Genomic DNA, 57,671 nt, shown 5'->3' with positions numbered 1-57,671 from the left:
GAACGCAGGCCCTGATTCAGACCATTCCGTATTGGCTACCCGATCATGCCGAACTGTCCGGTATCCATATCATGGGCCCGACCTATGGCGAACATGCCCGTTGCTGGCAGCGGGCGGGACATGATTGTGAACTTCATGAAACCGCCGCGGATAACCGCAAAGCACGCGCCCGTGACATCCTTGCAACGGCTACCCCCGGCACGGTTGTGGTGATCGTGAACCCGAACAATCCCGACGGCGGGATATTGCCACCAGACGACATTGCCGAACTGGCAGCCCTTGCCGAACAAGCCGACAGCTGGCTCATCGTTGACGAGGCATTTATGGATTGTCAGCCGGGCTTTTCGGTATGTCCGATGATTTATCGCCTGCCCCGGACCTTGATCCTGCGGTCCTTTGGCAAGTTTTTCGGATTGGCAGGTGTGCGTTTGGGCTGCCTTGTCACGGCACCAAACCTTGCAACCGACCTGTCTGACCGCATCGGCCCCTGGGCCATTCCCGGCCCAACCATCGAAATTGCGACCCGTGCTTTTTCCGATACATCCTGGCAGACCGAAACCCGCCAGCGCCTCGCTGCGGACGGCAACCGTCTTGATGATCTGATCGCCGCAAAGACGTCCCTGACCCGATCAGGAACAACCGACCTGTTTCGCTATTACGACGGCACGGATTGCGCACAATTGGCCGACCACCTTGCACGGCACGGCATTCTGGTCCGATTGTTTGATCATGATATCACCAAGGTCCGCTTTGGCTTTCCGGGGACCACGACCGATTGGCAACGCATTGAAACCGCACTCGATCAATGGTGATCCCTGGCGTAGGCCCCGCTTTACAGCCCGTTATCTTCCCAGGACTGCTTCTTGCGGTAAATCGTTGACGGACTGACGCCAAGGGCATCTGCCGCACGCGGGATTGATCCGCCGCATCGTTCGATGGCCTCTTCAATTGCCTGCTTTTCGACCTGCCACAATGGCCGGATATCGGAATATCCCAACCCGCCACCACTCAGCCCACCGGCACTCAAACCAGCGCCACTCAATCCATTGGCATTCATTCCCGCTCGATCATTCGAAGCCAGACCGACACCGACCAACTGGTTGCTCTTTTCCGTCTGGTGGTTTTCGACGACCTTGCGCATCTGGCGGGCACCGGCCAAAAATGCCAGCGCTTCGGGGTCCCCTTCCCACAGGCGACCGGCACCACCGGCCTCGCGCGAAACCACAGGATGGGGCGGCGGCGCTTCGATGGTCGCCGAACCGAACTGATCGTCCTCTGTCCCGCTATTGACCGGACGCGGCACCATCGAAAGCGTGACCTCGGTGCCGTTATTCAGAACAACAATATTGCGGATGATGTTTTGTAGCTGGCGGATATTTCCCGGCCAGGTATAGCGCGCAAACAATGCCGAAACTTCCGGACTGAACCGTTCGAAATCGCGGCCTTCTTCCCGGTTATAGCGTTGCAGATAGAAATTCGCGATTTGCAGGATGTCATTATCGCGTTCGCGCAAGGGCGGCATATGCAGCGGAATAACATGCAGGCGGTAATAAAGATCTTCGCGGAACCGTCCGGCGCGCACTTCTTCAAGCGGGTCACGGTTGGTCGCGCAGACAAACCGGACATCAACCGTTTCAAGTGAACTGCCACCGACTTTCTGAAACGTACCGGTCTGAATGAACCGCAGAAGCTTGGTCTGAAGATCAAGATCCATCTCGCAGATTTCATCAAGAAACAGCGTGCCGCCCTCGGCCCGGTGTGCGGCACCTTCACGGTCGGATACCGCCCCGGTAAAGGCCCCTTTGACGTGACCGAAAATCTCGCTTTCCATCAGGTCTTTTGGAATCGCCCCGCAGTTCAGCGGAATAAACGGTTCCTTCGCCCGTTCCGAACGTTGATGGATGGCTTCGGCGGCCAATTCCTTGCCGGTACCGGACTCCCCGGTGATAAAAACAGTGGCCCGACTTGGCGCGGCATTCTCGATGATGCGATAAATATCGCGCATATTTTCCGAACCGCCGATAATGTCGAAATACATTTCGTCACTATCGGCCCCGCCGGGCATCAGGCCTGCGCGATTGGAACTGGATGGCGCACCCGCCAATGCCTTGCTGACGGTTTCGCGCAATTTATCGGCGGTGAACGGCTTTAACAGGAAATCCCAGGCACCTTCGCGCATGGCCTCGACAGCGACATTGACCGATCCGTGGGCCGTGATCACCACAATCTTGCAGTCCGGACAAACATGGGCCGCACGGCGAAGAACGTCACGGCCATCCATATCGGGCAAAACAAGATCAAGGATCATCGCGTCTGGCGGGTTCTGGCGCAGCCGATCAATCGCATCGGCACCGGTAACCACATGATCAACAAGGTAGCCGTCAGCGCGCAGATAATCCTGATACACCCGCGCAAGCGATAATGTATCCTCTACAATTACAATGCGTGCCTGCTCTGGCATTTTTTGCTTCATGTCCCGATATAGCCACTAAAGCCCAGCATACTGATCGCGCTGTGATCGTCACAGCGGTTAACATTCTTGCAGTGGCCTTCTAAAGCATACACAATCAAAGTAAGGTTTAAAAAGGCATAGTTTTTACGACGTTACCCGCCGTCAGGAGTACCAACTTTGAACTACAATACAGAATCCGCCAATGGGACCACCACAGTTCAACTCAACGGTCGTTTTACATTTGGGGATCATTCCAGTTTTCGCAAATTGATCGAAGAGATCCGAAGCCATGAATCAAGCTCCTGCGTTCTGGATCTGTCCGGCGTGGAATTCATTGATTCAGCGGGGCTCGGCATGCTCCTGCTTGCCCGTGACGAGGGTGAAAAAACCAATATGGCTGTGATTATTCGCGGCGCACAGGGTCAGGTCAAACGCATGCTTGAAGTTGCCCGCTTTGACACTCTGTTCACACTGGAAAACTGAAAATGGCCCCTGGCAAGGAAAGCCGCATTAACCATACGATTGCCGTTGCACAATCGATTGTGCAGACCGACATCGATGCCTTGCTTGCCAGTGGTGCGATCTGGGAATCCCCCCAAAGCGTTTCGCTACAAAATGCCGTTGCCCAAACGCCGGAAGACCTGCCACATGGCAGCTATTTTTCTGCCTGCCTGCTTCCAACCGATTCCGGTCGGGAATGGCTCGGGGGATTGACCCGTCTTAATTGCGAAACCTTTATTGAATGTTCCTCCGAGATTGATTTTGCCGATCTGGCCCCGCTGATCTCCGATACGACTGACCGCAAGAACGCACTGACGGTGTGCCTGTCGACCCGCAGTGCCTATTATCTGCCCGTTGCCCGCAAATTCGTTACCGCCCTTCGACATCGCGGACTGATCGGTGAAAAGATCGCTGCAACGGTCGAAATGGCGGTGCAGGAAGCCTTTGCCAACTCGCTTATTCACGGCAATCTGGAACTTGATACCAGCGGCCATTTAACCATGGACGGTTTTACCGAACTGGGCGAGGAAACCAGACGCCGACTTGCCTCCACCAAACATGGTGCACGCGTCATTCTTCTAACGGCCAGACGGCGCAAGAATGGCCGGATCATCATCACCATCAATGACCAGGGCAAGGGCTTTACCCCGCCCAAGGACACCTGTCCCACCACGGTTTCCGGTCGCAAAACAACATTTGGCCGTGGCTTGCCCCTGATCAGAAGTCTCTGCCATTCCGTGAATTTCGCCCGCGAGGGCCGCACGATTGAACTTGAATTTGTTCAGGACGCAAATGATCTGATCCCGGTAACCGACAGTTTCAGCCCCAATCTGGGGGATCAGCATCATCAGGTTGCCGATGCCGACATTCGCAACGCATATAATGCGACGATCCTGATTGCCGATGACACCATGCTATCGCGTGAAATCATCGCGTCCTATCTGCGGGCGGATGGCTTTACCAATCTTGTCTTTGCCAAGGACGGCGAAGACGCCATCGAACAGGCCGTCAAACATGATCCCGATCTGATCATTCTTGATATCATCATGCCCAAGCTTGACGGCTATGGCGTGTGCAAGGCGCTTCGTGCCAATCCGGATTTTGCCAAAACTCCGATCATTGCCCAGACCGCCCTTGAAGAAAACGAAGGCCGCACCCGGATTTTTGATGATGGCGCAACCGACCTGATCCTGAAACCGCTTAACAAGGCGGAACTGATCGCGCGCACCAAAATCCATCTGGAAAACCGGCTTCTGGTCAAACAGTTACAGGCCTATCAGGAACGCACCCGTTCCGAATTGACCCTTGCCCGCGATATGCAGGAAAACCTGAACCCGACGCCGGAAAACTATCGCGGGACGGGGCTTGATTACGGATTACGGATCAGTGCCACCTTCCAGATGTCATCCGAACTGGGCGGGGATATGTGGGGCTTGGTGCCAATTGATGAGCACCGCCTTGGTGTTTACATCGTTGACTTTGCCGGTCACGGGCTGGGTGCGGCACTCAATACATTCCGCCTGCATTCCCTGATCTGGTCTGATCAATTGCAGGACCGCGACCCCGCTGAATATCTTGAAGGTCTGAACCGTCACCTCAAGGGGCTTCTGCCGGTCGGACAATATGCGACCATGCTGTACGGGATCATTGATCGGGTTCACAACACATTCCGTTATGCCAGTGCCGCCTGCACCTCCCCGGTTTTGGGCAACAGCCTGACCGGTCAGGCGCGTTATCTTGACGGATCAGGCGTGCCGCTGGGGGTTATTCGCAATGCCCGCTATGAAACCCGCGAAGTTCCCTTTACCGGGGCTAACTTCCTTTTGCTTTATAGTGATGCCCTGATTGAAACCACCCTTGATGACGGCCAGTTCCTGAGCGAGGAAAAGCTACTTTCGATGTTGCGTGAAACCATCATGGAAAGCCAACGGGAAATTGACCTTGCCGCACAGATCGCCGATCAGTTCATGGACCGTGCCCCGGCCAAACTGTCGGACGATTTCACGATCATATCCCTGCAATCAACACCGATACCCTGTGCGATCTAGGAACGGCTGTTTACCGGTATTTAGGAAACGTAGCGCGCCCGTCCGACCCGTGATTTAACCAGATCGGCAAACGGTTCCGCATCCCCCCAGACGAACTGGGAATGATCGACAACAGTTTCCGGACGGTCACGGATAACGATCTCGCGCTTGGCTTGCAGACGCCCGACAATCACATTGCGCACCAGATTGGCAAGCCCCTTGCGCGCACCGGAATGATCGGGTTCAGCGGCAAGAACTTTGCCCAACTGATCAAGGGCGCGCATCTTGTCACGACAGCCCAGAAGATCGGCGGCAAGCACCCGCAATTCACGGGCGTCGGGGCGCAGGCTGATGGCAAGTTCAAGATGTTCCAGCCCGATATCGCGTTGCCCGGTCTGGATATAGACCCGCGTCAGGCCAAGATGGGTCGAAGGGTCAAGATCATCAAGCAACAAGGCACGCCCGAACGCATTCAGGGCCAATTCGTTCAGTCCAAGATCAAGAAGCACATGCCCAAGAACACGCAGGCGGGATGGCTGACTTGGCAGATCGTCAATCAGACGGCGCAACCGCCCCCGAATTTCCGGGGCAAGATCAATCTCGCCTTTGAATGCGATGTCAGATAACTGTGAAACCTGTGTCTGAGACGACATTGCCAGATGCCCCGTTCCCGTCAAAATCGGGACCGGCCATCAGTTCTGACTGATTTTGGTATCCCGCGTCCCACAGGGTAACGCCATCTGGTTGCGGGAAGATTAACCGATTCGCGCTTTGTCCATCCAATCGGGATTTCAGGACTTCAACATATCGGATAATGGCGCAAGCTGCGGCTCCCGGTCCGGGCGGGCAAAGAAATATCCCTGCATCAACTGACCACCAAGACCAATGATCACATCACGTTGCTGATCGGTTTCAATGCCTTCCAGAATGCAATCGATGCCAAGATTGGCACACATATCAATCACGGTTTTGACAATCCGCTGACTGCGTTCATTCCCCGGCAGCGGTTTGACAAAACTGCGATCCACTTTCAGGACATCAAATTCAAGTTCATGGACATAGCGCAAACTGGAATAGCCGATCCCGAAATCATCAAGGGCAATGCGTGCCCCGTGTGTTCTCAGATATCGCATGCTGGTCCGGGCGGCCGCGAAATCGCGCAAAAACGCCGTTTCGGTGACCTCGAAGGTCACCCGGCTTGGGTCAATGCCGTGAAGTTTGATCTGATCAATCAACCATTCGACGGTATCGGACAAAATGATGTCACGGGCCGAAAGATTGAAGGAAACCGCAACCGACACAGGCCAGTCGGCCATATCGACCAGAAGCTTTTCAAACAGCACCCGCGTCAGGAAATTGACCTGCCCGGTTTTTTCCGCCACCGGGAAAAATGTCCCCGGCGAAACCCGCCCCATCAAAACGCTATCCCAGCGCGCCAGCGCTTCCATCGAAACAACTTCACCAGAGCCAAGATCATAAACCGGTTGGTAAAAAAGCGTCAGCTCGCTTGAAAGATCGGCCTTGCGCAGGGCTTGCTCGATCTGGGAATCATGGCGGATCAGTGTTTCATGATGGGCTGCAAACAAAACAGGTTCGCCCGGACAATTCTTCTTGGCGTGATAAAGGGCAAAATCGGCACGCTCAAACAACCCGTTCGAACTGCGCGCCACATTCGGAAATGTCGCAAATCCCAAGGATGCCGATACCTGTACTGAAATCGAACTGAGGGCAAAGGGCCGGTTAAGTGCCGCACACAGGCTCTGCCCCAAATCAATCAATTCAATCGCATCACTATGTTCGGTCAGAACAACCCCGAACTCGTCCCCGCCCAACCGGGCCAGCAATGTTTCCGGCCCCAGAATGCGGCGCAATCTTTCCCCGGCAAGAACCAAAAGCTCATCCCCTGCCGGGTGGCCATGCACATCATTGACCGGCTTGAACCCGTCAAGGTCGATCATCGCCACCGCAAACTGCGTGCCGGGAACCGATTTGCTGACGGTATCCTCAAGGAAAGCAAAGAATGCGCGACGGTTCGAAAGCCCGGTCAACGGATCGATCAATGCCAGCGCCTCGTTCTGGCGCGACAGTTCGATGGTGGTTTTGTGCTGTTCTTCAAGGTCAAGCTGACTGTCAATCAGACCGGCAAAATTGGCATAAAAGCTTCGGATTATCTGAATGATCATCACCGACACCAGCGCCATATTCACCGCAATCGCGACATAAACCTCGTTCGCACTGAACCCGAAGAAAAGCACGAATGTGCCAAGTACAATAACCACCACCAGCATCGCCGCCGGCGGGAAGTTCACAAGGCAAAAGATACAGCCAACAACCGTAATCGATATGAAATAGGCGACATGCCCCTGTTGATAGGCATCACCATAATCAAACATCGTGATCGCCCACGCGGTAAACAGGACCGCAACCGTTACGGCAAGAATTCTGATCCGGCGCAAATGCCCGACACAGGCTTCAAAATCATCGATATCAACAGTGGCCCTGCTCCAGGCAATGGCGCGCACGATACAAACAGTTGCCAGAACAAGCACGGCATAAATCGTCAACCAGTCCGGTGCCACCCCGTAATGGGTATAGGCAAGTGCGACCGCATTGGCCAGAAGCAGCATGTAAAGAACGGGAATTTGACGTGACAGCGCCTTAACCTGGGCCCGGATCAGTTCGGGCTTCTCGGTATGTATCTTGAAGATATCGGCAACACGTTGCCCAAACTTGCCGACTGTCACAGATCAGGAACCCAATACATTCATTGTCATAGTGAAACACTATACAGAATTTATATTAGAGAACATCCCTAGATCGGTGATTTTGCTGCAAACGCACAAAACTTTTTGTGATTTCAGAACCAAAGCCAATTCCCGTTTTGCGCACACAGGAAAGCCCGTCCCTGAATTCTACCCCCCGGAAGACTTCCGTTTCCGTACGGGTTTCTTTTTTGACGCCTTGGCCGCCTTGGCCGCCTGTGCCCGATGGGCTGCCCCCAGTGCCATATGGGCATAAGTCATCAACTGGTCGACATCATCAAACCATTCGCCGGGCACCGCGTAATAGGACAATGTTTGCGCCCGCCCCGATGGCACGACAAAGGGCTCCATCCCCATTTCCTCATAGGCTTCAAGGGTCTGCGCATCCCCTTTCAGATAGGCAACTTCATCGTCAATGATGGCGAAAAACACGCCATCACAATAAAGCCCGAAGGCGCCAAACATCCGGTTCACCCGAATGTTGCCAAGCGGCGTCAGAAGTTCGGTAAATGTCAGAACAAACTCGTTATCGACCGATGCCATTAAGTATCTCGCCTTCGACCCCTTCGGAAATCAGATAATCACGCAATGAACGGCCCGGAACCGGGCGGTATTTGCTGGTTGAAATTTCCATACCGCGAATACGGTCGGCCCTGAAAACACGGAACGCTTCGCGCAATTCGCACCAGCATGCCAGCAACCAGGTGCTGCCAAAAAACAGCATACCGAGTGGCCAGACCCGACGTCGGGTTTCATCGCCCTTGGCATCGGTGTAATCCAGATCCACCAGATTGCGTTCGCGGATCGCCCGTCGAAGATCCGACATGGAAATCGCAATCGGTTCCTGGGCGATTTCGGCGACCGCAATCGGCACCCCGCCAATCAGTCCGCGCATCTTTTCGGGCAAGACCGCCTCGATCTTGACCAGTGCATCGCCTGCGGCGCGGGCCATTTGCGGATCGGTCCAGCTTTGCACCATGCGCGCGGCCACAACCAATGCCTCGATCTCTTCGGCATCAAACATCAAAGGCGGCAAGTCGTATCCATCGCGCAGGATATATCCAACGCCCGCCTCGCCCTCAACCGGGACACCGGATGCCGCAAGATCGCGAATATCGCGGTAAATGGTGCGTTCGGAAACTTCAAGTTCCTCGGCCAAATCACATGCCCGGCACAGTTTCCGGCGGCGCAGGATTTGGACAAGACGAAATAGTCTGTCGGCCCTTCTCATGATCGCTCCTTCGTCATCATGCCCGGAAAATTATCATACCGCTCCTGACAGGCTCCTGTCAGGAGGGATGTGCAAACATTGCGAAATCGGGACAGGATCAATCGCAAATGTCAGGAGCACGACAATGAAAGTCACCAATTCCTATCCAATCATCATCACCGAGAAATTCACCCAAAGCCGCGCCTTTTACCAGAAACTCGGCTTCACGCCGGTTTTTGACGGTGAATGGTATTGCCAACTGGTCTGGGCAGATTTCCCGTCTGTTCAGCTTGGCTTGATGAAACCGGGTCATGACACCCAACCTGCCATCTTCCATGCCGCCACCCTTGGCGAAGGAAGTGTGCTGTGTCTGGAGGTCGAGGATGCCGGGATTGCCGCCAAGGAACTGCGCAATGCCGATTTCGAATTTGCCATGGAACTGCGCGATGAACCGTGGGGGCAGCGTCACTTTGCCCTGCTTGATCCAAACGGGGTTCGCATTGATGTCGCATCCCAAACCGGCCAGATCGCCCCGGAATATGCCGCGCAATTCCTCGATGACGCACAGGCAATAATGTCCTGACCTCCTCGCGCCACAATGACACTTGAAAGCAAGCCCTATGATTTTTGATCACGTTTCCTTACCGGTTTCCGATTTCGAGAAATCAAAGGCCTTTTATGTCGCCACCCTCGCCCCGCTGGGTGTCAGCATTCAATATGAAGAAAGTGCTGAAACAACCGGCACCACCGCCTTTGTCGGTTTCGGAACCGATCAGGGCCCGGAATTCTGGATCGGCGGGATCATGAAAGAACCCCGCAATATGAGCCACGTCGCCTTTCGGGCCAGGGACCGCAAAACCGTTGATGCCTTTCATGCCGCGGCCCTGGCCGCGGGTGGGCAGGACAACGGCGCACCGGGTCTGCGCCCACATTACGGCGAACATTACTATGGGGCCTTCATCCTTGATCCCGACGGGGTCAATATCGAAGCCGTTTGCCATGACCCACAGGGCTAATGCGCTTTGATCCGTCACCACATCACAACGAAACAGCCCGCCAGAAGGCGGGCTGTTTTCATTTGATCAGGCCATTGGCAAAATCCGAGATCGCCTTGGCCGCATCACCTATGTTCTGGCTTTGCGTCCGCCCAGAATTTTTGCGCGGCTTGAAATCATGTTCGCCATCCTCGACCCAATGCATTTTGATGGCTTCTGACAAATCATATCCTTCAATCTCATCGGGCTTTCCGAACGGATCACGAGTGCCATGGCAAATCAGGGCCGGGGTTTTAAGCGCTGCCAGATGTTCTGTACGCAGGTTTTCGGGTTTTGCCGGTGGATGGAACGGATATCCAAGACAGACAAGCCCCGCCACACCAAGATCATCGGCAACCATACTGGCCATTCGTCCGCCCATGGATTTGCCACCAAGGATAAGCTTTTCCGGCCCGCCCAACTGCGTCACCACATCGCCCAGAAACGGGATCAATACAGGCGCCCGGTCCGGGCCGCGCTTTTTGCCATCCATCCGGCGTTTGGCCATATAGGGAAATTCAAACCGCGCAACCCGCCAGCCACGTGCGGCAAGACATTCCGCCATTTCATTCATGAACGGGCTGTCCATTGGCGCCCCGGCACCATGCGCAAGCGCAATGGTCAGTTTCGCCTCCTCATTGCCATCAAACATGAAATTGATCGGATCGGTCATTGCCGTTCTTTCCCCTTGGCTCACAAAGTTGATCCCCATTGATACGCAACCTGTCACTGCCTGTCCAAGCTCCTGTCAGAATACAGCACCCATTTTATGCTCGGGCATGGCTGCCGTGCGGCAAAAGCTCGATTCTCAAATGATTATAAGGTTATACTTGGCGACCCCACCTTAACGACACATCCGGATGTCGGATCATGGTTGCCGCGCCACCCGCGATAAACCACCCCTTTTGTTGCAAAGGTCCCTGTCGTGTCTTCTGAAAGCCCCGAACACCCGTCGCCGGAACGCCTCGGCCGCTTACCGAAATCAGTCCAGTGGCTGCTTATGGTATCGGTCTCTCTGGTTTTCTCGGCCTTCCTGCATTACTGGCATGTCCCCGCCGCCCTTCTGGTCGGCCCGATGGTGATTGGCATCATCATGGGAACCAACGGCGCCAACATTACTCCGCCCAAACCGCTTTATCTTGGCGCGCAGTCGGTTTTGGGCGTCATGATCGGTGGATCAATGACCATCGGCATCCTGACTTCCTTTGTTCAGGACTGGCCGCTAATCATTGGTGTAACGACGATGACGCTTCTTGCCAGCAGCTTTCTGGGCTGGATTCTGTGCGTCAAACAGGTTTTGCCGGGCACTGCAGGTATTTGGGGATCATCCCCCGGTGCCGCATCCGCGATGGTCATCATGGCCGAGGCCTTTGGTGCCGATGCACGCCTTGTCGCCTTCATGCAATATGTGCGTGTGGTGATTGTTGTTGCCGTGGCATCCAGTGTCGCCAATTTCTGGGTTGATCCAGAAGTTGCCGCCGCCGCGGCACAGGCCCATCAATGGTTCCCGCCGCTTGATGTGACGGGCTTTGCCATCACGCTTGCACTGGCAGTTATCTGTTGCCTTGTCGGGGAAAAATCGCGCCTGCCGTCGGGAACGCTTCTGGTGCCGATCATTGTCACCATGATCCTGCATGTTGGCGGCTTCCTGGATGTCGTTCTGCCCGAATGGTTCCTTGGCCTGACCTATGCGATGATCGGCTGGGTGATCGGGCTTAAATTCACCCCGCCCGTTTTGCGCCACGCCGCCCGGGCCTTTCCCAAGGTATTGCTGTCGATCATTGTTCTGATCGGCTTTTGCGCGGGCATTTCGGCCTTGTTGGTGATCTTTATGGATGTTGATCCATTGACCGCCTATCTGGCAACCAGCCCCGGCGGCCTTGATTCGGTCGCCATCATCGCCGCCAGTACCAATGTCGACCTGTCCTTTATTCTGGTCTTGCAAGCAACCCGGTTCTTTATGGTGCTGGCGTTTGGACCATCCCTTGCCCGGCTTGTGGCAAAGCGAACGGCCCATCTGACCTAGGCATCAGACCATCCCGGTTAACAGCCCTTACATCGCAAGAACCTTGCCGACAAACCCCTCGACCCTGTCACTTAGTTCAGCACCCTGAACTTCAAGGTTCTTCGATGCATCGGAAAGCTCGCTTGCCACCGTTTCGGTATGGGCAATCGCGTTGGCAATTTCGATAACGCTTGTCCCGACCGATCGCGCTTCAAACACCGCATCATTGGCATCCGTTGCCACCGAGATGCAAATTTCGGCCTGTTCGCCGGTTTGTGACGCCGTCAGTTCCGAACGGCCTTGCAGATCATCCATCGCCTCGGCAATCAGGTCGATATCCGTCCCCGCCTTGGAAATCGCACCAAGCATAAGCGCCATCCAGCGCGAAATTTCCTCGGTCGCACTGGCCGACTGACCGGCAAGTGCCTTGACCTCCTTGGCTACAATCGCAAAGCCCTTGCCGGCCTCGCCGACGCGCGCCGCTTCTATTGATGCATTCAGACCAAGCATTTTGGTTTGCGCGGCAATGGCCGAAATTGATGCCAGCATCTTTTCGGCATCAGCGGCACGGTCCTGAAGGGTCGCAAAAGTATCGCGCATGTCGCGTGCCTGCGATCCGATATCCTGTGTGGTTTTGACAGTCTCGACCGCCCCCTTGCCAACGGCAATCACCTGCCCCTTAAGGATTTCCATCCGGGCCGCAACATTTTCAATCCGCGACAAAGCCGCTTGCGCTGCCTGATCGATGCCACCGCTGCAATGGCGGGTCTGATCGTTGCTTTCACCAAGCACCTCAAGGGCGCTGCGCATCTGGCTGACCGCGGCCCCCAACATTCCGACCGTTCCCTGAACCTGGCTTTCGAAGTCCGCCGCCAATTGTTGGCGTGATTGCAGAACCTGTTCGCGTTCAAGAACCCGTGCGACCTGCCCGCCCACAAAGCCCAGAAGTTCAAGCATGTCGTCATCGAGTTCGGCGATCTCGGGGCTGAAAAATTCAATCACGCCTTCGGTCCGGCCATTCAGTTTGACCGGAAAGGCAAAACACCCGCGAAGTCCGTTTTGTCGGGCCGATGCCGCACGCAAAAAGCCGTCCTTTTTTGTGACATCGGCAATACAGACCGCCACACCATTGGCCGCAACCGTGCCGATCAATCCTTGCCCAAGTGCAAAGGTGGTTTTCTCTGATTGCGCCCGGAATTCGGCAATTGCCGAAGCCGGTATTGATGGACTGACCGACCAAATCTTTGCCGAACAAAGCGTATCAGCAGATCGCAAATAGGCATGGCCAATCGGCCATTTGCAGTAATCACAAACAGCAGTCAGGATTTTCGCAACAGCCTCGTTTCTGGCGGTCGCCTCGTCGGCAACGTCACTGACCTTGCGCAGCAAACGCAAAATATCGGCCAGTCCCGAATTTTGCGGGCCACGGCGGAAATCACGATCATTTTCGGGGGATACGGAACGAATGAAACCGGCAAACATCTGAACACTCCGAGGCCAAAACAGTTCGGAACCAAAAGATACCGAACAGGTTACGCAAGCCTCGTTGCCTGCCGTTTTATGGATCGAAAGGGCTCCGTTACCCTTCCATCCCGTAATAGTAGCGTAATATTGCACACGCGAAAAGCACATTTCGCGTGTGCAATACAATTAATCATTTCCACAATCCCGCCAGCTTGGCAGGCTTTCTGGAACTGGTCCGGTTACAGGATTACAGCTTTACCTTGCGAAACACGCCGGACGCGACCATCACACCGAGGATCACCAGAACCACGGCAAGGGCAAGTCCGACGCCCCCCTGTTCGCCCAGCAACACAACACCGCCAAGGGCTGTCAGTGCCGGGGTCATCGCCCCGAATGCCGATGCGCCGGTTGATCCGATATGGCGCACGGCAAGGCCATAGGTAATCACCGCAACACACCCGGCCAGAACGCCCTGTGCGGTCAACAGCATCATGATGTCACCCACCGGCGCATCGGGAAGTGTCGTTCCGGTAAACAGCGCAATCACCGCCATGATCACAAAGGACCAGAATCCGACAAAGGCCGCGGCATCAAGTGCACCAAGGCCGCTTTGACGCATCGCATGGGTATAGCACGCCCACATGAACGCCCCGGCCGATACAAGCCCATAGCCCATCAACATATCATTACTGACCGCCCCGGCCGGTTTTAACGCGACAAGCGACAAAACACCGACAATCACCGCCCCATACCCGGCCAGACGCATATTGCCCGGGCGTTCGCCAAACATCACAACAGCAATCAGAACCGCCCAGACCGCCATCACACCAGGCAACAAAATGCCCACATGGCTTGCCGGAACGAATTGCAGGGCACTGGCAACCATCAGGGTGTAAAACGCCCCCGATCCCGCCAGCATCAAAAGACCATTGGCAATCGAAAGCCCCTTGGGCCAGATGCCCTTTCTAAGCCAGATCGGGGCAAGCAACACAAACGGCACGACAAAGCGCAAAAGGCCGATATCAACGGCCGTGAAATTCGATGTCATGGCATAGCGGGTCGCAATCAGCCATCCGGCCCAGATAAACACTGTGGCCAGGGCTGATGTCACACCGACAAGTCGGCTTTCCGTCGCGCTGGTGGCACGAAGCGCGGAAGTTTCAGACATATCAGACTTTCCGATAAAGGGTTGATTTTGCGGAAATCAGACCATTTACGCTGCCATCCCACAACCCCCTTTGACCGGAGGTCAGCTATGCGTTGAAAATTGAAAAAAACGGCGCAAGGTTGCCCCTGCGCCGTTTTTATCTTTCCGGATGACCGGTTCGAAATCAGATGCCGAATTCGGCAAAGAAATCATTGCCCTTGTCATCAATGACGATAAAGGCCGGGAAGTCTTCAACTTCGATCTTCCAAACGGCTTCCATGCCAAGTTCCGGATATTCGTGAACTTCGACCTTCTTGATGCAATCCTGTGCCAGACGTGCCGCCGGGCCGCCGATGGAACCAAGATAGAAACCGCCATACTTGTTACAGGCATCCTTGACAGCCTTGGAACGGTTGCCTTTCGCCAGCATCACGAACGAACCGCCAGCCGCCTGGAACTGTTCGACATAGGCATCCATACGGCCAGCCGTGGTCGGGCCGAACGACCCCGAAGGCATGCCTTCCGGGGTTTTTGCCGGACCGGCATAATAGACCGGATGGTTTTTGAGGTATTCGGGCATCTCTTCACCGGCATCAAGGCGTTCCTTGATTTTGGCATGTGCGATGTCACGGGCCACAATCACCGTACCGGTCAGCGACAGGCGCGTTTTGACCGAATATTGCGAAAGCTGCTTGCGGATTTCATCCATCGGACGGTTCAGGTCAACCTTGACCACTTCGTCGTCAAGATGCTCGTCCGTTACCTGCGGCAGGTACTTCGCCGGATCATGTTCGAGATCCTCGATAAAGATACCGTCCTTGGTGATCTTGCCCAGAATCTGACGGTCAGCCGAGCATGAAACACCCAGACCAACCGGGCAGCTTGCACCGTGACGCGGCAGGCGGATCACACGCACATCGTGGCAGAAATACTTGCCGCCAAACTGTGCGCCGATGCCCATTTCGCGGGTCATCTCAAGAACCTTCTGTTCCCATTCAAGGTCACGATAGGCCTGACCATGATCGCCACCTTCGGTCGGAAGGTTATCATAGTAACGCGCCGACGCCATTTTCACGGTCTTAAGGCAGGCTTCTGCCGACGTACCACCAATGACGATGGCAAGGTGATAAGGCGGGCACGCCGAAGTGCCAAGGGTGCGGATTTTCTCATCCAGGAACTTGCGCAGGCTTTCCGGGTTCAAAAGCGCCTTGGTCTGCTGGAACAGGAAGGTCTTGTTGGCAGACCCGCCGCCCTTTGCCATGAACATGAATTTGTATTCATCGCCCTTGGTCGCATAAAGGTCGATCTGCGCCGGAAGGTTCGAACCAGTGTTCTTTTCTTCGAACATGTTCTGCGGCGATACCTGCGAGAAGCGCAGATTGTGCTTCTGATAAGCCTGCCAGATACCTTTGGACAGCGCTTCCTCATCGGAACCATCGGTGATGACCTTGCCACCACGTTTGCCCATGACGATTGCCGTTCCGGTATCCTGACACATCGGCAACACACCGCCCGAGGCGATGGAAGCATTTTTCAGAAGATCCATCGCAACGAACTTGTCGTTCGGCGTGGCTTCTTCGTCATCAAGGATTTTGCGAAGCTGTTCAAGATGGCCCGGACGCAAAAGGTGCGAACAATCAAAAAACGCCTGAAGGGTCAGTTTTTCAATCGCTTCGGGTTCAACCTTCAAATAGGTCTCGCCATTGACGTCAACGGTGGAAACACCCTCATCGCCGATCTTGCGGTACGGGGTCGTGTCCTTCCCCTGATCGAACATGGGTTTATAGACAAAATCACTCATGGAAGGCTCTCGTCTCTCTCAAAAACAAGGTGGGTTTGTTTTTCTCGATATTTGAGGCGGAACATAGCGCCTCAGCACAGAAATTTCTAGGTTCTTTGCCGTTGCACGTAAATTTACGCACCTGATCTATCAGCAACGGTCGTGCCCCCGTCTTCAAACATTTCCACAAGTGCCGCAACAGCCGGATTTATCGAGTTCTGCGCAAAGGTCAAAACCACTTCAAAAGATGGTGGAAATTCAAGCGGCCTGACCACAACCTCGGACATCGTATCATCGCAAATTGATGCCGGAACCAAACCAACCCCAAGACCAGCAGCCACCAGTCGAACAATCGTATGTTGCAGATGGGGGGCAAACTTGATGGCCGGGACAAAACCCGCCGTCTGGCAATATTGCATGATCGCGGCATAAAGCGGGCTTGCGATATGTTCCGGGGCAACAATCAGATCGACGTCTTCAAGATCGGATGCCCGGATTTTATCGCGCAAGGCCAACGGGTGCCCGGATGGCGCAATCAGACACAGTTGATCGGTCAGGATTGAAATACTGTCGAACTCGGGGGCCATTGGCTCGGCAAATGTGATCGCGGCATCAAGTTCCCCTTGCGCCAGTTGCTGCCTGATATTGCCCGGTGTTGTTTCGGCCAGAACGATTTTCACATTGGGCCGTATCTGGGCATAGCGCCTGATAATGTCGGGCACAAGCCGATGGGCGGCATGCATCATGAAACCAAGACGCAATTCACCGATTTGTCCCTGACTGACCAGGCGCGCATCCCGGCATGCCGCGTCCAGCAGGGCCAACACCCGCCGGGCATCATCAAGGAAACGTTGCCCGGCAAGGGTCAGGGCAACATGCCGTGAATTTCGAACAACAAGCTCCACCTTCATTTCCCGCTCGATCGCGGCAATCTGACGGCTGAACGGGGGCTGTGTCATATTCATCCGTGCCGCGGCCTTGCCAAAATGCAATGTCTCGGCCAGCGCCACGAAATAGCGCATCTGACGAATTTCCATATTGATACCCATAAAGTATTGATCACGACATAACATAGCATTGGTATGCATGATTGATCATGGGTAAAAGCAGGGCATCAACTTTCGGATTTTTGAATATGCTTGCCCAGATTTTGATTATTCTGCCGATTTTCGCGCTGATCCTGACGGGATGGATTGCACGCAAAAGCGGTGCCCTTGGCCCGACCGCCACGCGCGAGATCAATCGGCTTGTGGTTTATTTTGCCCTGCCTGCCCTGTTGTTTGATATCATGGCAAAGGCCGAACCGCATGAAATCTGGCAGCCCGACTTCATTCTGGCTTTCGGATTTGGCTGTGGCGTTGTGTTCATCCTGACCATCGTGATGCGTATTGCCAGTGGTCATCATCTGGTCGATGCCGTGATTGATGGCCTGACCACAAGTTATGCCAATGCCGGTTTTCTGGGCTTTCCGCTTGTTCTGGCCCTGATCGGTGAAAGCGGGCTGGCCGCCACCCTGATTGCCACCATCCTGACCGCCTGCGTGCTGTTTGCCATTGCCATCATCCTGATCGAGTTTGGCCTGCAACAGGAAACCAGCCGCCTGCATATCGTGCTTAAAACCCTTAAGGCACTGGTCAAAAACCCGCTTCTGATCGCACCGACCCTTGGCACCCTGGTGATGCTGTCCCCGTGGGAGCTTCCCGATACGGTTGATGTCTATCTGAAACTTGTTGGCGGGGCGGCTGCCCCCTGTGCGCTGATTGCACTTGGTCTGTTTCTGGCGGATCGCACCGCCAATCAAAAGCACGAGAAATGGAGTACCACGGGAATTTTCGTCTTCCTCAAACTGGTTGCCCAACCGGCCCTGACATGGGTGATGGCAGTACCCGTTCTTGGCCTGCCAAGCCAAATGGCCCATATTGCCATCCTGCTTGCCGCCCTTCCGACCGGCACCGGCCCGTTCATGCTGGCCGAGTTTTATGAACGCAAAAGTGTCCTGACCGGGAGAATGATCCTGATCACCACCATCCTATCGGTTGGTACCCTGTCGGCCTATCTGGCGATTGCCTGATCTGAACTGAACCGGAAATGAAAACGGGTCCGACACATTGGTGTCAGACCCGTAATCTTTATTCCTGTGCTGCTTGCCCAACGACAAGTCGGTCTTATTTCTTGCGGAACGCATCCAGTGCGATGACTTCGCCGGTTTCGCCGCTATCGGCTTTGGGCTTTTTGCGTGATTTTGACGGCTCGGTCACCAAGGTCGGTGTGGTGTCTTCGTCATCATCAAGCAGATCAACATCCAGATCGTCCTCTTCCTCGAAGTCGAAATCATCGTCATCCATTTCTTCTTCAACACTGAAGGTCAGCATGAAGTTGGCGGACGGATCGACAAAGGCCAGCATCGCATCAAACGGCACGACCACGGTGGTCGGCATCCCATCGAAGCTCATTCCGACCGAGAAATGATCATCTTCGGATTTCAGATCCCAGAATCGGTGTTGCAGAACAACCGTGATGTTATCGGGGTGTGCTTTGCGCTGACTTTCAGGCAGGGCAACACCGGGATGATTGGTCTGGAAGGTGATATAATAATGATGCTCGCCGAAAAGGCCTTCTTCGGCCACGCGCGCAAGGATGTCTTTCACCACGCCGCGCAGCGCCTGGTCGACCATAAGATCGTATCGGAATTCTTCCGGTTTCTGCATCAGTAATCCTGTATCTGGCGGGATACCGGCTTTTTCCGATACATCCCGTCATTGTCATATAGCATCTTAGCAGACCAATTACATCGTGGTCTGCATTACAATGACTCTATTCATAACGAAGCGGGGAATAAATACAAGAGTGGGGCGTTCTGTTGCTAGGTGCCCCGTCCCCCACCAAATTACCGCTCCCGGCAACCGGAATTTCGCTTTGGTGCTAGTACCGCTTACGCAGCAACAGCAACCGGAGCATTGTTGTCGTTTGCATTTACAAACATTGGCCCGATGCGGTGGTACCATGCCGAGCGCCCACATTGACTTTTACTGCTCACGTCGATCCTATTTCGGCCCCACGAAGATTGCCTGAGTCGGGCAACCGTAAATTTGGTGGAGCCGCCGGGTACCGCCCCCGGGTCCGTAAAGCCTATTCTGTCACGCAGTTTAGCGCCGTAGTCGGGTTGCCCCGACAGGCCCTATATAGATCAAACATCCCCCGTTTCACAAGGGGGATGCCCAAAATTCTCGTAAATTTTCGCCATCAAACCACCTGCGGCACCTGATGTTCGCGCAATGCGGCTTCAAGTTTATCAATCATATCGGCGTCATCACGCCCCCAGTGCGCCAATTGTGCCGTAAAATCGGCATCAAAGACGATATCTTCCGCACTGTTCGCCTCTGTGTCCGGCGCTTCCCGATCAGGGTCTGCATCGTTACTTGCTGATAAATCCGAATCAAACCACTGATCTTCGTGATATCCCCCGGATATCAGCTGATTGTCGACACGCCTTTCATCGGCATCTGTCTGGGCCCGAACCGGCCAGCTTGCCGGACTTCGATAAAGCTGCAAACTGCTTGCAACCGGCGTCGAAGATTGACCAATTGTACTGGTGTCCCCCATTTGACCGGTCACAGAACTGTTCACAGCATCCCCCGAATTGCCCGGTACGATCATGCTGCCTGCAACCGGCGCGCCGCCATCGGGCACCATTTCCGGCGCGGGCCCCGCCCCCAACGGGGGAACCTCCCCCCCGCCATCTGACACGACAGGCGGGATAAATTCATCGGCATCCGAAGGCACATCAATATTGATGGTGACGGTGGCGATAACTTCCTTGTCCGTTTGGGAATGATAATCTGCCGCGTCCGTAAAGCTCAGTTTCAATTTAACCTCGGACGGTGGTGTACCTGACTGGTTGGCATAGGCGATTGACTGAATCGCCTCATTGACCCGTGCCTGTGTAGCATCACTGTCAAAGGTGATCTTAAGAACCCCACCCGAATTCGTAGTCACCTCTCCGATTTTCACGCCGTTCAGAATCAGGTCACCCCCCTCGGTCAAGGTCCCCAGATTTCCAGTCGCAGAAAACACATCATTGGCGTTGCCACTGTCATTGCCATTGCCATTGCCATTGCGGGTGATCCTGAAAACGGCATCGGTGTAATTACCATTATCGTTATGTTCGGGGTCTGACACGGTCATATCCCCATCAATCACCACCGGGGTTCCATTGGGTTTGAACAGTCCCCCGCCATTCGCCCCGTTTAAACTGGGCGCATTATTCACGGACTTTACCGAAATCGTCACATAGGCGGCATTTCCGGTGATGTTGTTGTCATCGGAAATCTGGAACCCGATCTGGCGATCTGTTTCTTCAATCGTTTCGGTGTTGTTATTCTCGTACTGAAGAACCCGCATGAAGGCCTGCATGTTGGCACTTGTCGCATTCGCGCTCAGCGACAGGACAAATTGCCCGTTCTCAAGATCCGATGTTGTAACCGTGGCAATCACCTGCCCGCCAACGGAAATGCTCGAACCCGACGCCAGCCCGTTTGTTGCCGATACAGTGCCGGATCTATCAATGCGAAGCCGGTCATCATCCGGGTCGTAGTTTGACGTGAATGCAATCACCAGCGACCCGCCATTGAAATTGGCGGAATCGGCGTCTGTTACCGTCAAGTCCTGACTGGCATCAATGTAAACCGGGCTGTCGCCCTCGGTGAAATTGACCGTATCGCCATCCAGATTGCCAATATTAGGGCCTGACGCCAGTACCACAGCCGGGCTCCCGGTAACGGCGCCCCGGCTTTCGATGCTACCCGTAGCCTCTTCCAGTATCCAGTTTCCCCCAGTGCCTGTAACATCATTTGATGCCGCAACATCGGCCCGCGTTAACGCCGCAACCAGAGATAAAAACGCTGCCCCCTCGCCACCCTTTGCGATGTCACAGCCATATAACAGGATATCCCCACCTGCGTTCAGGCTGTTTCCGATCCGCTCAAGCTCCCCGGTCATCGCGGCAACCTTGTCCGTATTGATATTCTGTCCACCAAGGACAATCCCGCCTGCAACACCGTGACTGACAATGTGAATGGCATCAACATCCCCTGTGATCTCAAGAAAATTGGCAATGTCGGCCATGGTTGCATTCTCTGACAGCACATGGACTTCAACATTATCTGCAACCGCGGCCAGAACAGTTGCAAGGTTATCCACCCTGCTATCGACAAACATGATTTCACGCCGGGTTTGTTCCGATTGCGGCCCCGAAAGACCAAGATCACCGATGTCCTCCCTGTCACCGCCATTTGCTGTTACATCGGCACCGGACTCCCGGCCTTCACCCTGCGCACTATCCGCTTCATTCTGGGCGGCCGCATCCTGTGCGGCGTCGGCACCGGTGACGGCCCCGGCGGCATCAAACATAAACCGTTCTTCCAGACGAATAGGATGAACATCGCCCCAATTGGAAAGTCCCGCGGGTTGGCCAAGACAAGCCTGTTGATCGTTCATTCAATCCTCCTGGCAACAAACATGTTTGAATTTGCCAAAAGGGTACGACAGCCAGGAATGATCACTAATGCCGGGGGACGTTTTGAAAAGCACCGGTCCGAATGCAACTCTCAGGCACTTGAAACGGGGATGAAATGTCAATTCCTCATGAACCGGTTCATCACCCGCCGCGCGTACGCAATCGCTGCCCGAGACAAAATACGGTTTGATGGCTCTATCGGCCAACCACCATGTTGCCGCAACAATCAATGCTGACTATGCTGCCCCAAACACGATTCCAGAAATGCAGGACCGAGCATGCAGCAATATCTTGATCTGATGCGCCTTGTGCGCGACACCGGCACGCGCAAGGAAGACCGCACCGGCACCGGCACCGTATCGATCTTTGGTCATCAGATGCGCTTTGACCTCTCCAAAGGTTTCCCGCTGGTCACCACCAAGAAGCTGCATCTGAAATCGATCATCCACGAATTGCTGTGGTTCCTTGATGGCGATACCAACGTCAAATATCTGCAAGATAACGGTGTACGCATCTGGAACGAATGGGCCGATGAAAACGGCGACCTTGGTCCGGTTTATGGCGGTCAGTGGCGATCATGGCGTGGGGCCGATGGACAAACCATCGACCAGATCACCGACCTGATCAACCAGATCAAAAACAATCCCGATTCCCGCCGCCTGATTGTATCGGCATGGAACGTTGCCGATGTGCCCAACATGGCGCTTCCGCCCTGCCATTGCCTGTTCCAGTTCTACGTCGCGGATGGCAAACTTTCCTGCCAGCTTTATCAGCGCAGCGCCGATATCTTCCTTGGCGTGCCGTTCAACATCGCATCCTATGCGCTGTTGACCATGATGATTGCGCAGGTGTGTGACCTTGGCGTTGGTGATTTCGTCCATACCCTTGGCGATGCCCATCTTTACACCAACCATCTTGAACAGGTCGAATTGCAGCTGTCGCGTGAAACCCGTGCGCTTCCGACCATGAAGATCAATCCCGACGTCAAATCGATCTTTGATTTCAAGTTCGAGGATTTCGAACTGGTCGGCTATGACCCGCACCCGCATATTGCCGGCAAGGTCGCCGTCTGATGCCTGCAAACAACAATGACCGGATCGAACGGGTTGCCGTGGTCGCGGCAGCTCAAAACGGTGCAATCGGCAAAGACGGCTGGATGCCCTGGGAACTGCCCGAGGACCTTAAAAGGTTCAAGGCCCTGACCCTTGGCAAACCGATGATCATGGGCCGCGTCACGTTTGAGGCGATTGGCCGTCCGCTGCCCAAACGCACCACCATCATTGTCACCCGTGATCGCGACTGGACGTTTGATCACGACAATGTCCGCGTCTGTCATGACATGGAAAGTGCCATCAAGCTTGGCGATGAAATCGCGGCGCGCGATGGCGTCAATGAAGTCATCATTGCCGGCGGGGCACAGATTTATCATCTCGCCCTGCCCTTCACCACGCGCTACGAGCTGACAGAAGTCCACGCCGATATTGATGGCGATACGTTCCTTGATCCGCTTCCGCGCGAAGAATGGCGCGAAATCGCCCGCCAAAAGATCGCAAATCCTGACGGACCGGATTACAGTTTCGTCACGCTTGACCGGGTTTGAAACCAGCGCATAGCAGCCAACACAACGTCGTGATGACCCAATGGTTGATTTTCCCGGCGATACGATCCATGTTTACAGCAGTTATAGAACACTCGTTCCAGTGTTCTGATCAGTAGCCAAGGAAATGATATGGCACGGCCGCGCGGATTTGATGAAGAAAGCGTTCTTGATAACGCAATGAACATCTTCTGGAGCAAAGGGTTTGAATCCACCTCCGTTCAGGATCTGGTGGATGAAACCGGGCTTAACCGTGCGTCGATGTATGCAAGCTTTGGCGACAAAAAGGCCCTGTTCCTGCGTGTGCTTGATCATTACAGCCAAAAGGTCAGCACCGAACGTTTCACCAAACTGCGTTCCATCGAAGACGGCCGCGAAGCCATTGAAACGACCTTCCGCGACACCGCCAAAACCGGCTGCACTGACGGCAAGCACAAGGGTTGCCTGATGGTCAATTCCGGTATGGAACTGGCCCCGCATGACCCCGAAATTGCCGCCATCGCCCACCAGGCTTTCCGCCGGGTCGAAGACATGTTCACGGCCGCCATTAATCGCGGCATGGCACATGGCACAATCGCAAAAGGCAAGAACATCCGTGCGCTTGCCCGTTTCCTTGCCGGGTCGATCCAGGGTGTTCAGCTGATGTCGCGCCGCGGTGCTGATCGCGAAACACTGGACGATTACACCACCACCATCCTTTCGACCCTCGACTGATCCTTGTTTGTGCGCCCTGTTATCCGCGCACATACCGGGTTACAGTTTCCCCTAGGCATCACATATTCAGGCTTGCGGTCAACCATGTGTTGCCCGATAGTCAGCCCCAGTAACAAACGGCACAGTCCGGGCAAGATATGTGGAAATGTCATGATCGAAAGCGAACGTTTCTGGGATTCCACGGCAGAAAAATACGCCCGAAAACCCGTAGATGACGAAGCAGCCTATGCCAAGACGCTGGAGCGGACATCGCAGCATCTTTCACCGGAAAAACACGTTCTGGAAATCGGATGTGGCACGGGAATAACGGCGCTCAAACTTGCCCCGTTTGTCGCCCATATTACCGGCATGGATATTTCCGGACGCATGATCGAAATCGCACGCGACAAGGCACGCGATCAGGGCATCAAAAACGTCACCTTTTTGCACGGCCCCCATACCGAAATTCCGGGTCAGCAGGATGACAAGCAATTTGACGTTGTCATGGCCTTCAATGTGCTGCATCTGCTTGACGATCCGGCAAAGACGGTGCGCGATCTCCGTCTGCGTTTGAAGGCCGGAGGTCTGCTTATTTCAAAAACCCCATGCTTACGCGAAAAAACTGTTCTGTTGCGCCCGTTAATCTGGGTCATGCAAAAGCTGGGCAAGGCACCCCGTGTCCATTTCATCAGCTATGTGACGCTTGATGACATGATCCGCAATGCCGGTTTCGATATCATCGCAAGCGGCATCTACCCGGCCAAAACCGGTTCACGCTTTATCATCGCCAAGCGCAAACAGGCCTGAATAAGCGGCAGGTTTCAGAAGCCCGCGATCACAGTTCAGTGATCCTGATCGAATTACATTGCATTTCGGAATGATCGTTCCATAATGGACACCAATCACCCATATTCAACATTCCGAGGAATGAGATGTCCGCAATTAACCCGCTTATCCCCCGTCAGCCTGTCCCGTCGCTAAGTGTTCCGCTGGTTGGTGGCGGCACATGGTCGCTTGCTGATCAGTCGCCTGAAAACTTCACCATGGTCGTGTTTTACCGTGGCCTGCATTGCCCGATTTGCGGCAAGTATCTGAAGGACCTTGATAACAAGCTTGCCGACTTTGCCAAGCGCGGCGTCAATGTTGTTGTCCTGTCCTCGGACAGCGAAGAACGCGCAACCGAAGCCAAGGCAAAATGGGACCTTGTAAATCTTGATCTTGGTTATGGCCTTGACCTCGACAAGGCCCGTGAATGGGGTCTTTATATCTCGACCTCCAATGGCGTGACCTCTAGCGGCTATGAAGAACCGGCGATCTTTTCCGAGCCCGGCCTGTTTCTGGTCCGCCCGGACGGCACCCTTTATTTCGGCACCGTGCAGACCATGCCGTTTGCCCGCCCGGCCTTTGACCAGATCCTTGGCGCGCTTGATTTCGTGATTGCCAAGGGCTATCCGGCACGTGGCGAAGTGATTGATCATACCAATCCCTAACTCCCCGAACCAAAGTCGTCAAAATTGACAAAGGGCCGGTTCCCACCCGCAGGAACCGGCCCTTTTATTCTTCATACCATTACCCGTCTATGATCGACCTGCCATCGCCGCGGCGAAATGGGGGGCATCAATTTCCTGTGCCCGCTGATAGGCCGGGCGTGCATCGATCCGCGCGATATAGGCTTCGAACACCGGGTCTTTTGGCAAGATGCCAAACATGCAGCCAAACCGGATCGTCGCGCCCATCACCACATCCACTGTTGTGAATTTCTGCCCCAACAGCCACGGCTCGGCCTTGCCAACAACATCAAGCAGCATCGCCAAAAGCGTATCCCAGTCGCGATAGGAATTCTGACTGCTGTCTTGGGCAACATACTGGCGCACCCGGTCGATAAAGGCAGGCTCGATAGTGGACGGTGAAAAGAACAACCAGCGCAGATATTCCCCGCGGATCGGATCATCAAGGGCCGGGGCCAACCCGGCCTCTGGAAAGGCATCCGCCAGATAGCAACAAATAGCTGCCGCCTCGGTCACCACGGTGTCGCCATGCACAATGGTCGGCACCTTGCCCAAGGGATTAAGCGCAAGATAGTCCGGTGTCTGCCCGGCCCCACCCTGAAGATCAAGAAGCTTGGTGTCAAACGCGATACCCAGTTCCTGAAGCATCCAATGCACTGTACCGCTGCGTGACGGAACGGCGTGGTAAAAGGTCAAATTCCGGTCTGATGCCATCTTGGGGCTCCTTTGCGTTTGCTCGTGTCATTCTGTGTGATGTCGAGCGGCAATTTCCCCTTGTTTCTGAACAATGTAAACGGCATGGCAGGCACGTTCCTGACAGCGATATGGCAGGAGGGTGTCAGGCGGCTAGACAAATGCATCCGCCCGACATCCTGCAGTCCAAATACAAAACCCGGCCTGAAAGACCGGGTTTTGGAAGAATTTTCAGATCAGTTTAATCATCGGTATCATCGCCAACAGCCTTGCGCCGCCTTGGCCGCAACACCACCCATGCCGCCACCAATGTCAAAGCCGCCATCCCAAACCAGGTCAGGGCATAGGACATGTGATTATTCGGGAAGCTGATCTTGGTAAGCCCGCCAATCGGAAGCTTTGCCGTGTTCTGGGCCCCGCTGCCATCAATGAAATAGGGTGCAACGTCATCGGCATTGAGGCCCCGTTTGGTTGCCATCGCCCGAACATCGCGCGAATACCAGCGTTCTTCGCTCGGCACATTATCGCGCATAAAGGTGCCAACCGGCTCATCCATACGCAAAAGGCCGGTTACGGTGACTTCGCCTTCAACCATGCCGTCGGTGCGGCTCGCCGGTTCGCGACGTTCGGTCGGAACGAACCCGCGATTGATCATGACAATCGTGCCATCGCCCCGCACAAGCGGCGTCAGGACCCAATACCCCGCCCCGTAATCGGTCGCGGTATAGACCTGGCTTTCAAGATCATTGCGATAGGTGCCGGTGACGTGGACCTTGCGATATTCATCGCGCGTACGGCTGACATTGTCCCAGTCTGCACGGGTCGGTGCCTCGACCGCGTCGCCATGCACACGCGCATCAATCCGTTCGATCAGATCAAGTTTCCAGGCCCGGCGTTCGATCTGCCAGTAGCCAAGGGCAAAGAACCCCGAAAACAGGATCGCTGCCAGTGCCAGAACCACAATACGGGTGGTCATGGACGGGCCAGTGCGCGGGGAAGTGCGCGGGATGTGGGGCTGTGAAATGCGGTTTTCCGTCATCTCGCTTTCTTTCAAAGGACGTTTGTTTTCCCGAAACAAAAAAGGGCGCGATACCGGTAAAAGTATCGCGCCCCCTTTAGATATCAAGCGATGGCTTAGCCAAAGCTCTTGATCATTTCATGATCCATCTGCGGCATCATGTTGGTGTTCAGGTGATACATCACCCAAAGCGAACCAGCGATGGCAATCGCAACGATCACAATGGTGAAGATCAACGCCAGCATGTTCCAGCCACCTTCGGATTTGGTGTTCATGTGCAGGAAGTAGACCATGTGAACCACGATCTGAACCACACCAAGACCCATAATCCACAGGGCGGTTGCGACCTTGCTGTCAAGAACGCTATCCATCACAAGCCAGAACGGGATCGCTGTCAGGATAACCGACAGGATGAAACCGATCAGATAGCTTTTGAAAGTACCGTGAGAGGCACCATCGCCGTGATGGTCATCATGTGCGTGTGAATGTGCACTCATCCCAGAACTCCCAGCAGATAAACGACGGAGAAAACACCGATCCAGACAACGTCAAGGAAGTGCCAGAACATCGACAGGCACATCAGACGACGTTTGTTTTCCGGGATCAGGCCACGTTTGGAAACCTGAACCATCAGGGTCACAAGCCAGATGATACCGAACGTCACGTGCAGACCGTGGGTGGCAACCAGCGTATAGAACGCCGACAGGAAGCCACTGCGCATCGGGGTTGCACCGATGTGCCACAGGTGATGGAACTCATAAAGTTCCAGCCCGACGAACGCGATACCGAACAGGCCTGTGATCGCCAACCACAGCTGGGTTCCGGCAATCTTGCCTTTTTCCATCTGCAGCATGGCAAAGCCATAGGTGATCGACGAGAACAGCAGCATCGAGGTGTTGATTGCTACCAGTTTCAGGTCAAACAGGTCTGCCGGCGAAGGCCCGGCCGCATAGTTGCGACCGAGTACGCCATGGGTTGCAAACAGGATCGCAAAGATGAGGCAGTCGCTCATCAGATAGATCCAGAAGCCGAGCATCGTACCGGTTTCCGGGTGATGCTCTTCTTTCAGGTAAAAGACCGGCGCTTCGGTCTGAGAGGCAGTATTATTCGCCATTGTCATTCCCTTACGCCTGCTGTTTTGCCAAGAGGGCGGTACGTTCGTCTTCGGTCGCAACAACTTCGGATGCCGGGATGTGGTAATCACGGTCATAGTTGAAGGTGTGGGCAATCGCGCCACCAACCAGCAGGATGAAGCTTACAGCAACAAGCCACCAGATGTGCCAGACGAGTGCGAAACCAAGGACGAGCGAAATCGCAGCCAGGATAAATCCAGCGCCGGTATTTTTCGGCATGTGGATATCGATAAAGCCGGAAGTCGGACGGACATAGCCGCGCTTCTTCATATCAGCCCAGGCGTCAAGTTCATGAATAACCGGGGTGAAGGCAAAGTTGTAAGCCGGGGGCGGCGACGAAGTCGACCATTCCAGCGTACGACCACCCCACGGGTCACCGGTTTCATCACGCAGTTTGTCGCGTTTGATTACCGCAACAACGATCGACATGATGAACGAACCGATACCACCGGCAATCAGAACCGCACCAAAGGCAGCGATTACGAACCAGATCTGAAGCGACGGATCGTCAAAGTGGCTCATCCGGCGGGTAACACCCATCAGGCCGAGAACATAAAGCGGCATGAAGGCGAAATAGAAACCGATGGTCCACAGCCAGAACGACATCTTGCCCCAGAACTCATCCAGCTTGAAGCCGAATGCTTTCGGGAACCAGTAAACGATACCGGCAAACATCCCGAAGACCACACCACCGATAATCACGTTATGGAAGTGGGCAATCAGGAACAGGCTGTTATGAAGCACGAAGTCAGCCGGCGGAACCGCAAGCATAACACCGGTCATACCACCGATAACGAAGGTCAGCATGAAACCGATCGTCCACAGCATCGGGACATCAAAGCTGATGCGGCCCTTATACATGGTGAACAGCCAGTTGAAGACCTTTGCACCGGTCGGGATCGAGATGATCATGGTGGTGATGCCAAAGAAGGCGTTCACACTTGCACCCGAACCCATGGTGAAGAAGTGGTGCAGCCACACGATGTAGGACAGGATGGTAATAACCACCGTCGCATAAACCATCGAGTTGTAGCCAAACAGACGCTTGCGGCAGAAGGTCGACACAACTTCGGAAAACACACCAAACGCCGGCAGGATCAGAATGTAAACTTCCGGGTGACCCCAGATCCAGATCAGGTTGATGTACATCATGGCGTTGCCGCCAAGATCGTTGGTAAAGAAGTTGGTGCCTGCATAACGGTCAAGACCAAGCAGAACCAGTACCGCCGTCAGAACCGGGAACGCTGCAACAATCAGGATGTTGGTGCAAAGCGAGGTCCAGGTAAAGACCGGCATCTTCATCATCGACATGCCCGGTGCGCGCATTTTGACGATGGTCACAATCAGGTTCACACCCGAAAGCAACGTACCGACACCGGCAATCTGCAAGGCCCAGATGTAGTAATCAACACCGACCCCCGGACTATAGACAATGTCCGAAAGCGGCGGATAAGCCAGCCAACCGGTTTTTGCGAATTCACCGACAAACAGCGATACCATGATCAGCACGGCGCCACAGGTGGTCATCCAGAAGCTGAAATTGTTCAGGAACGGGAATGCCACGTCGCGCGCGCCAATCTGCAGCGGCACAACGAAGTTCATCAGACCGGTCACCAGCGGCATCGCCACGAAGAAGATCATGATCACGCCGTGCGCGGTAAAGATCTGGTCGTAGTGATCGGGCGGAAGGTAGCCTGCAACATCGCCAAACGCGACAGCCTGCTGGGCACGCATCATGAGAGCATCGGCAAAGCCACGCAGAAGCATGACAATCGCCAGAATGATATACATGATGCCGATCTTTTTATGATCGATCGACGTCACCCACTCGTTCCAGAGATATCCCCACAAACGGAAATAGGTAAGCGCGCCCATAACAACGAGCCCGCCCAGTACCACAGCGGCGAATGTCACTGCGACAATCGGCTCGTGGAACATCGGGATGGAGTCGATTGACAGCCGGCCAAATATAAAATGTAAAAGGTCCGGATTAGAGAACATCGGATTACTCTTCTTTCAAATGCAGAAAGGCACTGGATACCCAGTGCAACAACTGCGAAGGGCCGGTTGGCTTTCACCAACCGGCACTGCTTCAGAACCCTGTCGAAACGCCTGCGGGCGCAACGCTCATGGCGCGGTCACGCTGCACATTGTCAAACAACGGCAGGTTTGTGATCTCGCCAGAGAAACCACCCTCTTCCGGGGCAGTACAAAGCGTCGCGACGTAAGACTTGATCTCGGGCAACGGCTGGCTGCCGCGCATGCGCGGAACGTCATAAGTCAAAGACATGACGTTATAAACACCGGCCAGACCGCCACCGCCATTCTCGTCAATCGACATCATCTCGTTCATGCACATTTTCGACTGGTCGACGCACATGTTGAGAATCGCACCAAAGAGTTCCGGATCAACTGCGCTGTAGTAGTGAACCGGTTCTTTAATGCTTGGCTTTTCAAGTTCAAGATACTGGGAACGGCCAAGGAAGTTCTCGTCGGACTTCACTTTGGATACCCATTCATTGAACCCGTCTTCGCTCAGGCCGTGGAACTTGAAGCGCATGTGAGAGAAGCCCTCACCGCTATAGTTCCCCGAGAAACCTTCATAAACGCCTTCTTCGTTGATCACGGCATGGAGTTTGGTTTCCATACCCGCCATCGAATAGATCTGACCCGCAAGAGCCGGAATAAAGAAGGAGTTCATGATACCCGAAGAGGTGATCTTGAACTGGATCGGCGTATCAATCGGCGCTGCCAGTTCGTTGACGGTCGCAATGCCCTGCTCGGGATATACGAACAGCCATTTCCAATCGAGGGAAACGACTTCGATCACCATCGGTTTGTGATCTTTGTCCAACGGACGTTCTGCATCAATACGGTCCAGCGGACGATACGGATCAAGCGTATGCGTCGTAACCCAGGTGATTGCGCCAAGCGCAATAATGATCACCAGCGGTGCGGACCAGATGATGACTTCAAGCTTCGTGGAATGGTGCCACTCGGGATCGTATTCCGCATCCTTGTTACCCTGGCGGTATTTCCAGGCAAAGAAAACAGTCAGTGCCATCACCGGAATGATGATCAGCAACATGAGGATCGTGGAAACGATAATCAAATCGGACTGCTGGGACGCGATATCTCCCGACGGGTCGATAACAACCAGGTTGCAACCGGCCAGAAGCGAAAACATCGAGGCTACAGCGACGCCGCGTACAAGTTTTGAAAGCATGAGCTTCATACTTTGTCAGTTTCTGGAAGATGTCCCTGCAAGCAAAAAAATGCCTGCAAGCCGCATAGACGACCTATCGGAGATCGCCACACGTCGTACCCTGTCGCATCGGCATATGGGAACAATCATCCCAAACATCCACGCAAAGGGCACAATTTCGGCAAATTTTTTTCAAAAACCCGCCAGGTCGGAATTTCGCGGGAAGTGCTATAGCTGCATCGCAACAATGTCAAGGTACCCGCGGCGCATAGCAGGGTCTTTATGATAATTATCATAACAATGTAAACCTGACGTTGTGCGGTGCAGAACGATAATTGACACTGACGTTTGCAATTCACATGTCTATAATTAGACTCGATCCAAAGTCGTATCGTCATCAGAGCCGGATTTGTGATCCAATCAAAAGTAGTTAGGACCCAAAGGTCCAGCCAGTGATTTAGGGAGAACGGCGTGAACCAAACGACAGAAAACTACGCGACCGCTACCTCATCAGGTTTGGAACGCGATGCGCGGCATCACAATGCCGACGCCACTAACGATCCCGGTCAGATTGCGCTTGGCGTGATCATCGGCCGGACTTCGGAATTTTTCGACTTCTTCGTTTACTGCATCGCATCGGTACTGGTGTTTCCGCAATTGCTGTTTCCCGGTGAAACGGCATTGGTCGGCACCATGTATTCCTTTGCCATCTTCTCTCTGGCCTTTATTGCCCGCCCCGTCGGTTCCCTTGTCTTCATGACAGTCGACCGCCGGTATGGTCGCGGCGTAAAGCTGACAATTGCCATGTTCATGCTTGGCGGCTCCACCGCGGCGATGGCCTTCCTGCCAAGTTTCGCCTCGGCAGGTGTTCTGGCGATCTATCTGCTGTGCGCCTTCCGCTTCCTGCAAGGTCTTGCATGGGGCGGCGCATGGGATGGTCTGGCATCTCTTCTTGCTCTTAACGCCCCGGACAATCGCAAGGGCTGGTATGCAATGATCCCGCAGCTGGGCGCACCGCTTGGCTTCATGGTGGCATCATCGCTGTTTGCCTATCTGCTTTTGACCCTGCATCCCGATGACTTCCTGGCATTTGGCTGGCGCTATGCGTTCTTCGTGGCCTTTGCGATTAACGTCGTTGCCCTGTTCGCCCGCCTGCGTCTGGTTGCCACCTCGGAATTCGGTCATCTGCTTGAACAGAATGAACTCGAAGCCGCCCGCGTGATGGATACCCTTAAACATAACGGCCGGACGGTCGTGCTTGGCGCACTGGTCCCGATGGTCAGCTATGCCCTGTTCCATCTCGTCACGGTCTTTGCGCTCAGCTGGGTCTATCTTTATGCCAATGGCAATCCCGGTCAGTTCCTGTTGACCCAGGGTGTCGGGGCCGTGCTTTGCGCCCTTGGCATTGTCGCATCGGGCTTCATCGCCGATCAGCTCGGTCGTCGTCGCCTGTTGGGATACAGTGCCGGGATCATCTTCCTGGGTGCAGTTCTGACCCCGCTTCTTTACAACTTCAACATCATCAATGAAGGCATGATTGTTCTGGGCGGCTTTGCGGTACTTGGCCTGTGCTTTGGTCAGGCGGCCGGGACGCTTGCTTCGAACTTCAAGCGTGAATACCGCTATACCGGTTCGGCACTGACGTCCGACTTGGCATGGCTGCTTGGTGCCGGTTTCGCCCCGCTGATCGCACTTTATCTCTGCGACAAGTTCGGTCTGCCCGGTGTTGGTGCCTATCTGCTGTCAGGCGCGGTTGTTACGCTTCTGGTTTTGCATTTCAACAAACAGTTCGGTTCCAAGAACACCGACTGATCTGCAAAACCGATATCTTAGATCAAACACCCCGGCCAAGACCGGGGTGTTTTATTTTTGGGGGCTTGTCCTGCGCACCGGCACTTCGACCTCGGCCAGTCCGGGCATGAAATCACGCAGGATTTCAAAGAATTTGCGCATGCGTGCCGGATAATAACTGGCATAGGGATAAACCAGATACACCGGCAAAGAGGACGCTTGCCAGTCCGGGCACAAATGCACCAGCTTGCCCGCCCGCAAATCATCAACAACGATCCAGCGCGATACAATCCCCGCCCCCAAGCCGCCAAGCACCGCCTGACGGGTTGCGAACAGACTGTCCGTGCTCAGGCGCGGCTTGATCGGAAACCGGACCATTTCCTGACTGCTGATATTCTGCAAGGCAATTTCGGACCCATAGAATGTCTTAAGCGACACCCATGGCAGGTCCGCCAGCATGTCAGCATGATTGGGGGAAACGCCCTTCAACACCTCTGGGGCGGCAACAACAATGCGCGGGATTTCCGCAAGCAGAACAGCAACATGTGACGGATCGGACACCGGGCCAACATGGATGGCGCAATCAATCCGTTCAGAAATAAAGTCTGGTGGCCGGTCACTTAATACCCAATCGACACTGACCTGATCATAGCGTTTCAAAAACTCGATCAATGGCTGGATCAACTGATCCTGACCAAAGGCATGTGGCACCTTGACCGCAAGCCGCCCGACCGGCGCGCCATGTGTTCCCGACAATTCCTCGGTCAGGGCGTCCCACCCTTCGATCAGGGTCCGGGCATGGGCATAACAGCGTTCCCCGTCATCGGTCAGCTTGATCGCATGGGTATTGCGCAGGATCAGCTCGACACCCAGCAAATCTTCAAGCGTGCGCAGCCTGCGGCTGATTGTCGGTTGTGTCGTATTCAACAAAACGGCCGCCGCCGAAAGGCTTCCGCCATCGACGATACGCACAAATGTTTGCATCAACTCCATACGATCAACGGAAGACATCCGTCACCTTTCATACGCTTTACGTATAACCATCTTACAGCACAACCCTCTACCAAACCAGCGCGTCATCCATAATTCTGGGGGCAATTCAATTCTGCTTTACGGAGCTTCCCATGACGACTGCGCAACAGACCGCAGACACGCAGCCCATCACCGCCGCACCATCGCGCAACATTGTCTTTGCGCTGGCTCTTGGTGCCGGTTCGGCCGTTGCATCGATTTATTACACCCAGCCCGTTCTCAGCATGATCGGGAACGAGCTTTCCCTTGGCATCGGCACCACCGGCCTGATCCCGACCATCACCCAGGCCGGATATGCCCTTGGCATTCTGTTTCTTTTGCCACTTGGTGACCGCCATGACCGGCGCACGCTGATTGTGCTTAAAAGCATTCTGCTGGCCGCCATGCTTCTGATCGGCAGCATCTCGCCCGGCCTGAACACCATCCTGTTCACCAGCCTTCTGATCGGCATTGCCGCTACCATGGCCCAGGACATTGTTCCGGCCGCCGCCATTCTGTCGCCCAAACATCTGCATGGCAAAACCATCGGCACGGTGATGACCGGCTTGCTTGTCGGCATTCTGCTGTCGCGAACCGTCAGTGGCGTGATTGCCGAATATTTCGGCTGGCGGGTTGTGCTTCAACTGGCTGCCATCGAAATCCTGATCATCGGATTTGCATTATGGAAGATTTTGCCATCCTTCCAGACCCACGCGACCATGAGTTATCCCAAACTTCTGAAATCGCTGGCGCATCTGTGGGCCGATCATCCATCCCTGCGATATGCCGCAATTTCACAGGCTTTTCTTGCCATCGCCTTTAGCGCCTTCTGGTCGTCCCTGTCGCTGATCCTCCATCAACGCTATCAGCTGGGCAGCGACATTGCCGGTGCGTTTGGTTTGCTGGGGGCTGTTGGTGCCCTTATGGCCCGCTATGCCGGCAGTCTTTCCGACCGTCACGGCCCGGCCCTTGTCACCAAACTTGGCTCGGCGATCCTGATCCTGTCTTTTGCAGTCATGAGCTTCGTCCCCCTTCTGGGAACGACCAACATGCAGCTTGTCGTTCTTGCCATCGGCACAATCGGCTTTGACCTTGGCGTGCAGGCAACGCTGGTTTCCCATCAGACGATTGTCTATCAGATCGCGCCCGAGGCCAGAAGTCGCCTGAACTCGGTCTTCTTCACCGTCATGTTCATTGGCATGGCATCAGGATCGGTACTGGGAACGCAATTGTTTGCCGCTGGCGGTTATCTGTCGGTCATGGCAATCGGCGTGATTGCCGGTGTCATCAGCCTGACCATCCGGTTTCTTGCAGACCGGACCACATCACATCCCTGATCATCCCGGCCTTCGAATATCCCTGATTGCATAGACACAACATCCCGGTTTGCCGCCGGGATGTTGTTTTTTGTCAATCATAACGCTTGATCGGCAAACAAATGCCCAACATCCTTTGACTGCCAGTCTTGGCTGTACCGTTTCATGGTTTGCCGCAAAAACGTCTCGAAGACGCGAAGCTTTTTGGGCATCCGCGCCTGTTTGGGATAAATCAGACTGATGGTTGCGCCGGGATATAGACAGTCCGACAAGACCGGTCTGAGGTTTCCCTTGGCGATATCCTCTGCCACCAGAAAGGCAATCATCTGCAAAACCCCGCCCCCGGCAACGGCGGCCGCCACCGCGGCTTCGCTGCTTTCAAAGGCCAGCCGCCCGTGGGTCACGATATGCTTTTCGACACCATCGACCTGGAAACGCCAGTCAAGATTGGTGCCCGTCCCCGATGAAATGATCCCGATGCATTCATGTTCGGCCAGATCGTCCGTTGTGTGCGGAACGCCGTGCTTTTTCAGGTAAATCGGGGCGGCACTGGTAATAAACGGAATACGTCCAAGCGGGCGGGCGATGATATTCTGTTCGGGTGGTTCACCGATAAAGATCGCGGCATCAATATTGTCTGCGACAAAATCGGGAAATCCGTTGCGCGACAATAACTGCATACCAAGTTCGGGATAGGGTTCCAGAAACCCCGGCAAGGCCGGTGCCACAACCATCCGCGAAAGCCCGACCGGCACCTGTATGCGCAAATTGCCGCGTGGCCGTTTTTCCGATGCGCCAATGTCATCTTCAAGATCGGCGATATCGCCAAGGATGCCGCGTGCGGTGTCAAAGTAACGCTGCCCGTCCTCGGTCAGGGACAGTCGCCGGGTTGTCCGCCGCAACAGCTCGACCCCCAGATGACGTTCCAGTTCCTTGACGATCGAACTGGCCATACCATGCGAATAGCCGAATTCTTCTGCCGCCCGGACGAAACTGCTGCGTTCAACAACCCGGACGAAAACCTGCATGGCACGAAGACGATCCATGATTATCTGTTCCTGTCAGATAATATTTCCGAATATCGGATAATTATCACATTCGCGGTCTATGGCACAAGCAGCCCCGACATGCTTTCCCGAACCCAGGACCTAAAACAGCCATGACCAAAACACTGGAAAACACCGGCCATTCGGCCCCGCGCCACGACCTTTATTACACGGTGCATAAAGGCATTCGCTTCATGCATTGCCAGATCATGACCGCCCTTGGCACCACCGACTGGTCAAGCAATCTTGAATCCGCACGGATGATCAGTGAATTGCGCCGCCATCTGGAAATGTGCGCCGATCATCTGCGTCACGAAGATGAAATCATCCATACCGCGATTGAAACACGCCTTGCCGGTGCCAGCACCCGGGCCGACGAAGAACACGACGCCCATCAGGTCGCGTTTGATGCCATGACCTTGCTGCTTGATAGTCTGCAAACGACGGCAACTGGCCCGGAACGCCAACATCTTGGCCGGGCACTTTATAAAACCTTCTGCAATTTTGTGGCTGCCGACCTTGCCCATATGGAAGGCGAGGAAACCGTACTTCAGGGACACTTGCACCGGCTTTACACCGATGCGGAACTGCAACAGCTTGAAGGCCAGATTGTCTCGGGTATCCGTCCTGACATGATGGTGCGCTTCATGCGCGCCATTGTCAGCGCCCAGAACTGGCACGAACGCGACGAGATGTTACGCGGCATGCAGGCCGCCATGCCCGCAGATGCCTATGACCAGCTTATGGCAGCAATCGCCGACAAGATCGCTGCCTGACATTCAAAATCACGAGCAAACAAAAATGCCGGGCTTACAAAGCCCGGCATATTCATATCCATGTCGTCGCGGTATCAATCGGGAAGTCTGGCTCTTTACACCTTCGGCTGTCTCCCCCTCAGCCGGGGCGCTTATGCAAGCGCGCCTGATGTAACGCCAAACTTCCCGACGAACACGCATGCCCGTCAAACGTAGTTGGACGGGAACATGGCGCGTTTGGCGTCTTCATCCATTTCGGTTTTGAAGACGTGATCCTTGCCAACATTGCGCGCAGCAATCGCCGCAGGCAGATCGTTCATCATATCGAACCAGCGTTTCAGGTTCGGATATTTGGTCATGACATCCGGGTTTTTGTGCACAAACGGGGCCTTGTCGATCCAGCCCCAGGCCGAAATATCAACAATCGTCATCTCGTCACCGACGATAAAGGCACGACCAACCATGTGATCTTCCAGAACCTGATAATGGCGGGCAATCTCGTTGCGATAACGGTTTACGCCGTAATCACTGCCTTCAGGGGCGACATGCTGGAAATGGACGGCCTGTCCGGAAAACGGGCCAAGACCGGTGGCAATGAACATCAACCATGACAGCAACTCACCGCGATCTTCCGGCTTGCCCTGAAACTTTCCGACCTTCTCTGCAAGATAAAGCAGAATCGCATTGGAATCGAAGACACGAACCGCCTTGCCGCCTGCCCCGTCCGTATCCACAATTGCCGGAACCTTGCCATTCGGGTTGATCGCGCGGAACGCCGGATCATGCTGTTGGCCTTTGCGGGTATCAACCGGCAGAACCGCGTACTCAATCCCGCACGCTTCAAGCATCATCGAGATTTTCTGGGGGTTCGGCGTCGGATGAAAATAGAAGCGGATCATCAATAGTCTCCTTGCGGGTCGGTTGCCTTACACGAAACCGTGACCCGGGATTGCATTCTGGAACGTTCGTTTTAAATTGACCGATAATGTCTCAGTTGGCAAGGTTCGTTTATTGAACTAGCCACCAGAAATTTACTTGAAGGAGCCCCGATCTCATGATTGAGCTTTACTACTGGCCGACCCCGAACGGTCACAAGATCACTCTTTTCCTTGAAGAATCCGGTCTGGACTACAAGGTTTTCCCGATCAATATCGGCGCAGGCGACCAGTTCAAACCCGATTTCCTGGCCTTTTCGCCAAACAACCGGATGCCGGCAATCATTGACCGTGATCCGGCCGATGGCGGCGAGGCCATTACCGTGTTTGAATCCGGTGCGATCTTGCAATATCTGGCCGAGAAAACCGGCAAGTTCCTGCCCACCGATGTCCGCGGCCGCAAAACCGTGATGGAATGGCTGTTCTGGCAGATGGGCGGTCTTGGCCCGATGGCCGGTCAGAACCACCATTTCGGCACCTATGCCCCGGAAAAGATCCCCTATGCGATCACCCGCTATGTCAACGAAACCAATCGTCTTTATGGTGTGCTGAACAAGCGCCTCGAAGGCCGTAAATTCATTGCCGGTGACGACTACACCATTGCCGACATGGCGTCCTATCCGTGGATCGTCAGCCACGAAAAACAGCAACAGGATCTTAATGATTTCCCGAACCTGAAACGCTGGTTCACCGAAATCGAAGCCCGCCCGGCAACTGTTGCGGCCTATAAGGTCGGCGAAGGCATGCGCAATCCGGTCATGACCGACGAGGACAAAAAAGTCCTGTTTGGCCAGACCGCAAACAGCACCAACAAAGGCTGATGATTTGCATCCCTGACGGATGCATCAAGCACATGACCAATAAAAAACCGCCGAACTGATCGGCGGTTTTTTTGATTGTGATCTCATATCGCAGTGAAGAACACCTAAGCGCCGCGAACTTCCGCCAAAAAGGCCTCGACCGCCTTGTTCAGGTCACTTGCCTGCGATCCAAGGCCCTCGGCAAGACCAAGAACCTCGCTCGAAAGACGGTCTGCATCATCTGCCGCACTTGATACACCCGTAATATTCTCGCTGACTTCGCGCGTTCCTTGCGCTGCCTGCTCGACATTTCGGGCGATTTCCTGTGTCGCAGCCCCCTGTTCTTCGACTGCGGCTGCAATCGTCGTTGTTGACCCGTCCAGTTGACGGATCGTTTCGGCGATTTCCGCAATCGCATCTACGGCACTTCGGGTTGCAACCTGGATGTCCTCGACCTGGGATCGAATGTCTTCTGTTGCCCTGCCCGTCTGGTTGGCAAGATTTTTGACCTCGTTGGCAACAACGGCAAATCCTTTGCCTGCATCCCCGGCGCGGGCTGCCTCAATCGTGGCGTTCAAGGCCAGCAGGTTGGTTTGTTCGGCGATATTGGTGATCAGCGAAACCACTTCACCAATCTGGTTTGCCGCATCCGCCAGAAGTTCGATTTTCTGATGTGTATCCTCGGATGTTTTCACAGCCCCCGTCGCAATCCCCGACGACTGGGCAACCTGATTGCTGATTTCGGCAATCGACGCACTCAATTCTTCCGCAGCCGCCGAGACCGTTTCAACATTCGATGACATCTCCTGCGACGCCGCCGAAACCAGTGTCGAACGCTGTCCGACCTGCTTTGCGGTCGCGGTCATGGCATTTGCCGATGTCTGCATATTGCCAGATGCACGAATAACCTGCGCGACCACCTGACCGACTGTTGCTTCAAAATTGTCCGCCATTTTGTTCAAAGCCTGGCGTTTTTCAACTTCTGCCCGTCGTTCCTGTTCCTCGCGCTGAACACGCATCTGTTCCATCTCGATGGTCTTTCCACGGAACACATCCATTGCGCGGGCAAGATCACCGATTTCACTTTTCTGATCCGTATACTGAACCGCGATATCGTGATCACCAGTGGCAAGTTTCAACATGTTATCCGAGATGGCAAAAAGCGGCACGGCAATGCCACGACTGATCATCAAGGCCCCAACCGTCACAACCAGAAGAATACCGCCCGCAACAGCCCCCATCACCAGCATACTGCTGATGAACACTGCATTGACGTCATCAATATAGATGCCCGTGGCCACGATCCATTTCCACGGTTCAAACTTTTTCACAAAGGACAGTTTGGGGCGCGTACCGCTGCCATCGGGTTTTTTGTACGTGTAGTCGACAAAACCCTCACCATTTTTGGCAGCCATATCAGCGAATGCCGCATAGTGCTTCTTGCCTGCACCATCTGTCGCATTACTCATATTCTGCCCGATAAGGTCAGGCTTGATATCGTGGAACAGTACAACCGGGGTATAGTCAAAGACGAAAAAGTAGTTGGTTTTGTCATAGCGCATACTCGAAATCACGGCGCCAGCCGTTTTCTGCGCTTCTTCCTCGGTCATTTCGCCCGCCACTTGCCGGCTATGATAAAATTCCGCAACACTGAGTGCCGTTTCCACCAACTCTCGTGTCTTCACTTTACGATCCTCAAGCATATTGTTGCGAAGTTCATAAAGCCCGAAAGCCCCGACAAGAAGTGCCGCGATAATCGCAGCAGCAACGATCAGCAGCAACCGCATGCCGATCTTGATAGATCCGAGTTTAAGCATGACGTACCCCAAATTATGATTGTTGTTTGAAGCATGTGTGCAATCTGAAGCAAAATTCAAGGTTTAATATCACACACTTACACCAGACCAGATGACAAGCAGCTCCCTTGCTGGATTACCCTTGCGGACTTTTGGCTTGACCTCACACTGCAAACCTATAAATGTTACGTTATAACATAACATTTATAGGTCACTTGATGAAACCCCTTCCCGTAACCGTTTTGTCCGGCTTTCTTGGTGCTGGCAAAACCACCCTTCTAAATCATGTCCTTAACAACCGCCGTGGCTTGCGGGTTGCGGTCATCGTCAATGACATGTCCGAGGTCAATATTGATGCCGATCTGATCCGCAATGGCGGGTCCGAACTTTCCCAGACCGATGAAAAGCTGGTCGAAATGACCAATGGCTGCATTTGCTGCACATTGCGCGACGACTTGCTGGCCGAGGTTCGCCGTCTTGCCGAACAGGGACGTTTTGACTATTTGCTGATCGAATCAACCGGCATTTCCGAACCGCTTCCGGTTGCGGCCACCTTTGATTTCCGTGATGAAGACGGGCAGTCGCTTGGCGACATTGCCAAACTTGATACCATGGTCACGGTGGTTGATGGCGCGCGCATGATTGCCGATTACAGCTCCACCGAATTGTTGTCTGACCGGGGCGAAAGTCTGGGGGATGCCGATGACCGATCCATCGTTGATCTTCTGGTCGATCAGATTGAATTCGCCGATGTTATCGTCCTGAACAAGCTTGATCTGATCAATGATGACGAACGCAAATCTGTGCTGGGGATTATCAAGGCACTGAATGCCGATGCCGAAATCATCGAAACCACACACAGCATCGTCACCCCCGAACGCATCCTCAATACCGGCCGCTTTGATTTCGAACGGGCGCAAAACCATCCTTTATGGGCCAAGGAACTGTATGGCTTTGCCGACCACGTCCCCGAGACCGAGGAATACGGGATCAAAAGCTTTACCTTCCGCACATCCCTGCCCTTTCACCCGGAACGTTTCCACGCCTTTATCAACAGTGAATGGCCGGGCGTGCTGCGCGCCAAGGGTCATTTCTGGCTGGCCACCCGCCCCGACTGGGTTGGTGAAATCAGTCAGGCCGGCGCCGCTGTCAAGACAGAGGCCCTTGGCACATGGTGGTGCGCGGTGCCCCGTGATCAATGGCCGGACAATCCGGCATGGCGCGATATGGTCTTTTCAAAATGGGACCCGGTCTTTGCCGACCGTCGGCAGGAAATCGTCTTTATCGGCCAGAACATGAACGAAGCCGCCCTGCGTCAACGCCTGTCCGAATGCCTTGTGGACGAGGCCGATGATGCCCTGACATCTTCCTTCGATCCGGCAACCTATGCCAACCTGCCCGATCCGTTCCCGCGCTGGTCGCGCAACTGATGCCATCTGTCAAAGCGCCCGCAACAAGCGGGCGTTTTTATTGCGTTGCCTTGATCAAGATGTCAGGGCGGTCCGCATCGAAACCAGCCCAAAGAAACAAAGTGCCACCACACAGGCCCCGGCCCCGATCACAAAGGTCATAGAGGCCCCCGACTGTTCCCAGACGATCCCGGCAATCAAATTGGCCAGTATCAGGGCAACACCACAAACCAGATTGAAAATGCCAAACGCGGTTCCACGCAAGTTATCCGGGCTGTGATCGGCAACCAGTGTTGCGATCAGACCTTGGGACATCCCCATATGAAGCCCCCATAACGCGATCCCGATCAGATACCCGCCCACGCCCAGCGCAAATGCAATGACCAGATCCGCCACCGCCAGGACACCAATGCTGCCGATCAGCAATCCCTGACGCCCGATGCGGTCTGACAAAACCCCGACCGGATAGGCACAAAGCCCGTACACCACATGCATCAACACCAGAACCAGCGGCACATAGCTTGCGACAATACCGATGTCACCCGCCTGCAAAAGCAAAAATGCCTCGCTAAACCGTGCCAGCATCAAAATTCCCGCCGCCACCATGACAAGCCAGAAGCCCCGTCCAAGATCGCCCGAACGCTTGAAAAGCCCGGCAAGTGATTGACGCTTTCCCGGTCCCTGTTTGCTTGCCGGTTCACGGATACCGGTCACCAGCATCACCACCGCAAAAACCGCCGGAATAACTGCAAGCCAGAATACCAGCCGGTAGTCCCCGCCCGACATCATCATGACCAGAACGGCAATCAACGGACCGACGAAACCGCCAACCGTATCAAGTGATTTGCGCAAACCAAAACTGGCACCGCGTTTATCGGCCGGTGCCGCATCCGCAATCAGGGCATCACGCGGCGCACTGCGGATGCCCTTGCCAACCCGGTCAACAAACCGGCCCGCCACAATCGCACCAAGCCCTTCGGCCAGCGGAAAGAACGGCTTTGCCACCGCACCAAGCCCATAGCCGATAACCACCAGCCATTTGCGCGATCCAACCAGATCGGAAAAAATACCGGAAAACAGTTTGGTCGCGGTTGCCGTGGCAATCGCAATCGCCTCGATCAGGCCGATGGTAACGGCTGTAAGCCCAAGCCCCGTGACCATGTAAAGCGGCAACAGGGTTTGCACCATCTCTGATGACACATCCATCAAAAGACTGACAAACCCAAGCACCCAGACGGTCGTGGGAATACTGCCCGGTCGGGCAAAAAGACTGAAATGGGAAAACACGGGCACGCCTTGCGAATGATTCTCAGAAAGCAAGACTTCGCGCTATTTCACCGAAATGACAAGACCTTAAATCAAGGGTCTATTGCCCCATCAGCTGCTGGGTTCCGCAATCGCGGTTTCCGCCGTATCGCCCGCCTTATCCGGTGACGTGGCAAGGTTCCCGTCATCCTGGGATGCGACATTATCCATCCCCAACCGCCCGATAGACGGCAAACGCAGGGCCGGACGATTGAAATCGATCCCGAAATTCAGACCCAGAAGATTAAGTTCGATCCCTTCTTCAAGGCCGACCGAAAATCCAAGAACCCCCAGAAGGTTGGCCTGAACGCCCTGCCCGCTGGACGACATACCCACCGGATTGGTGATCGGACGGTAATCCTTGCCAATCGCATTGGCCGGCATGTCAAGATCAAGGCCGGGCACCTCGCGCCCGATATGGGCCATAAAGGTATTGCTGTTGGGTCCGGGATAGCTGCGATATTCATTCGGGAACGGATAACTTTTTACCGCTGCTTCAACCTGATCAATCAGGGCCTCGGCACTCTCGCCGCGCTGATCGGCAAGGATTTTGGGTTTGGAGCCGAACCAAAGCCCGTCGGGGATCGCATAATTCTTGCGCACCACATTGCCACCGCCCCAACCAACAACGTCATAGCGGGTATAGCTGGTTTCACCGGCACGCTTGTAAATGATCCACGGATGAACGGCAAAATACCCGCGCCAGCCAAATGTATCGGCCGCCATCACCATGACAATCGCCTGATTGGCATGCGCCTGCGCATCCGGGGCCACCCCGGACGAGTGGCGCGGGGCGGTCCGCCATGTATAGCTTTCCTTCTTCTTCTGGCTTGGCGGGTCTTCCGCAAGACTGATGCCAAATGGCAGAACAAGAACCGCCAGAAGTCCAAGAAAGATGGTTTTGCCTTTACCCAAGTTTTCAATCCGTTCCGATTTTGCGTTGCAGTAACATTACGATCAAAGCGGAGAAGTAAGATCAAAAAAAGGCAACGCAACACAGGTCCCTGATCAACAAGCTGTGAGACCCTGATACATTTTCGCGACATTCACCAAACGGTTACCCCGCCAAGACCTTATGGCCAGGCGGCAAAGGTATCATCACGCACCCGTTCTGCCGCCCGCCGAAGACGGCGATATCCGCCGGGCGCTTCCCCCATATAGCGTTTGAAAAATCGACTGAAATAGGCCGGGTCCCGAAACCCAAGCCCATAGGCAATCTGTGCAACGCCGAGCGGACTTTGTTCCAGCCGCATACAGGCTTCGCGCAACACGCGTTCATGAATAACCGTAAGCGGCGGCTTGCCCGTGGCCCGCAAAACGGCCGACCCCAACCGCCTTTCACTGACGCCAAGTGCGGTCGCGTAATCGGCCACATTCCAGTGTTCGCGAAAATGAAGTTCAAGCACCTGCAAAAAACGCTGAAAGGTAATTGATCCCGGGCGATGCTTGTCGCGCTGCTCCATAACGCTTTCGGCAAGACGCAACACCATGGTCAGGATGATCTGCAAATGCGCACCGACCACAAGGCTGGCCCCAAGCGCGTTTTGCATAAGTTCGGCCCGGATCGCTTCAAAGCTGCGGCGCAAATGTGAAAGGTTCTCGCTATTTTCTGCCGGGATCACATTATGCACCGTATCGGCCGCAAGCCTAAGCGGAAGCCCCCCGCCGGCCGGACTGCCGCCAGCCATGCCGCCATCGCCGCAATGGCGCGCCACAAGATCATCGGCAACCGACAGCAAATACCCCTCGCCCCCGGCATTGACCGTAAAACGCTGTGTCTCGCCAAGCGGAAGCCACACCAGCGCCGGGGCCTTGCACTCAATCACCCCCTGGCGCAAGGCAATCTGTGCCCGCCCGGACAATAACAGCACGGCATAACAACGATCCCGCCGCCCCGGATCATTCATCACCCAGCTTTGCGATGACAAAGGATGATCAAACCGATCCATCATCGCCTGTGCCGTGACAGGTAACAGATCATCAAACGGGCTTTCGCCTAAACGGGCCGGGCTGGAAACCGGGATATACCGGGGTGACTGCGCAGACATGCCTTTTTATCGCCTATCCATTCCAAATGGTTATACGTATAAAAGTACAATTTTTCGTCTTAAAATGTCAATTTCGCTATCTTTACATTGGAACGGTTCCATCGCTTACTAGAGTGACGGTCAAAGGAACCGCAAAAACAACAATACATATCAAAAAATGCGTTCCCATTATTTTGCATATGCGAACTAATGGGCGGGAGGATACGCCGGAGATTTACTTTGCACTGTGAAGTAAATAACAGAATCTCTTTGCCTATACTCCTGAAATAACGCGCAAACGGGAAAACCGTCTCTGCACAGAGATCAGGAGGAATAGCATGCAAATTTCTGCAAAACTGCGCTTCGCGACCATCGCCGCGGCCACCACCGCCCTGATGAGCACCGCGACGCTGTTTGGTGCCAATGCCCAGGAAACATACCGCATTGGTTATGCCATCTCGAAAACCGGCCCGGGTGCACCGGGTGCCGCCACCAGCACCACCCCGAACTACGAAATGTGGGTCAAGGAAATCAACGATGCTGGCGGCCTGAAGGTCGGTGGCAAACAAATCCCGATCGAAGTCGTCGAATATGACGACCGCTCCAGCTCCGAAGAAGCCGTTCGCGCGGTTGAACGCCTGATCAACCAGGACAAGGTTGATTTCATCCTGTCACCTTGGGGTACTGGCCTGAACCTTGCCGTGGCACCGATCCTTGATCGCGCCGGATACGCTCATCTGGCGGGCACCGCCGTCACCGACAAGGCACCGCAACTGGCACAGCGCTGGAAAAATTCGTACTGGCTGCTGGGCACCGGCGAACAATATGCCGTTGAAATGGCCGAATTCCTCAAAGGTCTGAAAGACGCCGGCAAGATCAATGACAAGGTTGCCATGATCGCCGTTGCGGACGGATTTGGTATCGAACTGTCCAAGGCGGGGCGCGCTGCCCTTGAAGAACGTGATTTCGATCTGGTCTATGACAAGACCTATCCGCTCGGCTCACAGGATCTTGCAACCATCGTCAACGACATCAAATCCCTTGGTGCCGATACCTTTGTTGCTTTCTCCTACCCGCCGGGCACCCTTGGCCTGACCGAACAGTCCCGCGTTCTCGGCTTTAACCCGAAAATCTTCTATGCCGGTGTCGGTACTGCCTTCCCGCTGTATAAAGATCGTTTTGGTGCGGATGCTCAGGGCGTCGTCAGCCTCGGTGGCGCAAGCGAAACCGATCCGAAAATCGCAGATTACATTGCACGCCACGTTGCCTTTGCCGGTCGTGAACCGGATCGCTGGGCATCCATCGTCAACTGGGCATCGCTTCAGTCCCTGCATCAGGCGATTGAACGTGCCGGTTCCACCGACCGCGAAGCTGTGAATGCCGAACTGGCAAAAGGCGGCTTTGACACTATCCTTGGCACCTACAAGCCGGGCGACCAGAACTTCTGGCAGGTCGGACAGTGGCAGGACGGCAAGTTTGTCGGCGTTGCCCCGACCAGCATGGAAGGCGCGCATGAACTTGTCTTCCCGAAACCGGCCTGGAAGGCTGCGAACTAATCACGCCTAGTAAGGATCGCCGGGGTTTCTGCCTGTGCAAAACGGCGCGGGAACCCCGACACCTCACCCTCCGGGACCAAATCCCCCTCTGGGAAAAAGTGAATGTTAAGCTACGCAATCCTATCGGGCATTACTCTTGGCGGCATGTATGCCTTGGTCGCCATGGGGCTGACCCTGCAATACGGTGTCTCGCGCATCATGAACCTCGCCTATGGCGAACTGGTTATTGTCGCGTCCTTTATTGCCTTTGTTTTCATGACCACCTTGGGCATCAACCCGATTGTCGGTCTTTTGATTATCATCCCGCTCAGTTTCGCACTGAACTGGGCCATTTACCGCATTTTGCTGACCCCGCTGGTCGCACGCGCCAAAAACCGCGGCATGCTTGAAGTTGACAGCATCCTGGCCACCTTTGGCCTGCTGTTCATCGTTCAGGGTGTTCTGCTGGTCTGGTTTGGCGGCAATTATTACAGCTATGACTTCATGAATGACGCCGTCGACGTCTTTGGCGCAGCCATTGCCGCCAACCGTCTGGTTGCGCTCGGCTTTGCCGTTGTCATTGGTCTTGGCTTCTATCTGATCCTGACGCGCACCCGTATCGGCACCGCCCTTCGTGCGGTTGCGGTTGATCCGACCTCGGCCCGCCTTGTTGCCATTGATGTCAATTTCGCCTCCTGCTTTGCCTTTGCCCTTGGTGGTGCGGTTGCCGCCGTCGGTGGCGTTCTGGTCAGCATGTTCCTGACCTTTTCGACATCGATGGGGGTTGTCTTTACCATGAAGGCCCTGATCGTTGTGATCATGGGCGGGGTCGGTAACCTTCTGGGGGCGCTGATTGCAGGCCTGATCCTTGGTGTTGCTGAAAGCCTTGTTGCAACCTATGTCGATCCGGGCCTGACCATTGCTGTGACCTATGTGATTTTCCTTCTGGTCTTGCTGATCAAACCATCCGGCCTGTTCGGGAGGGCAGCATCATGAGCATCCTGAAACCCGATTTCATCAAACCGGTTGCCATCGGTGCCGTAATCTTTGCCGCCCTTGCCTTCCTGCCGTCACTTGTTGACAGCTATTACATGTCCCTTGCGATCAGTGTCGTCAGCTTTGCGGTACTTGCCACGGCCTGGTCGATGTTCTCTGGTCCGACGCGCTATATCTCGCTTGCCACTGTCGTGTTCTTTGGCATTGGTGCCTATACGGTGGCCGTGCTTGGCGAAGTTCTGGCCTTCCCGCTAGTTCTTTTATGTGCCGGTCTTGCTGGAACCGTGGTTGCCCTTCTGGTTGGTTTTTCGACCTTGCGACTGGCGGGCGTCTATTTCGTGATCTTTACCTTTGGCCTGACCGAACTGGTCCGTCAGGTCGTCAGTTGGTACGAAGTCAATGTCACCCGTGAAATGGGCCGCTATGTCTTCCTTGATATCACCCAGAACGACATTTACTGGCAGTTGCTGGCCCTGTTTGCTGTTCTGCTTCTGACCGGCTTTGTTCTGGGACGGTCGCGTCTTGGCTTTGCGCTTCGTATCATTGGCGAAGACGAAACCGTGGCCAAACATTGCGGCATCGACGTTACCCGCGTCAAAGTCGCCCTGTTTGTCCTGTCTGCCCTATTCATGACACTGACCGGCGCAATCATCGCGCCGCGCTGGACCTATATCGATCCGGTGATTGCCTTTAACCCGATGCTGTCATTCCAGGTTGTCATCATGGCACTTCTGGGCGGGCCGCGCCGCTTGCTGGGTCCGCTGCTGGGCGTCATTCCGCTGACCCTGCTGTTTGAAGTTCTGACCGCAAGCTTCCCAAACCATTTCAGCATTCTGCTTGGCTGTGTCTTCATGGTCATTGTCTATCTTCTGCCCGGTGGTGTGGTGGGTCTGTATGAAAAATACCGTGCGCCGAAAAAGCGCACCCTTTCAACCGACACCGAAACCACCCGCAAGTCAGAGGAGAAAACAGCATGAACACCGAAATTCTTCTGTCGATTTCCGGGCTGCACAAGGCATTCGGTGGTCTGATTGCCGTCAATCAGATGCAGTTTGATGTCCATGCCGGTGAAATTGTCGGTCTGCTGGGTCCGAACGGATCGGGCAAGACCACGGTGATGAACCTGATTTCCGGTGCCCTGTCACCCGATGAAGGCAAGGTTGTCATTGGCGGAAAAAACATCACAAGCCTTCCGGCCCATAAAATCAGCCATTCCGGCATTGCACGTACCTTCCAGCTTGTGCGCGTTCTGCCCGATCTTGATTGCGTGGAAAATATCGAAGCCGGTCTTGCCTATCGCACCAATCCGCTGTGGGGGGATGCGGCGCATAAGGCGGCCCTTGAACTGCTTGACCGGATCGGCCTTGCCAAACAGGCCCACATACCTGCCGGTGATCTGACCTATATTGATCAGAAACGTCTTGAACTTGGTCGGGCCCTTGCTCTTCAGCCCAAGCTTCTTTTGCTTGATGAATGGCTGGCCGGGTTGAACCCGTCCGAGCTTCAGGACGGCATTGCACTGGTCCGCAAGCTCAAGGACGAAGGCCTTACCATCATCATGGTCGAACATGTGATGGATGCCATCAGAAGCCTGTGCGACCGCTGTGTTGTCATGAATGCCGGCACCAAAATTGCCGACGGCACACCGGACGAAGTCCTTTCCGACCCGGAAGTTGTCCGTGCCTATCTGGGAGACAGCCATGCTTGATATCAAAAACCTGTCTGTTTCCTATGGCAAACATGCAGCCCTGCGCGACGTATCGCTAACCGTTGATCGCGGTGAAATCGTTGTGATGCTTGGGGCTAATGGCGCAGGCAAAAGCAGCCTTCTCAAAGCTTGCGCTGGCCTTGTCGCCGCACAGGACGGCACCCGCATCAATCTTTCCGGGGCCGAACTTACCGATCTTTCCGCCCATAAAATCGTCGAAGCCGGACTGGCACTTGTGCCCGAAGGCCGCGGCATTTTCGGCGAATTGACGGTGCGTGAAAATCTTGAACTTGGTGCCTTTGCCAAACGGGCGCGGGCATCTGAGAAACAAAACCTTGATCGGGTGATTGGTTTGTTCCCCAAACTGGCGGAACGACTGGGTCAGGCCGCCCGCACCATGAGCGGCGGCGAACAGCAAATGGTCGCCATTGGCCGTGCGCTGATGTCGAACCCCGATATTTTGCTTCTTGATGAACCCTCCCTTGGTCTGTCACCTATCATGACCGGGGATCTATTCAAGGCCCTTGCCGCCATTCGTACAACCGGGGTTGGTGTTCTTCTGGTCGAACAGAACGCGCACCAGTCCCTCGCCATATCAGATCGGGGATATCTGATTGAAAACGGGGCCATCACCGGGCAGGACACCGCCCGGGCCCTGCAATCCGACCCTGCTGTGCAAAAGGCCTTCCTTGGCCTTGGGGCTGCGTAAAAGCAGCCTTTCGCCACCTCACAGCAGAAATTGAAAAGTCAGGAGAAACGTCATGAATGATGTAAAATTGTTGATCGGCAACCAGGATGTAAGTGCTTCAAACAACCGCACGTTTGAACGCAAAAACCCGGTCACCGGCGAAACCGCAACCATTGCCGCGGCTGCCAATGCCGCCGATGCCCGCAAGGCTGCCGATGCCGCTGCTGCCGCCTTCCCGGAATGGTCGAAAATGGGTCCGGGCGCACGCCGCAAGATTTTGCTCAAAGCCGCCGACATCATGGAAGCAAAAGGTGCCGATTTCGGTCAGCTCGTCCTTGATGAAACCGGAAGCACCCGCATGTGGGGCGGCTTTAACGCCCATCTTGCTGCCAACATGCTCCGCGAAGCCGGCGCCATGACCACCCAGATCATGGGTGACATCATTCCGTCCGATCACCCGGGCCTGATGGCCATGGGCATTCGTCAGCCGGTCGGCGTTGTTCTGGGTATTGCGCCCTGGAACGCACCGGTCATTCTGGGCACACGCGCCATTGCGATGCCGCTTGCCTGCGGTAACACCGTGGTTCTCAAGGCGTCCGAACTTTGCCCGGCCCTGCACCGCCTGATCGGTGAATGCCTTGTCGAGGCTGGCGCACCCGAAGGTGTGGTCAACGTTGTGACCAACGCCCCGGAAGATGCCCCGGAAATCGTCGAAGCCCTGATTGCCCACCCGGCTGTGCGTCGCATCAACTTCACCGGCTCGACGCGTGTGGGTCGCATCATCGCCAAGCTGGGCGCCGAACATCTGAAGCCGGTTCTTCTCGAACTGGGCGGCAAGGCACCGTTCCTTGTTCTTGACGATGCCGACCTTGACGAAGCCGTCAATGGTGCCGCCTTTGGTGCCTATATGAACCAGGGCCAGATTTGCATGTCGACCGAACGTCTGATCGTTGACAATGCCGTTGCGGATGCATTCGTTGCCAAACTTGCCGCCAAGGCAAAGACCCTTACCGCGGGTGATCCGGCCAAGGCCGAACACATCCTTGGTGGTGTGGTCAGTGTCGAAGCCGTCAATCGCATCGAAGAACTGGTCGAAGATGCGGTTTCCAAGGGTGCCAAACTGGTTGCCGGTTCGGGCAAGGCCAAGGACGGCGTTCTGATGGACGCAACCCTTCTCGATCACGTCACCCCGGCAATGAAAATCTATTCCGAGGAAAGCTTTGGTCCGATCTGTGTCGTCATTCGTGCCGGCAACGAAGACGAAGCCGTTCGCATTGCCAATGACAGTGAATATGGCCTGTCCTCTGCGGTCTTCTCAACCAACATCCCGCGTGCAATGGACGTAGCCAAGCGCATCGAAAGCGGCATCTGCCACATCAACAGCCCGACCGTTCAGGACGAAGCACAAATGCCGTTTGGCGGTGTGAAATCTTCCGGTTATGGCCGTTTCGGTTCCCAGGCATCGATCGACGAATTCACCGAAATGCGCTGGATCACCATCCAGAGCGGCAAACGTCACTACCCGTTCTAAGCCGCAAACATTTCCAGCCGGGCGCGCAATCGCCCGGTTTCCCGTCTTGTTCAGTTACGCAGGGGGGAAGCCTGATTTGTACCAAGTTCCCTTTACAAATCAGGACCTGTGTGCAGGCCGCCGGACATCTGTTCGGCGGCCTGTTCTTTTTGATCAGCCGCGCAAAACGGCCTGAACCAGAACTTCAAGCGCACTGGAAAATTTCGACCGGTCTTTTTGGGTAAAGGCCGCATTTCGGCCCTGCTCGCCGGTGACTTCGCGCATATGGGCAGCAATCTCGCGCCCAGCCAAGGCATTACCGATATTGGCCTCGGTAAATTCCTGGCCATTGGCCTTAAGCACCCTTGCCCCGATCTCAAGCCCGCGTGACGCCAATGGAATGTCATTGGTGACGATCACATCGCGCGCCCGGGCATTCTCGGCGATCCAGTCATCGGCTGCATCGGGTTCGGGCGGGACGATCACGATCCGGATCAACGGATTACGCGACGGGCGAATACCGCCATTGGACACCAAAATCATCTCGATCCGGTGACGTTCGGCCACACGTTCGCATTCCGCCTTTACCGGACAGGCATCGGCATCGACAAACAAACGCGGGCGCGTATTTTGGATTTGTTCTGACATGGCGCGATCATCGCCGGGCCGCGATGAAAGTCAAGCCATCTTCACGCAGTCCCGGTTGTCTGTTCTGAATGCTTTGCTTCGCGCATCAACATCAAAACAACACAGCCAATCGCCGCAAGGCCACAGGCAAAAAGTGTTGTCGTGCGGAAATCAAATGCGCTGGCCACAAGCCCGGTCAAAAGATTGCCAACCAGTCCCCCGACAAAAAGCGAACTTATATAATAGCTGGTCGCGACACCGGGCTGTTCGGGAGCAAAGTTCTGAACGAACGTCATGCTGATCCCGGCAAAGATACCGTAATAAAGCCCGTCAAGCACCGACAGAACAAGAACATCGGTCAAACTGTCCGCACTGTGGATTGCCCCAAAAAAGATGATGGCAAGGATCGCTGCAATCACCATGCCCTTGCGTTCACCAACCCTGCGAATGATTGATGCGCAGTAATAAATCACCACCACTTCGACAAAGCATTTAACGGTCAGCTCAAGACCGGCCGCAGACGGCATCAGGCCAAGCTCGGTCGAGAAATAAAGCGGCATGGCCGACACAAAAACCACATTCCCGGACCCCAGCAGGAACACCGGAATACAGGCAATCAAAAGCCCGCGATTGAACGGGACTTTGGCATTGGGATCAAGCATGCCGGGATGGTGGGTCCGAAACGCCGCAGGCACAACCATAAGACAAACGCCAAACCAGATCACCGCCAATGCCGCAATCGCGTAATAGGTCACGGCAAAGCCGTATGCTCCGAAAACCGTCAGCGATACCGCAGGCCCAACCATCCAGCCAAGCGATGTCTGCATCCGCAGAAACCCGTTGAATTTGGCGATATTGCGCCCGGTCTGCTCGGCAAAAAGCCGCCCGAACGAATAGACAACCGACAAAACCCCGGACCCGACACCAAGCAATACCGACACAATCGCCAGATACACCCAGTAAACCTGAAACGTGCCCAGCAACAGCATCCCCGCCGCAAAGCAGGTAATACTCGGAATCACAAGGAAACGGATCGGCACACCGCGATCAATCGCACGCCCGTATGCCCGGTTGGTCAAAAGCGTGACGCAAACCTGCACAATCGCAACAAGGCTGGTTTTCCAGGGCGGTTCGCCCAGTCCTTCCACAACATAAAGTCCGGTCAGCGGCGCAACACAGCTTGTTGCAAACGCCCCGATCAGCACCAGTGCAAGAACCAGCAACGGATATCGGTCAAGCCGCGCCAGCATGGCATTCATCGCTGGCTTTTCATCGGGACTGTCCGGTCCTGTAACCCCGTCGCGCATTTCACTGATGTCCTTGTTATCGGGTGGCGATATCAAAGAACCGTTCTAGCGTTTCAACTAAAAAGAGTGAAATTTTTTCCGCATCCCGCGATCAGGATGTCACAAAACCATTACAGCCTGTCTGGCTGTGATCAGGCCAAGCCCCCGACAAAACTTGAAAGCTCCGGCGTTTTCGGATTGGAAAACACCTCTTCCGGATCGCCGGTTTCGTGAATGCGCCCCTGATGCATAAAGACCAGCTTGTCACAAACCTCGCGGGCAAACCGCATTTCATGGGTCACCATCACAAGGGTCATGCCTTCTTCGGCCAGTTGGCGAACAACCGCCAACACTTCGTTGACCAGTTCCGGATCAAGCGCCGATGTCACCTCGTCACACAAAAGCACCTTGGGCTTCATCGCAAGGGCACGGGCAATCGCCACGCGCTGTTGCTGGCCGCCTGAAAGCTGATCGGGGTAATGCATCATCTTGTCGGCAAGACCGACCTTGGCCAACATTTCCTCGGCGATTTCGCGGGCCTCGGCCTTTGACTGCTTTTTGACGACCTGCGGCGACAGCATCACATTTTCAAGGGCGGTGTAATGCGGAAACAGATTGAACTGCTGAAACACCATCCCGACCTGAAGCCGCAGGGCAAGCAGGTCGGTATCGCGTTCGCTGATTTTCTTGCCATCCACCATGATGACACCATCATCAATCGCCTCAAGACCGTTGATCGTGCGCAAAAGCGTACTTTTGCCCGAACCACTTTTCCCGATCAGGGCAATCACCTGCCCCTCGTCAATGGAAAGATCGATGCCCTTAAGGACTTCCAGCGCGCCAAAACTTTTATGAATGGCATGCAATTCAACGAGCGACATTGCGGAACTTTCCTTCCAGATGACGGGCAAACAGCGAAAGCGGATAACAAATCAGGAAATACATCACCGCGACACAGCCATAGACCGTGAACGGCGCATAGGTCGCATTGGTGATCATGGTCCCGGCCTTGGTCAATTCAACAAAACCGATAATCGATGCCACAGCCGTCCCTTTGACGACCTGGACCGAAAAACCGACCGTGGGCGGAATGGCAATACGAAGGGCCTGCGGCAAGACGATGTAGCGCATCTGCTGGGTGAAATTCATGCCAAGACTGGCCGATGCTTCCCACTGGCCCTTGCCCACCGATTCAACGCAACCGCGCCAGATCTCGGTCAGGAACGCACTGGTAAACAGTGTTAACCCGAATGTGGCAGCAACCCAGGGCGACACATCAAGCCCGATCAACGGCAGGCCAAAGAACACGATAAAAAGCTGCATCAAAAGCGGTGTGCCCTGAAACAGTTCGACATAGCCGCGCACAAACCGGACCACCCACGGATTGCCCGCCGTACGCACCATCAAAAGCAACAGGCCGACAATCCCGCCAAGAACGAACGCGGTCAGTGACAGCAACACTGTCCAGCGCCCTGCAAGCAGCAGGTTATAAACAATATCCCATAACGAAAATTCAGACATGACGCCGCCGTTCAAACAGGTAGTTGCCCAAAACTTTCAACCCCATCCGAAGCAGGATCGACATGACAAGATAAAGACCCGTCACCACGAAATAGACTTCAAAGGCACGGAAATTGATCGCCTGAATATAGTTCGCACCAAATGTCAGCTCCTCGGCCGCGATCTGCGAACAAACCGACGATCCCAGCATCACAATCACGATCTGGCTTGAAAGGGCCGGCCAGATTTTCTTGAGTGCCGGAAGCAAAACCACATAACGGAAAATCTGAACCCGGTTCATGGCAAGGCTTTGTGCTGCCTCGATCTGCCCTTGCGGAATGGCAAGGATACCTGCCCGGATGATTTCGGTGGAATAGGCCCCGAGATTGACGATCATCGCCAATACGGCGGCCTGAAATTCGGTCAGCTTCACCCCAAGGGCCGGAAGACCGAAAAAGATGAAAAACAACTGCACCAGAAACGGGGTATTGCGGATCAGTTCGACATAGACACCCACAATCTGGCTGATCACCGGGGCGCGCGACGCACGCGCCCACGCCCCCATGATCCCCAATCCGACGCCGACAACGGCACCGATCACTGTCAATTCTGCCGTCAGGATCATCCCGTCGACCAGAAGTTCCCAATGCGGCACTATCGCGCCAAAGTCGAATTTATATGCCATTGATCTGCAACGATCCCGTCAGCTGTGGCCAAGAATGATCAAAGTTTTTCCGGAAGCGGAATACCAAGCCACTTTTCGGCAATCGCATTCAAACGGCCATCGGCCATGGATGCTGCAATGATCTCGTTGACCTTCGCCATGAATTCCGGCTCTTCCTTGTTCAGACCGACATAGCAAGGCGAATTTTTGATCAGGAATTTCGGCTCCGGCTTACGCGGCGGGTTGCGCTCGATGATCGCAGCCGCGGTCACGTTACCGGTTGCAATCAGGTCAACCTGACCCGAAAGGAATGCCGAAATCGTGCCGTTATTGTCTTCATAGCGTTTGATATCGACATCGGCCGGCGCAATCTTGGTCAGTTCAAGATCCTCAATCGCACCACGGGTCACACCAACCGACATACCGGCAAGATCATCGGCCTTCTCGGCCGAGATATCAGCAGGACCGAAAACGCCGTTATAGAACGGGGCATAAGGTGCGCTGAAATCGATCACCTTTTCACGATCCGGGTTTTTGCCAAGGCTTGAAATCACCAGATCGACCTTGCCCGTGGTCAGGTACGGAATACGGTTGGCCGAGGTAACCGGCACCAGTTCAAGTTTGACACCAAGGTCTTCGGCAATCAGGGCTGCCATATCGATGTCATAGCCCTTCGGCTGCATATCGGTGCCCACCGACCCAAATGGCGGGAAATCCTGCGGCACGGCAACTTTAAGAACCCCTGCCTCGGAAATGCTGTCAAGCGCGCCCGCCGATGCGACGCCAAGTGGAGCGGCAAGCATCGCCACAGCAGCAATCGCGGTTTTGAAGAACTGTTTCATAAGCCTCTACCCGTTTGTCTAAGAGTTTCTGAGATCATTAATGCACGATTTTTAACCTTGAATAGACGCTGCACATTTTTTGATCTTTTGTCTATGAATAATTTTTTCTTCGGCGTAAATTAAATACCAGATCGATCAAAAACCGCTATAAACCGGCAAATCTTGAATATTCAAATCGCTTAAACTGGTCTGACCAGAGGTGGGAAAATACATGGCACGCAGCGAAACCGCCCCGGAACGCGCCGCACGAGATATTCGAAATCTGATTAAAAACAAGGATCTAAAACCCGGTGACTCGCTACCGGCCCAGCGGATCCTGGCCAACGAGCTTGGCATCAGCCGCACCAGCCTGCGCGAAGCCCTGGCAACGCTCGAGGCCA

Annotated in this window: 55 protein-coding genes and 1 other RNA gene (2 of these 56 cut by a window edge); 24 read left to right on the top strand and 32 right to left on the bottom strand. The window is 54.7% G+C overall.

Features of this window, described 5'->3' with window-relative positions; genetic code table 11:
* On the top strand, positions 1-812 hold the 3' portion of the coding sequence (gene cobD / locus TH19_RS17585) for a threonine-phosphate decarboxylase CobD (protein ID WP_114103664.1). The gene continues 265 nt to the left of window position 1, outside the view; 812 of the gene's 1,077 nt are visible here — the last part of the coding sequence; the start codon falls outside the window, past its left edge; it ends in the stop codon at positions 810-812.
* Positions 813-832: 20 nt separating this feature from the next.
* Here cobD and TH19_RS17580 read toward each other — a convergent pair whose 3' ends face one another.
* Positions 833-2,461 carry a sigma-54-dependent transcriptional regulator gene (locus tag TH19_RS17580; protein ID WP_114103696.1) on the bottom strand — a complete coding sequence of 543 codons (1,629 nt, stop codon included), beginning with the start codon at positions 2,459-2,461 and terminating at the stop codon, positions 833-835.
* 168 nt (positions 2,462-2,629) lie between these two features.
* Here TH19_RS17580 and TH19_RS17575 point away from each other — a divergent pair, with 168 nt between their 5' ends.
* Positions 2,630-2,935, top strand: coding sequence for an STAS domain-containing protein (locus TH19_RS17575; RefSeq protein WP_114103663.1), 306 nt, complete (start codon positions 2,630-2,632; stop codon positions 2,933-2,935).
* 2 nt (positions 2,936-2,937) lie between these two features.
* A complete protein-coding gene (locus TH19_RS17570; RefSeq protein ID WP_114103662.1) occupies positions 2,938-5,001 on the top strand; it encodes a SpoIIE family protein phosphatase in 2,064 nt (687 codons plus the stop codon).
* Positions 5,002-5,021: 20 nt separating this feature from the next.
* On the opposite strand, the gene TH19_RS17565 is transcribed toward TH19_RS17570, so the two are convergent.
* From TH19_RS17565 to TH19_RS17550, 4 genes are all read right to left on the bottom strand, one after another.
* Complete coding sequence (locus TH19_RS17565) at positions 5,022-5,633, bottom strand: hypothetical protein (RefSeq protein ID WP_114103661.1); 612 nt, start codon at positions 5,631-5,633, stop codon at positions 5,022-5,024.
* Positions 5,634-5,771: 138 nt separating this feature from the next.
* Positions 5,772-7,724 carry a putative bifunctional diguanylate cyclase/phosphodiesterase gene (locus TH19_RS17560; RefSeq protein WP_114103660.1) on the bottom strand — a complete coding sequence of 651 codons (1,953 nt, stop codon included), beginning with the start codon at positions 7,722-7,724 and terminating at the stop codon, positions 5,772-5,774.
* Positions 7,725-7,892: 168 nt separating this feature from the next.
* Entirely contained in the window at positions 7,893-8,285 is a 393-nt protein-coding gene (locus TH19_RS17555) for a TfoX/Sxy family protein (protein ID WP_114103659.1), read from the bottom strand.
* The gene (locus TH19_RS17550; protein WP_114103658.1) at positions 8,269-8,973 is read right to left on the bottom strand and encodes a helix-turn-helix transcriptional regulator; all 705 of its coding nucleotides are present in this window, start codon (positions 8,971-8,973) and stop codon (positions 8,269-8,271) included. Before TH19_RS17550 ends, TH19_RS17555 begins: the two co-directional genes overlap by 17 nt.
* A gap of 124 nt (positions 8,974-9,097) precedes the next feature.
* On the opposite strand from TH19_RS17550, the gene TH19_RS17545 reads away from it, so the two are divergent.
* Entirely contained in the window at positions 9,098-9,535 is a 438-nt protein-coding gene (locus TH19_RS17545) for a VOC family protein (RefSeq protein ID WP_114103657.1), read from the top strand.
* Positions 9,536-9,572: 37 nt separating this feature from the next.
* Positions 9,573-9,968, top strand: a complete 396-nt coding sequence (locus TH19_RS17540) for a VOC family protein (protein ID WP_258548021.1) — start codon at positions 9,573-9,575, stop codon at positions 9,966-9,968.
* Positions 9,969-10,026: 58 nt separating this feature from the next.
* Here the strand turns inward: TH19_RS17540 and TH19_RS17535 are convergent, their stop codons facing one another.
* Entirely contained in the window at positions 10,027-10,659 is a 633-nt protein-coding gene (locus TH19_RS17535) for an alpha/beta family hydrolase (protein ID WP_114103656.1), read from the bottom strand.
* A 252-nt stretch (positions 10,660-10,911) separates the two neighbouring features.
* On the opposite strand from TH19_RS17535, the gene TH19_RS17530 reads away from it, so the two are divergent.
* Positions 10,912-12,012 (top strand): AbrB family transcriptional regulator, encoded by a 1,101-nt coding sequence (locus TH19_RS17530; protein WP_258548020.1) that lies wholly within the window; start codon positions 10,912-10,914, stop codon positions 12,010-12,012.
* A 27-nt stretch (positions 12,013-12,039) separates the two neighbouring features.
* On the opposite strand, the gene TH19_RS17525 is transcribed toward TH19_RS17530, so the two are convergent.
* The 4 genes from TH19_RS17525 to TH19_RS17510 all read right to left on the bottom strand — a co-directional run bounded on the left by TH19_RS17525 (position 12,040) and on the right by TH19_RS17510 (position 17,419).
* The gene (locus TH19_RS17525; protein ID WP_181846465.1) at positions 12,040-13,473 is read right to left on the bottom strand and encodes a methyl-accepting chemotaxis protein; all 1,434 of its coding nucleotides are present in this window, start codon (positions 13,471-13,473) and stop codon (positions 12,040-12,042) included.
* A 229-nt stretch (positions 13,474-13,702) separates the two neighbouring features.
* The gene (locus tag TH19_RS17520) at positions 13,703-14,623 is read right to left on the bottom strand and encodes a DMT family transporter (RefSeq protein WP_114103653.1); all 921 of its coding nucleotides are present in this window, start codon (positions 14,621-14,623) and stop codon (positions 13,703-13,705) included.
* A 163-nt stretch (positions 14,624-14,786) separates the two neighbouring features.
* Positions 14,787-16,403 carry a fumarate hydratase gene (locus tag TH19_RS17515; protein ID WP_114103652.1) on the bottom strand — a complete coding sequence of 539 codons (1,617 nt, stop codon included), beginning with the start codon at positions 16,401-16,403 and terminating at the stop codon, positions 14,787-14,789.
* Positions 16,404-16,516: 113 nt separating this feature from the next.
* Positions 16,517-17,419 (bottom strand): LysR family transcriptional regulator, encoded by a 903-nt coding sequence (locus TH19_RS17510; protein ID WP_114103694.1) that lies wholly within the window; start codon positions 17,417-17,419, stop codon positions 16,517-16,519.
* Positions 17,420-17,517: 98 nt separating this feature from the next.
* Here TH19_RS17510 and TH19_RS17505 point away from each other — a divergent pair, with 98 nt between their 5' ends.
* Complete coding sequence (locus tag TH19_RS17505) at positions 17,518-18,453, top strand: AEC family transporter (RefSeq protein WP_114103651.1); 936 nt, start codon at positions 17,518-17,520, stop codon at positions 18,451-18,453.
* A 94-nt stretch (positions 18,454-18,547) separates the two neighbouring features.
* On the opposite strand, the gene TH19_RS17500 is transcribed toward TH19_RS17505, so the two are convergent.
* The 3 genes from TH19_RS17500 to TH19_RS17490 form a co-directional block, all read right to left on the bottom strand.
* On the bottom strand, positions 18,548-19,090 hold the full coding sequence (locus TH19_RS17500) for an SspB family protein (RefSeq protein WP_114103650.1): 543 nt from the start codon (positions 19,088-19,090) through the stop codon (positions 18,548-18,550).
* Between the two features lie 138 nt (positions 19,091-19,228).
* Positions 19,229-19,595: a transfer-messenger RNA gene (gene ssrA / locus TH19_RS17495) on the bottom strand.
* A 30-nt stretch (positions 19,596-19,625) separates the two neighbouring features.
* Positions 19,626-21,878, bottom strand: a complete 2,253-nt coding sequence (locus TH19_RS17490; RefSeq protein ID WP_114103649.1) for a DUF4347 domain-containing protein — start codon at positions 21,876-21,878, stop codon at positions 19,626-19,628.
* 297 nt (positions 21,879-22,175) lie between these two features.
* Between TH19_RS17490 and TH19_RS17480 the strand changes: the two genes are divergently transcribed.
* From TH19_RS17480 to TH19_RS17460, 5 genes are all read left to right on the top strand, one after another.
* Positions 22,176-22,970 carry a thymidylate synthase gene (locus TH19_RS17480; RefSeq protein WP_114103647.1) on the top strand — a complete coding sequence of 265 codons (795 nt, stop codon included), beginning with the start codon at positions 22,176-22,178 and terminating at the stop codon, positions 22,968-22,970.
* On the top strand, positions 22,970-23,497 hold the full coding sequence (locus TH19_RS17475; RefSeq protein ID WP_114103646.1) for a dihydrofolate reductase: 528 nt from the start codon (positions 22,970-22,972) through the stop codon (positions 23,495-23,497). Before TH19_RS17480 ends, TH19_RS17475 begins: the two co-directional genes overlap by 1 nt.
* Before the next feature lie 129 nt (positions 23,498-23,626).
* A complete protein-coding gene (locus tag TH19_RS17470; RefSeq protein ID WP_114103645.1) occupies positions 23,627-24,208 on the top strand; it encodes a TetR/AcrR family transcriptional regulator in 582 nt (193 codons plus the stop codon).
* 150 nt (positions 24,209-24,358) lie between these two features.
* Positions 24,359-24,994 carry a class I SAM-dependent methyltransferase gene (locus tag TH19_RS17465; RefSeq protein WP_114103644.1) on the top strand — a complete coding sequence of 212 codons (636 nt, stop codon included), beginning with the start codon at positions 24,359-24,361 and terminating at the stop codon, positions 24,992-24,994.
* Positions 24,995-25,119: 125 nt separating this feature from the next.
* The gene (locus TH19_RS17460; protein ID WP_114103643.1) at positions 25,120-25,677 is read left to right on the top strand and encodes a peroxiredoxin-like family protein; all 558 of its coding nucleotides are present in this window, start codon (positions 25,120-25,122) and stop codon (positions 25,675-25,677) included.
* An 87-nt stretch (positions 25,678-25,764) separates the two neighbouring features.
* Here TH19_RS17460 and TH19_RS17455 read toward each other — a convergent pair whose 3' ends face one another.
* The 6 genes from TH19_RS17455 to cyoA form a co-directional block, all read right to left on the bottom strand.
* Positions 25,765-26,409, bottom strand: a complete 645-nt coding sequence (locus tag TH19_RS17455) for a glutathione S-transferase family protein (protein WP_114103642.1) — start codon at positions 26,407-26,409, stop codon at positions 25,765-25,767.
* Between the two features lie 220 nt (positions 26,410-26,629).
* Positions 26,630-27,427, bottom strand: coding sequence for an SURF1 family protein (locus TH19_RS17450; protein ID WP_258548019.1), 798 nt, complete (start codon positions 27,425-27,427; stop codon positions 26,630-26,632).
* 95 nt (positions 27,428-27,522) lie between these two features.
* A complete protein-coding gene (locus TH19_RS17445; RefSeq protein ID WP_114103641.1) occupies positions 27,523-27,903 on the bottom strand; it encodes a cytochrome o ubiquinol oxidase subunit IV in 381 nt (126 codons plus the stop codon).
* Entirely contained in the window at positions 27,900-28,520 is a 621-nt protein-coding gene (cyoC, locus tag TH19_RS17440) for a cytochrome o ubiquinol oxidase subunit III (RefSeq protein WP_114103640.1), read from the bottom strand. Before cyoC ends, TH19_RS17445 begins: the two co-directional genes overlap by 4 nt.
* Before the next feature lie 10 nt (positions 28,521-28,530).
* Entirely contained in the window at positions 28,531-30,540 is a 2,010-nt protein-coding gene (gene cyoB, locus TH19_RS17435) for a cytochrome o ubiquinol oxidase subunit I (protein ID WP_114103639.1), read from the bottom strand.
* 91 nt (positions 30,541-30,631) lie between these two features.
* Positions 30,632-31,774 (bottom strand): ubiquinol oxidase subunit II, encoded by a 1,143-nt coding sequence (cyoA, locus tag TH19_RS17430; RefSeq protein WP_114103638.1) that lies wholly within the window; start codon positions 31,772-31,774, stop codon positions 30,632-30,634.
* A 441-nt stretch (positions 31,775-32,215) separates the two neighbouring features.
* Here cyoA and TH19_RS17425 point away from each other — a divergent pair, with 441 nt between their 5' ends.
* Complete coding sequence (locus TH19_RS17425; protein WP_114103637.1) at positions 32,216-33,556, top strand: MFS transporter; 1,341 nt, start codon at positions 32,216-32,218, stop codon at positions 33,554-33,556.
* Positions 33,557-33,607: 51 nt separating this feature from the next.
* Here TH19_RS17425 and TH19_RS17420 read toward each other — a convergent pair whose 3' ends face one another.
* Positions 33,608-34,546: a LysR family transcriptional regulator gene (locus TH19_RS17420; protein ID WP_114103636.1), complete on the bottom strand. Its 939-nt coding sequence runs from the start codon at positions 34,544-34,546 to the stop codon at positions 33,608-33,610.
* 113 nt (positions 34,547-34,659) lie between these two features.
* Here TH19_RS17420 and TH19_RS17415 point away from each other — a divergent pair, with 113 nt between their 5' ends.
* Positions 34,660-35,883, top strand: a complete 1,224-nt coding sequence (locus TH19_RS17415) for an MFS transporter (protein ID WP_114103635.1) — start codon at positions 34,660-34,662, stop codon at positions 35,881-35,883.
* A 77-nt stretch (positions 35,884-35,960) separates the two neighbouring features.
* On the opposite strand, the gene TH19_RS17410 is transcribed toward TH19_RS17415, so the two are convergent.
* The gene (locus TH19_RS17410) at positions 35,961-36,908 is read right to left on the bottom strand and encodes a LysR family transcriptional regulator (protein ID WP_114103634.1); all 948 of its coding nucleotides are present in this window, start codon (positions 36,906-36,908) and stop codon (positions 35,961-35,963) included.
* Between the two features lie 113 nt (positions 36,909-37,021).
* Here TH19_RS17410 and TH19_RS17405 point away from each other — a divergent pair, with 113 nt between their 5' ends.
* Positions 37,022-37,684 carry a hemerythrin domain-containing protein gene (locus TH19_RS17405; protein WP_114103633.1) on the top strand — a complete coding sequence of 221 codons (663 nt, stop codon included), beginning with the start codon at positions 37,022-37,024 and terminating at the stop codon, positions 37,682-37,684.
* Between the two features lie 185 nt (positions 37,685-37,869).
* On the opposite strand, the gene TH19_RS17400 is transcribed toward TH19_RS17405, so the two are convergent.
* Complete coding sequence (locus TH19_RS17400) at positions 37,870-38,562, bottom strand: glutathione S-transferase family protein (RefSeq protein ID WP_114103632.1); 693 nt, start codon at positions 38,560-38,562, stop codon at positions 37,870-37,872.
* Positions 38,563-38,717: 155 nt separating this feature from the next.
* Here TH19_RS17400 and TH19_RS17395 point away from each other — a divergent pair, with 155 nt between their 5' ends.
* Complete coding sequence (locus TH19_RS17395; protein ID WP_114103631.1) at positions 38,718-39,419, top strand: glutathione binding-like protein; 702 nt, start codon at positions 38,718-38,720, stop codon at positions 39,417-39,419.
* 104 nt (positions 39,420-39,523) lie between these two features.
* Here TH19_RS17395 and TH19_RS17390 read toward each other — a convergent pair whose 3' ends face one another.
* The gene (locus TH19_RS17390) at positions 39,524-41,215 is read right to left on the bottom strand and encodes a methyl-accepting chemotaxis protein (protein ID WP_114103630.1); all 1,692 of its coding nucleotides are present in this window, start codon (positions 41,213-41,215) and stop codon (positions 39,524-39,526) included.
* A 197-nt stretch (positions 41,216-41,412) separates the two neighbouring features.
* Between TH19_RS17390 and zigA the strand changes: the two genes are divergently transcribed.
* Positions 41,413-42,624 (top strand): zinc metallochaperone GTPase ZigA, encoded by a 1,212-nt coding sequence (zigA, locus tag TH19_RS17385; RefSeq protein ID WP_114103629.1) that lies wholly within the window; start codon positions 41,413-41,415, stop codon positions 42,622-42,624.
* A 54-nt stretch (positions 42,625-42,678) separates the two neighbouring features.
* Here the strand turns inward: zigA and TH19_RS17380 are convergent, their stop codons facing one another.
* From TH19_RS17380 to TH19_RS17370, 3 genes are all read right to left on the bottom strand, one after another.
* Complete coding sequence (locus tag TH19_RS17380; protein ID WP_258548018.1) at positions 42,679-43,890, bottom strand: MFS transporter; 1,212 nt, start codon at positions 43,888-43,890, stop codon at positions 42,679-42,681.
* Positions 43,891-43,980: 90 nt separating this feature from the next.
* On the bottom strand, positions 43,981-44,823 hold the full coding sequence (locus TH19_RS17375; RefSeq protein ID WP_114103628.1) for a DUF3750 domain-containing protein: 843 nt from the start codon (positions 44,821-44,823) through the stop codon (positions 43,981-43,983).
* Positions 44,824-44,981: 158 nt separating this feature from the next.
* On the bottom strand, positions 44,982-45,956 hold the full coding sequence (locus TH19_RS17370) for a helix-turn-helix domain-containing protein (RefSeq protein ID WP_114103627.1): 975 nt from the start codon (positions 45,954-45,956) through the stop codon (positions 44,982-44,984).
* Between the two features lie 317 nt (positions 45,957-46,273).
* Between TH19_RS17370 and TH19_RS17365 the strand changes: the two genes are divergently transcribed.
* From TH19_RS17365 to TH19_RS17345, 6 genes are all read left to right on the top strand, one after another.
* A complete protein-coding gene (locus TH19_RS17365; protein ID WP_114103626.1) occupies positions 46,274-47,491 on the top strand; it encodes an amino acid ABC transporter substrate-binding protein in 1,218 nt (405 codons plus the stop codon).
* Between the two features lie 102 nt (positions 47,492-47,593).
* The gene (locus tag TH19_RS17360) at positions 47,594-48,466 is read left to right on the top strand and encodes a branched-chain amino acid ABC transporter permease (protein WP_114103625.1); all 873 of its coding nucleotides are present in this window, start codon (positions 47,594-47,596) and stop codon (positions 48,464-48,466) included.
* Positions 48,463-49,443, top strand: coding sequence for a branched-chain amino acid ABC transporter permease (locus tag TH19_RS22800; protein WP_181846464.1), 981 nt, complete (start codon positions 48,463-48,465; stop codon positions 49,441-49,443). The genes TH19_RS17360 and TH19_RS22800 overlap by 4 nt, the downstream gene beginning before the upstream one ends.
* Positions 49,440-50,174: an ABC transporter ATP-binding protein gene (locus TH19_RS22795; RefSeq protein WP_181846463.1), complete on the top strand. Its 735-nt coding sequence runs from the start codon at positions 49,440-49,442 to the stop codon at positions 50,172-50,174. Before TH19_RS22800 ends, TH19_RS22795 begins: the two co-directional genes overlap by 4 nt.
* Positions 50,167-50,883, top strand: coding sequence for an ABC transporter ATP-binding protein (locus TH19_RS17350; RefSeq protein ID WP_114103624.1), 717 nt, complete (start codon positions 50,167-50,169; stop codon positions 50,881-50,883). Before TH19_RS22795 ends, TH19_RS17350 begins: the two co-directional genes overlap by 8 nt.
* A gap of 52 nt (positions 50,884-50,935) precedes the next feature.
* A complete protein-coding gene (locus tag TH19_RS17345; RefSeq protein WP_114103623.1) occupies positions 50,936-52,393 on the top strand; it encodes an aldehyde dehydrogenase in 1,458 nt (485 codons plus the stop codon).
* 153 nt (positions 52,394-52,546) lie between these two features.
* On the opposite strand, the gene TH19_RS17340 is transcribed toward TH19_RS17345, so the two are convergent.
* From TH19_RS17340 to TH19_RS17315, 6 genes are all read right to left on the bottom strand, one after another.
* Positions 52,547-53,020: a YaiI/YqxD family protein gene (locus TH19_RS17340; RefSeq protein WP_114103622.1), complete on the bottom strand. Its 474-nt coding sequence runs from the start codon at positions 53,018-53,020 to the stop codon at positions 52,547-52,549.
* 41 nt (positions 53,021-53,061) lie between these two features.
* Complete coding sequence (locus tag TH19_RS17335; protein WP_114103691.1) at positions 53,062-54,306, bottom strand: MFS transporter; 1,245 nt, start codon at positions 54,304-54,306, stop codon at positions 53,062-53,064.
* Positions 54,307-54,437: 131 nt separating this feature from the next.
* Positions 54,438-55,166, bottom strand: a complete 729-nt coding sequence (locus TH19_RS17330) for an amino acid ABC transporter ATP-binding protein (protein WP_114103621.1) — start codon at positions 55,164-55,166, stop codon at positions 54,438-54,440.
* Entirely contained in the window at positions 55,153-55,806 is a 654-nt protein-coding gene (locus TH19_RS17325) for an amino acid ABC transporter permease (protein WP_114103620.1), read from the bottom strand. Before TH19_RS17325 ends, TH19_RS17330 begins: the two co-directional genes overlap by 14 nt.
* Positions 55,799-56,470, bottom strand: a complete 672-nt coding sequence (locus TH19_RS17320) for an amino acid ABC transporter permease (RefSeq protein WP_114103619.1) — start codon at positions 56,468-56,470, stop codon at positions 55,799-55,801. The genes TH19_RS17325 and TH19_RS17320 overlap by 8 nt, the downstream gene beginning before the upstream one ends.
* A 38-nt stretch (positions 56,471-56,508) precedes the next feature.
* Positions 56,509-57,291 (bottom strand): transporter substrate-binding domain-containing protein, encoded by a 783-nt coding sequence (locus TH19_RS17315; RefSeq protein WP_114103618.1) that lies wholly within the window; start codon positions 57,289-57,291, stop codon positions 56,509-56,511.
* Between the two features lie 211 nt (positions 57,292-57,502).
* On the opposite strand from TH19_RS17315, the gene TH19_RS17310 reads away from it, so the two are divergent.
* Positions 57,503-57,671, top strand: the beginning of a protein-coding gene (locus TH19_RS17310; protein ID WP_114103617.1) for a FadR/GntR family transcriptional regulator. The gene runs 509 nt beyond the window's last position; the window shows 169 of its 678 coding nt (coding positions 1-169); its start codon is at positions 57,503-57,505; its stop codon lies off the right edge, out of view.

Origin of the sequence: Thalassospira profundimaris (genome assembly GCF_003326675.1) — a bacterium.
In the GTDB taxonomy this organism is placed as follows: domain Bacteria; phylum Pseudomonadota; class Alphaproteobacteria; order Rhodospirillales; family Thalassospiraceae; genus Thalassospira; species Thalassospira aquimaris.
Note: the sequence above shows the minus strand (reverse complement) of the source record. Positions and strands in the feature narration are given on the sequence as shown.

Coding starts and splice junctions, on each gene's coding strand:
- TH19_RS17390 (WP_114103630.1), bottom strand. CDS start 41,215: ATGCTTAAACTCGGATCTATCAAGATCGGCATGCGGTTGCTGCTGATC.
- TH19_RS17445 (WP_114103641.1), bottom strand. CDS start 27,903: ATGAGTGCACATTCACACGCACATGATGACCATCACGGCGATGGTGCC.
- TH19_RS17550 (WP_114103658.1), bottom strand. CDS start 8,973: ATGAGAAGGGCCGACAGACTATTTCGTCTTGTCCAAATCCTGCGCCGC.
- TH19_RS17520 (WP_114103653.1), bottom strand. CDS start 14,623: ATGTCTGAAACTTCCGCGCTTCGTGCCACCAGCGCGACGGAAAGCCGA.
- TH19_RS17405 (WP_114103633.1), top strand. CDS start 37,022: ATGACCAAAACACTGGAAAACACCGGCCATTCGGCCCCGCGCCACGAC.
- TH19_RS17450 (WP_258548019.1), bottom strand. CDS start 27,427: ATGACGGAAAACCGCATTTCACAGCCCCACATCCCGCGCACTTCCCCG.
- TH19_RS17400 (WP_114103632.1), bottom strand. CDS start 38,562: ATGATCCGCTTCTATTTTCATCCGACGCCGAACCCCCAGAAAATCTCG.
- TH19_RS17570 (WP_114103662.1), top strand. CDS start 2,938: ATGGCCCCTGGCAAGGAAAGCCGCATTAACCATACGATTGCCGTTGCA.
- TH19_RS17410 (WP_114103634.1), bottom strand. CDS start 36,908: ATGGATCGTCTTCGTGCCATGCAGGTTTTCGTCCGGGTTGTTGAACGC.
- TH19_RS17500 (WP_114103650.1), bottom strand. CDS start 19,090: ATGCAGAAACCGGAAGAATTCCGATACGATCTTATGGTCGACCAGGCG.
- TH19_RS17420 (WP_114103636.1), bottom strand. CDS start 34,546: ATGTCTTCCGTTGATCGTATGGAGTTGATGCAAACATTTGTGCGTATC.
- TH19_RS17515 (WP_114103652.1), bottom strand. CDS start 16,403: ATGAGTGATTTTGTCTATAAACCCATGTTCGATCAGGGGAAGGACACG.
- TH19_RS17510 (WP_114103694.1), bottom strand. CDS start 17,419: ATGGAAATTCGTCAGATGCGCTATTTCGTGGCGCTGGCCGAGACATTG.
- TH19_RS17480 (WP_114103647.1), top strand. CDS start 22,176: ATGCAGCAATATCTTGATCTGATGCGCCTTGTGCGCGACACCGGCACG.
- TH19_RS17465 (WP_114103644.1), top strand. CDS start 24,359: ATGATCGAAAGCGAACGTTTCTGGGATTCCACGGCAGAAAAATACGCC.
- TH19_RS17460 (WP_114103643.1), top strand. CDS start 25,120: ATGTCCGCAATTAACCCGCTTATCCCCCGTCAGCCTGTCCCGTCGCTA.
- TH19_RS17415 (WP_114103635.1), top strand. CDS start 34,660: ATGACGACTGCGCAACAGACCGCAGACACGCAGCCCATCACCGCCGCA.
- TH19_RS17555 (WP_114103659.1), bottom strand. CDS start 8,285: ATGGCATCGGTCGATAACGAGTTTGTTCTGACATTTACCGAACTTCTG.
- TH19_RS17365 (WP_114103626.1), top strand. CDS start 46,274: ATGCAAATTTCTGCAAAACTGCGCTTCGCGACCATCGCCGCGGCCACC.
- cyoA (WP_114103638.1), bottom strand. CDS start 31,774: ATGAAGCTCATGCTTTCAAAACTTGTACGCGGCGTCGCTGTAGCCTCG.
- TH19_RS17315 (WP_114103618.1), bottom strand. CDS start 57,291: ATGAAACAGTTCTTCAAAACCGCGATTGCTGCTGTGGCGATGCTTGCC.
- TH19_RS17335 (WP_114103691.1), bottom strand. CDS start 54,306: ATGCGCGACGGGGTTACAGGACCGGACAGTCCCGATGAAAAGCCAGCG.
- TH19_RS17370 (WP_114103627.1), bottom strand. CDS start 45,956: ATGTCTGCGCAGTCACCCCGGTATATCCCGGTTTCCAGCCCGGCCCGT.
- TH19_RS17325 (WP_114103620.1), bottom strand. CDS start 55,806: ATGTCTGAATTTTCGTTATGGGATATTGTTTATAACCTGCTGCTTGCA.
- TH19_RS17330 (WP_114103621.1), bottom strand. CDS start 55,166: ATGTCGCTCGTTGAATTGCATGCCATTCATAAAAGTTTTGGCGCGCTG.
- TH19_RS17360 (WP_114103625.1), top strand. CDS start 47,594: ATGTTAAGCTACGCAATCCTATCGGGCATTACTCTTGGCGGCATGTAT.
- TH19_RS17340 (WP_114103622.1), bottom strand. CDS start 53,020: ATGTCAGAACAAATCCAAAATACGCGCCCGCGTTTGTTTGTCGATGCC.
- TH19_RS17475 (WP_114103646.1), top strand. CDS start 22,970: ATGCCTGCAAACAACAATGACCGGATCGAACGGGTTGCCGTGGTCGCG.
- TH19_RS17525 (WP_181846465.1), bottom strand. CDS start 13,473: ATGTTTGCCGGTTTCATTCGTTCCGTATCCCCCGAAAATGATCGTGAT.
- TH19_RS17345 (WP_114103623.1), top strand. CDS start 50,936: ATGAATGATGTAAAATTGTTGATCGGCAACCAGGATGTAAGTGCTTCA.
- TH19_RS22800 (WP_181846464.1), top strand. CDS start 48,463: ATGAGCATCCTGAAACCCGATTTCATCAAACCGGTTGCCATCGGTGCC.
- TH19_RS17505 (WP_114103651.1), top strand. CDS start 17,518: ATGCTTGCCCAGATTTTGATTATTCTGCCGATTTTCGCGCTGATCCTG.
- TH19_RS22795 (WP_181846463.1), top strand. CDS start 49,440: ATGAACACCGAAATTCTTCTGTCGATTTCCGGGCTGCACAAGGCATTC.
- TH19_RS17350 (WP_114103624.1), top strand. CDS start 50,167: ATGCTTGATATCAAAAACCTGTCTGTTTCCTATGGCAAACATGCAGCC.
- cyoB (WP_114103639.1), bottom strand. CDS start 30,540: ATGTTCTCTAATCCGGACCTTTTACATTTTATATTTGGCCGGCTGTCA.
- cyoC (WP_114103640.1), bottom strand. CDS start 28,520: ATGGCGAATAATACTGCCTCTCAGACCGAAGCGCCGGTCTTTTACCTG.
- TH19_RS17565 (WP_114103661.1), bottom strand. CDS start 5,633: ATGTCGTCTCAGACACAGGTTTCACAGTTATCTGACATCGCATTCAAA.
- TH19_RS17535 (WP_114103656.1), bottom strand. CDS start 10,659: ATGACCGATCCGATCAATTTCATGTTTGATGGCAATGAGGAGGCGAAA.
- TH19_RS17580 (WP_114103696.1), bottom strand. CDS start 2,461: ATGCCAGAGCAGGCACGCATTGTAATTGTAGAGGATACATTATCGCTT.
- zigA (WP_114103629.1), top strand. CDS start 41,413: ATGAAACCCCTTCCCGTAACCGTTTTGTCCGGCTTTCTTGGTGCTGGC.
- TH19_RS17455 (WP_114103642.1), bottom strand. CDS start 26,409: ATGGCATCAGACCGGAATTTGACCTTTTACCACGCCGTTCCGTCACGC.
- TH19_RS17320 (WP_114103619.1), bottom strand. CDS start 56,470: ATGGCATATAAATTCGACTTTGGCGCGATAGTGCCGCATTGGGAACTT.
- TH19_RS17540 (WP_258548021.1), top strand. CDS start 9,573: ATGATTTTTGATCACGTTTCCTTACCGGTTTCCGATTTCGAGAAATCA.
- TH19_RS17395 (WP_114103631.1), top strand. CDS start 38,718: ATGATTGAGCTTTACTACTGGCCGACCCCGAACGGTCACAAGATCACT.
- TH19_RS17490 (WP_114103649.1), bottom strand. CDS start 21,878: ATGAACGATCAACAGGCTTGTCTTGGCCAACCCGCGGGACTTTCCAAT.
- TH19_RS17470 (WP_114103645.1), top strand. CDS start 23,627: ATGGCACGGCCGCGCGGATTTGATGAAGAAAGCGTTCTTGATAACGCA.
- TH19_RS17545 (WP_114103657.1), top strand. CDS start 9,098: ATGAAAGTCACCAATTCCTATCCAATCATCATCACCGAGAAATTCACC.